The 57,671-nt window shown below is 72.8% G+C and carries 38 protein-coding genes (1 of these 38 only partly in view); 11 read left to right on the top strand and 27 right to left on the bottom strand.

Annotated elements, in window-relative coordinates; translation table 11 throughout:
* From ACFVVA_RS36445 to ACFVVA_RS36395, 11 genes are all read right to left on the bottom strand, one after another.
* Positions 1-6,603: the 5' portion of a polymorphic toxin-type HINT domain-containing protein gene (locus tag ACFVVA_RS36445; protein ID WP_387694993.1), read on the bottom strand. It extends 303 nt beyond the left edge of the window; only the first 6,603 of its 6,906 coding nucleotides appear in the window; it begins with the start codon at positions 6,601-6,603; its stop codon lies beyond the left edge, outside the window.
* Positions 6,604-6,694: 91 nt separating this feature from the next.
* Positions 6,695-11,122, bottom strand: coding sequence for a LamG-like jellyroll fold domain-containing protein (locus ACFVVA_RS36440; protein ID WP_387694992.1), 4,428 nt, complete (start codon positions 11,120-11,122; stop codon positions 6,695-6,697).
* 533 nt (positions 11,123-11,655) lie between these two features.
* On the bottom strand, positions 11,656-13,002 hold the full coding sequence (locus tag ACFVVA_RS36435; protein WP_387694991.1) for an MAB_1171c family putative transporter: 1,347 nt from the start codon (positions 13,000-13,002) through the stop codon (positions 11,656-11,658).
* The gene (locus ACFVVA_RS36430) at positions 12,995-13,510 is read right to left on the bottom strand and encodes a ParH-like protein (RefSeq protein ID WP_387694990.1); all 516 of its coding nucleotides are present in this window, start codon (positions 13,508-13,510) and stop codon (positions 12,995-12,997) included. Before ACFVVA_RS36430 ends, ACFVVA_RS36435 begins: the two co-directional genes overlap by 8 nt.
* A 107-nt stretch (positions 13,511-13,617) precedes the next feature.
* On the bottom strand, positions 13,618-14,040 hold the full coding sequence (locus tag ACFVVA_RS36425; protein WP_387695000.1) for an XRE family transcriptional regulator: 423 nt from the start codon (positions 14,038-14,040) through the stop codon (positions 13,618-13,620).
* Positions 14,041-14,333: 293 nt separating this feature from the next.
* Positions 14,334-15,029 carry a formyltransferase family protein gene (locus tag ACFVVA_RS36420; protein ID WP_387694989.1) on the bottom strand — a complete coding sequence of 232 codons (696 nt, stop codon included), beginning with the start codon at positions 15,027-15,029 and terminating at the stop codon, positions 14,334-14,336.
* Between the two features lie 50 nt (positions 15,030-15,079).
* The gene (locus tag ACFVVA_RS36415) at positions 15,080-15,277 is read right to left on the bottom strand and encodes an MbtH family protein (RefSeq protein ID WP_359906749.1); all 198 of its coding nucleotides are present in this window, start codon (positions 15,275-15,277) and stop codon (positions 15,080-15,082) included.
* A complete protein-coding gene (locus ACFVVA_RS36410; RefSeq protein WP_387694988.1) occupies positions 15,274-16,515 on the bottom strand; it encodes a cytochrome P450 in 1,242 nt (413 codons plus the stop codon). The genes ACFVVA_RS36415 and ACFVVA_RS36410 overlap by 4 nt, the downstream gene beginning before the upstream one ends.
* A complete protein-coding gene (locus ACFVVA_RS36405) occupies positions 16,512-18,296 on the bottom strand; it encodes a beta-ketoacyl synthase N-terminal-like domain-containing protein (protein ID WP_387694987.1) in 1,785 nt (594 codons plus the stop codon). Before ACFVVA_RS36405 ends, ACFVVA_RS36410 begins: the two co-directional genes overlap by 4 nt.
* Positions 18,297-18,333: 37 nt before the next feature.
* Positions 18,334-20,160 (bottom strand): amino acid adenylation domain-containing protein, encoded by a 1,827-nt coding sequence (locus ACFVVA_RS36400; protein WP_387694986.1) that lies wholly within the window; start codon positions 20,158-20,160, stop codon positions 18,334-18,336.
* Positions 20,157-26,201 carry an acyltransferase domain-containing protein gene (locus tag ACFVVA_RS36395; protein WP_387694985.1) on the bottom strand — a complete coding sequence of 2,015 codons (6,045 nt, stop codon included), beginning with the start codon at positions 26,199-26,201 and terminating at the stop codon, positions 20,157-20,159. Before ACFVVA_RS36395 ends, ACFVVA_RS36400 begins: the two co-directional genes overlap by 4 nt.
* A 664-nt stretch (positions 26,202-26,865) precedes the next feature.
* Between ACFVVA_RS36395 and ACFVVA_RS36390 the strand changes: the two genes are divergently transcribed.
* Positions 26,866-28,242 carry an MFS transporter gene (locus ACFVVA_RS36390; RefSeq protein WP_387694984.1) on the top strand — a complete coding sequence of 459 codons (1,377 nt, stop codon included), beginning with the start codon at positions 26,866-26,868 and terminating at the stop codon, positions 28,240-28,242.
* A gap of 175 nt (positions 28,243-28,417) precedes the next feature.
* Here the strand turns inward: ACFVVA_RS36390 and ACFVVA_RS36385 are convergent, their stop codons facing one another.
* Together ACFVVA_RS36385 and ACFVVA_RS36380 are read right to left on the bottom strand one after the other, a co-directional pair.
* Positions 28,418-29,143, bottom strand: a complete 726-nt coding sequence (locus tag ACFVVA_RS36385) for a helix-turn-helix transcriptional regulator (protein WP_387694999.1) — start codon at positions 29,141-29,143, stop codon at positions 28,418-28,420.
* 476 nt (positions 29,144-29,619) lie between these two features.
* Positions 29,620-30,294 carry a TetR/AcrR family transcriptional regulator gene (locus tag ACFVVA_RS36380; protein WP_387694983.1) on the bottom strand — a complete coding sequence of 225 codons (675 nt, stop codon included), beginning with the start codon at positions 30,292-30,294 and terminating at the stop codon, positions 29,620-29,622.
* A 208-nt stretch (positions 30,295-30,502) separates the two neighbouring features.
* Here ACFVVA_RS36380 and ACFVVA_RS36375 point away from each other — a divergent pair, with 208 nt between their 5' ends.
* The 4 genes from ACFVVA_RS36375 to ACFVVA_RS36360 all read left to right on the top strand — a co-directional run bounded on the left by ACFVVA_RS36375 (position 30,503) and on the right by ACFVVA_RS36360 (position 34,994).
* Positions 30,503-31,990 (top strand): MFS transporter, encoded by a 1,488-nt coding sequence (locus tag ACFVVA_RS36375; RefSeq protein ID WP_387694982.1) that lies wholly within the window; start codon positions 30,503-30,505, stop codon positions 31,988-31,990.
* A 291-nt stretch (positions 31,991-32,281) separates the two neighbouring features.
* Positions 32,282-33,088, top strand: a complete 807-nt coding sequence (locus ACFVVA_RS36370; protein ID WP_387694981.1) for a TIGR03084 family metal-binding protein — start codon at positions 32,282-32,284, stop codon at positions 33,086-33,088.
* 39 nt (positions 33,089-33,127) lie between these two features.
* Complete coding sequence (locus ACFVVA_RS36365) at positions 33,128-34,498, top strand: FAD-dependent oxidoreductase (RefSeq protein ID WP_387694980.1); 1,371 nt, start codon at positions 33,128-33,130, stop codon at positions 34,496-34,498.
* Between the two features lie 127 nt (positions 34,499-34,625).
* Entirely contained in the window at positions 34,626-34,994 is a 369-nt protein-coding gene (locus ACFVVA_RS36360) for a YciI family protein (protein WP_380551084.1), read from the top strand.
* A gap of 75 nt (positions 34,995-35,069) precedes the next feature.
* Here the strand turns inward: ACFVVA_RS36360 and ACFVVA_RS36355 are convergent, their stop codons facing one another.
* Together ACFVVA_RS36355 and ACFVVA_RS36350 are read right to left on the bottom strand one after the other, a co-directional pair.
* Complete coding sequence (locus ACFVVA_RS36355) at positions 35,070-35,714, bottom strand: dihydrofolate reductase family protein (protein ID WP_387694979.1); 645 nt, start codon at positions 35,712-35,714, stop codon at positions 35,070-35,072.
* A gap of 154 nt (positions 35,715-35,868) precedes the next feature.
* Entirely contained in the window at positions 35,869-37,455 is a 1,587-nt protein-coding gene (locus ACFVVA_RS36350) for an MFS transporter (protein ID WP_387694978.1), read from the bottom strand.
* 210 nt (positions 37,456-37,665) lie between these two features.
* Here ACFVVA_RS36350 and ACFVVA_RS36345 point away from each other — a divergent pair, with 210 nt between their 5' ends.
* Together ACFVVA_RS36345 and ACFVVA_RS36340 are read left to right on the top strand one after the other, a co-directional pair.
* Positions 37,666-38,028: a YciI family protein gene (locus ACFVVA_RS36345; RefSeq protein WP_387694977.1), complete on the top strand. Its 363-nt coding sequence runs from the start codon at positions 37,666-37,668 to the stop codon at positions 38,026-38,028.
* A gap of 4 nt (positions 38,029-38,032) precedes the next feature.
* Positions 38,033-39,283 (top strand): RNA polymerase sigma factor, encoded by a 1,251-nt coding sequence (locus ACFVVA_RS36340; RefSeq protein WP_387694976.1) that lies wholly within the window; start codon positions 38,033-38,035, stop codon positions 39,281-39,283.
* A 10-nt stretch (positions 39,284-39,293) separates the two neighbouring features.
* Here ACFVVA_RS36340 and ACFVVA_RS36335 read toward each other — a convergent pair whose 3' ends face one another.
* From ACFVVA_RS36335 to ACFVVA_RS36285, 11 genes are all read right to left on the bottom strand, one after another.
* Positions 39,294-40,682, bottom strand: coding sequence for an alkaline phosphatase family protein (locus tag ACFVVA_RS36335; protein ID WP_387694975.1), 1,389 nt, complete (start codon positions 40,680-40,682; stop codon positions 39,294-39,296).
* The gene (gene eboE, locus ACFVVA_RS36330; RefSeq protein ID WP_387694974.1) at positions 40,679-41,809 is read right to left on the bottom strand and encodes a metabolite traffic protein EboE; all 1,131 of its coding nucleotides are present in this window, start codon (positions 41,807-41,809) and stop codon (positions 40,679-40,681) included. The genes ACFVVA_RS36335 and eboE overlap by 4 nt, the downstream gene beginning before the upstream one ends.
* Positions 41,806-42,666: a TatD family hydrolase gene (locus ACFVVA_RS36325; RefSeq protein ID WP_387694973.1), complete on the bottom strand. Its 861-nt coding sequence runs from the start codon at positions 42,664-42,666 to the stop codon at positions 41,806-41,808. The genes eboE and ACFVVA_RS36325 overlap by 4 nt, the downstream gene beginning before the upstream one ends.
* Complete coding sequence (locus ACFVVA_RS36320; RefSeq protein ID WP_387694972.1) at positions 42,663-43,376, bottom strand: EboA domain-containing protein; 714 nt, start codon at positions 43,374-43,376, stop codon at positions 42,663-42,665. The genes ACFVVA_RS36325 and ACFVVA_RS36320 overlap by 4 nt, the downstream gene beginning before the upstream one ends.
* Positions 43,373-44,272 carry a sugar phosphate isomerase/epimerase family protein gene (locus ACFVVA_RS36315; protein WP_387694971.1) on the bottom strand — a complete coding sequence of 300 codons (900 nt, stop codon included), beginning with the start codon at positions 44,270-44,272 and terminating at the stop codon, positions 43,373-43,375. Before ACFVVA_RS36315 ends, ACFVVA_RS36320 begins: the two co-directional genes overlap by 4 nt.
* Complete coding sequence (locus tag ACFVVA_RS36310; RefSeq protein ID WP_387694970.1) at positions 44,269-45,183, bottom strand: SCO3242 family prenyltransferase; 915 nt, start codon at positions 45,181-45,183, stop codon at positions 44,269-44,271. The genes ACFVVA_RS36315 and ACFVVA_RS36310 overlap by 4 nt, the downstream gene beginning before the upstream one ends.
* The gene (locus tag ACFVVA_RS36305; protein WP_387694969.1) at positions 45,180-46,346 is read right to left on the bottom strand and encodes an inositol-3-phosphate synthase; all 1,167 of its coding nucleotides are present in this window, start codon (positions 46,344-46,346) and stop codon (positions 45,180-45,182) included. Before ACFVVA_RS36305 ends, ACFVVA_RS36310 begins: the two co-directional genes overlap by 4 nt.
* A gap of 35 nt (positions 46,347-46,381) precedes the next feature.
* Positions 46,382-47,665, bottom strand: coding sequence for a PQQ-dependent sugar dehydrogenase (locus tag ACFVVA_RS36300; RefSeq protein ID WP_387694968.1), 1,284 nt, complete (start codon positions 47,663-47,665; stop codon positions 46,382-46,384).
* Positions 47,666-48,339: 674 nt separating this feature from the next.
* Entirely contained in the window at positions 48,340-49,929 is a 1,590-nt protein-coding gene (locus ACFVVA_RS36295; RefSeq protein ID WP_387694967.1) for a PQQ-binding-like beta-propeller repeat protein, read from the bottom strand.
* Between the two features lie 133 nt (positions 49,930-50,062).
* On the bottom strand, positions 50,063-51,220 hold the full coding sequence (locus ACFVVA_RS36290; protein ID WP_387694966.1) for an epoxide hydrolase family protein: 1,158 nt from the start codon (positions 51,218-51,220) through the stop codon (positions 50,063-50,065).
* A gap of 70 nt (positions 51,221-51,290) precedes the next feature.
* The gene (locus tag ACFVVA_RS36285; RefSeq protein ID WP_359912889.1) at positions 51,291-51,704 is read right to left on the bottom strand and encodes an SgcJ/EcaC family oxidoreductase; all 414 of its coding nucleotides are present in this window, start codon (positions 51,702-51,704) and stop codon (positions 51,291-51,293) included.
* Between the two features lie 262 nt (positions 51,705-51,966).
* Here ACFVVA_RS36285 and ACFVVA_RS36280 point away from each other — a divergent pair, with 262 nt between their 5' ends.
* The 4 genes from ACFVVA_RS36280 (at position 51,967) to ACFVVA_RS36265 (ending at position 57,015) form a co-directional block, all read left to right on the top strand.
* The gene (locus ACFVVA_RS36280; RefSeq protein ID WP_387694965.1) at positions 51,967-53,145 is read left to right on the top strand and encodes an acyl-CoA dehydrogenase family protein; all 1,179 of its coding nucleotides are present in this window, start codon (positions 51,967-51,969) and stop codon (positions 53,143-53,145) included.
* A gap of 87 nt (positions 53,146-53,232) precedes the next feature.
* Complete coding sequence (locus ACFVVA_RS36275) at positions 53,233-54,465, top strand: cytochrome P450 (protein WP_387694964.1); 1,233 nt, start codon at positions 53,233-53,235, stop codon at positions 54,463-54,465.
* A gap of 21 nt (positions 54,466-54,486) precedes the next feature.
* The gene (locus ACFVVA_RS36270) at positions 54,487-55,506 is read left to right on the top strand and encodes an alcohol dehydrogenase catalytic domain-containing protein (RefSeq protein WP_387694963.1); all 1,020 of its coding nucleotides are present in this window, start codon (positions 54,487-54,489) and stop codon (positions 55,504-55,506) included.
* Positions 55,507-55,560: 54 nt separating this feature from the next.
* Positions 55,561-57,015 carry a multicopper oxidase family protein gene (locus ACFVVA_RS36265; RefSeq protein ID WP_387694962.1) on the top strand — a complete coding sequence of 485 codons (1,455 nt, stop codon included), beginning with the start codon at positions 55,561-55,563 and terminating at the stop codon, positions 57,013-57,015.
* Positions 57,016-57,124: 109 nt separating this feature from the next.
* Here the strand turns inward: ACFVVA_RS36265 and ACFVVA_RS36260 are convergent, their stop codons facing one another.
* The gene (locus ACFVVA_RS36260) at positions 57,125-57,487 is read right to left on the bottom strand and encodes a YciI family protein (RefSeq protein WP_387694960.1); all 363 of its coding nucleotides are present in this window, start codon (positions 57,485-57,487) and stop codon (positions 57,125-57,127) included.
* Positions 57,488-57,671: the final 184 nt, after the last annotated feature.

The following is a 57,671-nucleotide window of genomic DNA, read 5'->3' as shown; positions in this document are numbered from 1 at the left end:
CAGTACCGGCGTGTTCCCTGCCAGCACGTAGTACGTGTGCAGGTCTCGCACCGTCAGGTTGTGGGCGGGCTGGACCAGGTGGAAGTGCCGGACCTGGGCCAGGGCGACGACCGTGCCGTCGGAGCTGCGGACGGTGTCGTCCGCGGTGAGGTCCCCGGCGTTGACCCAGGCGTCCCGGTTGACGCTCCAGAACGGGTGGTGGTCGGTCGCGGTGATCTCGCCCCGGCCGTCGGCGAGGAGGAGCGTGGTGAAGTCGGCGTCGTCCGGGGTCACCATGGTGGCGTCGACCTCGCGAGCGGCCGTCTTCCCGGTCTCCGGGTCGGTGGCGAGGACGAGGTCCCCGACCTTCAGCTGCTCGATGGGCCTGGTCGTCCCGTCCGCCATCCGAACCGCGACGCCCGCCGGGAAGCTGTCGCAGGACATGGCGATCTGGTTGCCGGGTGCGGGCTTCTCGGCCGCGGCCGCGGCCGGCTTGGGCTTGGCCGACTTGTTGAACTTGGCCAGGCCCTTGCCGAGGGCACCGGCGCCGACGCCTATCTCGCCCGGGCCGAACATGGCGATGTTCTCGAACTGCCAGTTCTTGAGCTGGTCCCAGAGCTCGTTGTAGATCGGGGACTTCTGGCATTCCTTGATCATGTGGCAGGCGTTCAGCGCTGCCGCCACGTAGTCGTGGGCGTCGGAGTCCGGGTCCTCTCCGAAGCGGTGACGCTGCTTCTGGAGGATCTTCAGGTTCTTGTTGGTCTGCTGGATCAGCTTGTTGAAGTCGGTCTTGCCGGTGGTGATCTGCACGCCGCCGGGGAGGACCGACTTCACGCTCTTGACGGTCTCGACGACCCAGTCGCCGCCGTTGACCGGCATCCAGTAGTCCTGGACCAGCTGGCCTTCGGGGGTGCGGCACTGGGCCGTACCGCCGCAGGTGCCGTCGGGCCGGAGCCCGGACGGGTCGCTGAGGGTGAGCGGGTTGTTGTTGCTGTACGTGTAGCCCGCCAGCGACTGCGGGTCGGTGCCGGCCAGGACCGGGTCCACGCTGATGAACCGGCCGGTGGCCGGGTCGTAGTCGCGGGCCCCGAGGTGGGTGAGGCCGGTGGGCTCGGCCGTGCCGCCGAGGAAGCCCCGGGTGCCGGCCCAGGTGGCGGGGCTGGTGCCGCGGCTGCCGCCGAAGGGCAGCGAGCGGCGCTGGTCCACGGCGCCGGTGGTGGCGTCGACGCCGATCTCGGCCGTGCCGTGGTGGTCCTTGACCTGGAAGGTCAGGCGGTTGTCGTCGGTACGGACCGCGGTGGCCGAGCCGAGCGGGTAGTAGCGGGTGGCGGTGGCCTTGGCGGCGCCCTTGACCAGCTTCAGCTCGACGCGGTCGAGGTAGAGGGTCCAGCTCTCGGCCGCCGGGTCGGCGGTGTCGAGGGTGTGGCCCAGCAGACGGTTGCCGACAGCGTCGTAGAGGTAGTCGGTGGTCTGGTTGGTCGTCGCGGTGGTAGTGCCGCTGGTGGTCTTGACGGTCGCGGCGAGTCGGCCGACCCGACCCTCGGAGTCCCAGGTCAGGGCCTGGTCGCTGGTCTGGTTGCCGGATGGCAACTTGAGGTGCCGACCGGTGGTGTTGCCCGCGGTGTCGTAGTCGTAGCTCTCCACGACCGGAGCGCCGACCGTGCCGGTGACCGTGGAGGTGGAGCTCAGGCTGTGCGGTCGGGCCGCGGTGGCGGCGGGGTAGGTGTAGGTGGTGGTGGCGTCCTGGCCGGTGTTGCCGGTGGTGTCGTGCCGGGTCTCGGTGGCACGGGTGCCGTTGGTGTTGTAGGTCCAGCTGGTCCAGTACGGGGCGGGGCCGCCGAGCTGGGTGCCGCCGGGGGCCGTGCAGCTGCCGGTGCCGGGGGTGTAGGCCTCGGTGAGGCGGGCCAGGGAGTCGTAGCGGAAGCACTGCCGGTCGGTGCCGGAGCGCGAGGTGTCGGTGACCGAGGTGACGTTGCCGGCCTGGTCGTAGGTGTAGGCGGCGGCGCGGGTCGCGCCGGTGACGCCGTACTGGTCGGTGCGGCTGGACGCGAGGCGCTGGGTGCCCCACTCGTAGCCGTTGGTGATGTACACGTCCTTGCCGGCGGTGCCGTTGCTGAGCGTGGACTGCAGCGGCTTGCCGGTGAGGCTGTAGGTCTGGCCGGTGAGGTACTTCGTCAGGCCCTCGGCGGCCGTGGGCCGGTGCAGCGCGTCGTAGGTGAACGCCACCGACTCGGCCGCCAGGTTCCCGACGGCCGGGTACGCGATCGACTTGGCCTGCCCGTCGAGGCGGTAGATGGTGCCGCTGACGTAGCTGCCTGCCAGCGCTTCCTGGCCGGGGACGGACGGAATGGTGACCGTGGTGCGGGTGGGCCGGGCGAGGGTGTCGAAGAGCGAGTAGGTGGTCTTGTACTGGTAGGTGGTGCCGCCGACCGTGCTGTAGCGGGTGCTGGACGACAGTTGGCCCTTGTTGCCGGCCGGGTCCCAGGCCCGGGAGGTCAGCAGCGGGCCGGTCGCCGAGCCGTCGCGCGTCTCGATCGGCCGGGAGAGGTTGTCGTAGGCGGTGGCGACGGTCCTGCCGCCGCCGTCGGTGGTGCCGGTCAGCTCGCCTCGGTCGTTGTACGTGCTGGTGGTGGTCCCGGAGTCCGGGTCGACCGCCTTAATGCGCCGGCCGAGCTGGTCGTACTGCCAGGTCCAGACACTGCCCGCCGGGCCGGTGAGCCTGGAGAGGTTGCCGGCCGCGTCGTAGCCGTAGGTGGTGGAGTCGTAGGCGCCGGTGGGCGCGGCGGACTTGTACTGGCGCAGCTCCACAGCCCGGCCGACCGCGTCGAAGACGGTCGTGGTGGGGGTGCCGCCGGTGGGCGGGGTGACGGTGACCCGGTCGCCGCCGTACTCGGTGAGCGTGGTGGCCAGCGGGGTGCCGACACCGTTGCCCGAGAGCGCGGTGGTCCTGACGACCCGTCCGAGGCCGTCGTACTCCGTTGCCGCCTGGGTCTCCAGGCCGGTGGTGTCGTCGATGCTGCGCAGGGTGCCGGAGGGCGCGCCGGTGGCGTAGTACGGGGAGTAGGCGAGCGCCGTCTGGCCGCGCTCGTCGTAGAAGGTGTCCGCGATGACGCGACCGCCGTTGTCGCCCGGGGCCTGGCCCTGCCGGAAGCGGCCGAGGCCGTCGTACAGGGTGTAGGCGGTCTGCTGGGAGCCGTCCTCGTTGAGGGTCCGGCCGGCGACGGAGACGATCTGGTTGTCGGCGACCGTGTAGGCGTACTCCTGGTCGGGAGTCTGCCCGGTGGCCTTGGAGCGGTCGGGCAGCCAGACCTTCAGGGTGCGGCCGAGGGCGTCGTAGAGCGTGTCGGTGCGGCGGTTGTTGGCGTCGATCGTGTCGACGGCCAGGCCGCGCAGCAGGTCGTAGTCCGTGGTGGTGGTCTGCGTGGTGGTGGCGTCGCCGGCCTTGGCGGGCGGGGTGGTCTCCACCGTCCTGGTGGGCCGGCCGGTGGCCGGGGTGTAGGCGGTGGTGCTGGTCCGGGCGTTCGGCGAGGCCGTGGTGACCGGGTTGGTGGCGCCGCTGAGGTCGTGGACCGTGCTGGAGGCCAGCTCGGTGCTGCTCAGCGGACGGCCGTAGCCGTCGTAGGCGACGGCGTGGTCCAGGTAGGTGGCGCTGTTGCCGGTGCGGGACTTGAGCGTCTGGATGAGGGTGATGTCGCCCTTGGCGGGGGCGGCGCCGAAGCCCTGGCCGTCGAACCGGTAGCGGATGTCGGAGAGCACCGCCGAGGTGCCGTCGGCCCGGGTGTCCCGGTTGACGTCGGTGGCGCAGTTCGCGGCGACCACCTCGACACGGGTGGCGCTCCTGAGGATCCAGGTGCCGGCGTTGTCGGCGTACGTGGTGCGGGTGCAGGTGTCGTCGTCGGGGACCGCGACGTCACCCTGGTTCTCGACCGAGGTGACCCGGCCGTAGCCGTCGCGGGTGTTGTTGGTGCGGGTCTCGCGCCAGCTGCTGCCCGCACCCTTGTCGAGCGAGGTGAAGGTGCGGGTGACCGTGGTGCCGGTGATGTTGGCGGTGGTGGTGCCCCAGTCGCGGACGCGCTTGGCGGTCTCCTGCTTCCACGGCGTGTTGACGTTCTTGCCGAGGATCACGCCGCCGGGCTTGTCGTACTGCTCGGTGCGGTACTCGTAGCCGGCCCAGGCGTCGTCGTCGGTCAGGACGGTGCCCTGCCCGTCGTCGACGGTGACGCCGCGCTTGCCGTTCTTGTCGGCGGGGTTGTTGCGGTCCTGGTCCATGCCGCGCAGGAACCAGTGGTCGGCCTGGGTGGTCATGCCGGTGACGCCACCGGTCTCGACCCGGGTGCGGGCGTAGCCGCGCCACTGGGACCAGGTCTTGAGCTTGTCCTTGGTCAGGCCGTCCTCGTCGTCGAAGTGCCAGGCGGCGTCGCCGAGGTAGGTGTAGTGGGTGACCATGTCGGGTGCGCCGCCGGTGCGGTCGGTGGCGATGACCGCGTCGACGACGTACTTGTTGAACCACTCCGTGGTGACCGGGGTCTCGTCGGAGGCCTGGTACATCTGCGGGAAGCAGCGGGTGGTGTTGGACTGCGGGGTGGGCAGGTTGTTCCAGTCGCAGGCCGCGGCCGAGTAGTTGACGTCGATCTGGCCGCCGAGCTCGTCGGTGACGGTGCCGAGCCGCTGCTTGATGAACGGCATCCGGCCGTCGCCGACCTTGTCGAGCCGGTTGGCCATCTGCTTGTAGGCGAGGGTGGTCTTCGGCAGGGCGACGGACGGGGCCGCGGAGGACCCGGTGTGCTTGATCGAGTCCAGCAGCAGCTGGTAGTCGAAGTCGGCGGTGCCCCACTTGTGGGTCAGGTCCCAGGTGTCGACGGTGGCGTAGCTGCCGTCGGCCTGCAGGGTCTTGGCCGCGATCTGGGTGAGGCGGGTGCGGGTGAAGAAGGTCGGCGAGTACTGCGTGGTGCAGTCGGTGCCGTCCTTGCAGTTCTGGTCCCACGGGGTGTCGTACCAGTACTGCCGGTTGGCGTCGATCTTCGCCGGGTCGCACACGCCCGCGCCGGTCTCCAGGCAGCGTTCGGCGGTGCCGAAGTCGACCCGGCCCATCGGCTTGACGGTGGCCGAGTACAGGTCGCCCTGCTGCTGGCCGTACTCGATGTGGTCCAGGCGCCCGCCGCGCACGTACGAGGTGCGGTCGGTGGCCTTGAGGTTGCGGCCGTAGTTGTTGGTCTCGGGGGTGTACCAGTAGGTGATGTCGTTGCCGTGGGCGTCGACCACCAGGTCCAGGTTCCACCGCCAGCCCTGCTGGCACCACGAGGACCCGAAGTCGGCGCCGTTGCAGGGCTCGCCCGCGTTGTTGCCGTAGACCGGCACGGTGTAGACGGACCTGGTCTCCGGCTTGCCGGCCGACCAGTTCGGCAGGCGGTTGTAGCCGAAGTAGTAGCTGGTGCCGTCGGTGGTGGTGGCGCGGAAGTACTCGCCGTCGTTGTCGCCGTTGCCGCGGCCGGTGTCGCGGACGCGCACGACCTTGGTGGCGTCGTCGTTCTTGATCCGCCACTCGTCGCCGGAGACCGGGATCAGCTCACCCGAGTGCCCCGCGAAGCTGATGGTGGCGTTGTCCGTGCCCCAGCACAGGTCACCGGGGCTGGACTTCCCGGTCTTGGGCGCGCCGTCGTCGGCGCAGGCCTTGTAGCTGCGCTCGACGAAGCCCGGCGACAGGTCGAAGCCGTCACCGGCCCAGGAGGCCTGGTTGTTGCTGTTGGCCGTCCGGCCGTCGATCGCACCGGAGTTGTAGGACAGGCCGACCTTCGGGGTCAGCCCGCCCGGCATCGCCGTGAGCGGCATGTCGTAGGACCAGGTGAACGCGCCGCTGTTCAGCGCGGTCGACCAGCTCGACGCGCTCGACAGCGGCGTCGCCCGGTAGTCGCCGCTCGGTCCGGCGCTGCCGGTGGTGGCCGCGAGCACCATCGCCCCCGGCGCGGACTGCAGGCGCATCGACCCGGCCGGGGCCGTGGTCAGGGCGTCGGCGGCGACGGTCTGCTTCGCCACGTCGTTGCCGCCCGGCAGCGGGGTCTGCACCCGGCATTCGGGCAGGTCGGGCGTGGTGAGCGCGCACTCGGGCAGGCGGACCAGCTTCAGGCGCGAGCCGAAGCCGGAGCCGGCAACCTGGGCGAAGGACGAGTAGTCGACGGCCAGGCCGCTGTTCTCGTCGGCGCCCGTGACGGTCAGCAGGACGCCGTTGATGCCGGCCTTGGCGGCGGCGTCCTGGCCGAGCAGTTCGACCTCGGCCCTGCCCGCCGCGCCCGAGGACGAGAGCGCGACCGGCAGCTTGCCGGCCTTGACGGCCCTGCCCTTCTCGCCGGGGACGTCGACGGTGGCGCTGCCCGCGCCGGGCAGGGCGCCCTGCTTGCCGTCCGTCCTGCTGACGGTGGTGTCGGCCTTGCGGCCCTTGGCCTTGGCGTCGGAGCCCTTGACGGGCTTCTCGGGTGAGACCGCGGACGGCTTGGTGTACGGTTCCGCGGCCGCCGCGACGGCGGCCAGCGGCAGTGCCGGCAGCAGCGACCCGACCAGGGTGCCCGCGATGATCGCGGACATTCTGGTGCGGGTCGGCCGCGGCGGCACCGACCTCTTCCTGCTCATGGGTGGGACAACTCCTCTGGGAGAAAACGGGTGTGACGGACCACGGGCCGGGCGGCAGGAAGCCGCCCGGCCCGCGAAACGGAGGGGGGAATCAGACCCCGGTGGAGGTGTTCAGCTCGACGTTGTAGTCGGCGAGCTTGGTGATCTGCGCGGGGCTCAGTACGCCCTGGTACAGCCAGACGTCGTCCAGCTCACCGGAGAAGTACTCGCCCCAGGCGCCGGCCGCCTTGTTGCGGCCGAACTGCACGCCGCCCGTCGCCTCGTAGGGCTGCGGGGCGCCGGTCCAGGAGATGTGCGGGGTGCAGCCGGTCGAACCGTCCGGGCAGCCCTGGTTCTCGATCTGGCCGCCGACGTACAGGGCGAGCCGGTCCGCGAAGGCGTCGTAACTGACCGCCAGGTGCGTCCAGTTCTCCAGGACGGAGGTGGCCGGGGTGTGGGCGGTCAGGGTGCGGACCGCGCCGGTGGCGTCGGAGTCGCGCACCTCGGCCTGCCACTGGCCGGTGGGCTGGCCGTTGGCGTCCTTGCCCAGGGTGTGCCAGCGCAGGGTGACCGCGCTGTTGTTGGCGCCGGCGACGGACAGCACCGTCATGTCCCGGGTCGGGACGCCCGCGGTGTTCGCCCAGCCGGCCAGGGTGAAGCTCTGGCCGGTGTGCAGCGGGACGGAGCCGGTGGCCGCGTAGCCGGTGGAGCCGTCCAGCAGCAGGGTGCCGGGGGCGGGCAGCACGCCGCCGTCGGCCTTGATCGAGGCGCCGCCGCCGAGCTGGGCGCCGGCCTTGGCCGGGCCCTCGTCCGGGGTGACGGCCGGGGTGCCGGTGGCCGAGGAGAGCTTCCAGCGGCCGGCCAGCTGCGGGCGCTGCTGGACCATCGCGCCGGCCTCCGGGCCGGTGACGACGCGGTCGTAGAGGCGCACGTCGTCGATGTCGCCGCCGAAGAACTCGCCGTTGGCGCCCTCGCGGTTGACGGCACCGATCTGGATCGGGCCGGGGTTGGCCCACGGCGCGTTCTGGGTGTAGTCGGACTCGCCGACCAGGAAGCCGTTGATGTAGAAGCGCAGCTTCTTGGCGGCGGTGTCGGAGACGCCCAGCAGGTGGGTCCACTCGCCGGTGGTGCCGGCGAAGCAGGGCGCGCCGTTGATCTGGGTGCCCGGGGTGCAGTCGGGCTGCCAGGTGCGGACCAGGGTGTCGACCGAGGTGTCCTCCTTGTAGCGGCCGAAGATCCAGCGCTTCCAGTAGCTGGAGTAGTACAGCGAGAACTCGCTGTTGTGCTGGCCGATCTGGCTGACCGCGATCTTGGCGGTGGTGTCACCGGGGGTCGGCGCGGGCAGCTTCACCCAGGCCGAGACGGAGAAGTCCCGGCTGCCGTCCACCTGCGGGCGGGTGCCGCGCAGGTAGTCGTCGACGCCGTCCAGGTGGATCGCCTTGTCGGCGATGCCGGGGGTGCCGAGCGCGACGCCGCTGTAGGCGGTCAGGCTGTCGGTCTCGGCGGTGCCGACCGGCTTGGCGGAGGCGCCGTCCAGGTGCCAGACCGACTTGGCGGGGCGGCCGGTGGCGAGCTGCTTGTCGGCGGCGACGTCGGCGGCCTCGGCCTTGCTCAGGTTGCGGTCCCAGAGCCGGACCTCGTCGACCGAGCCCTTCCACGGGTCGGTCCAGTTGCCGTGCCACTTGGAGCGGCCGAACTCCAGCGGGCCGCGCGCGTCCCAGGCGGCGATGACGGGCACCGGGGTGCCGGGCACGCCGTTGACGTACAGGGTGCTGGTCTTGGCGGTCGGGTCGTAGACGCCGACCAGGTGGGTCCACTGGCCGAGCACGACCGGAGTGTCCGAGCTCGCGGCCTCCAGGGTGTAGACGGCGTTGGTGTCCTGGCTGGAGGTCCACATCGCCCACTTGCCGTTCATCAGGCCGAGGGCGAAGCGGGCGGCCCAGTTGCCGTTCTCACTGACCGCGACCCGGTTGCGGGTGGTGTCGCCGGTGAGGTTGACCCAGGCGGAGACGGCGAAGCCGCGAGTGGTGTCCAGCACGTTGCCCTGGGTCTCGGCGTAGCCGTTGGCGGTGCCGTCGAAGGCGAGGCCCTCGGCGAGGTGGCCGGGCGCCCCGGGGGTGGTGCCGGAGCCGAGGGTGGCCTCGAAGCTGCCGCCGGTGCCGGCGACGGAGGTGCCGCCGGCGGCGTCGTCCATCGACCAGCCGGTGCGCTGGGTCTGGCCGGAGAGCACGTTGAAGTAGTACGTCTCGGGCTGCGAGGCGTTTCCCGCGCCGTCGACGGCCCGGGCGGAGAGGAAGTGCACGCCGGCGGTCTGCGGCTGGACGCGGACGGTCTGTCCGGCGCCGCCGCCGGTGGCGATCTCGTTCGCCGCGGACGGCGAGGTGTCCAGGCCCCACTGGTACTTGACCACGTCGGTGGCGGCCGACTTCAGGGTGAAGTAGCCGTTCTTGCCGACGCCGTCGGTCCACGGGAGCGCGGCGGTGGCGTCCTTGGAACCCGGGTAGGCGTCCGAGGTGATCGCCGGGCCGTCCGGTGCGGAGGTGTCGACGATGAAGTAGCAGCCGGTCGGGTCACCGTCGGAGGACCACGGCCCCCACTGCGCGCCGTCCCAGGCGCGGGCCTCCCAGTCGAGCTGGAGGTTCTGCGGCAGGCCGGTGGGCAGCGGCCAGGAGAACATCGAGCCGGAGGCCTTGAAGGTGTCCCACCCGGGTGCGGCGTCCTCCGAGCCGGTGGACCACCAGCGGCGGCGCAGGCCGCTGCCGTCGTTCCAGCCGACGGCGAACTGCACGCCGATGGCCTCGCCGTCCGGGTCGCTCGCCCGGGTGGTGACCTGCGGCATCTTGTTGATCTTGATGCCCGGGTACTGGCAGACCGAGCCCGGCGACATCGTCATGTCGGACATCGGGATCTGGTTGGGCCGCAGGTTGTAGTACACCGACAGGTAGGCGTCGTCGGTGAAGCGCTTCCAGGCGAGGGTGTCGCCCTCGTTCTGGGCCTTCAGACCGAAACTGATGGTCGGCCAGCCCCAGTTGGCGGCGTCCTGGACCAGGTTGCGCACCGCGCCGTCCTCGCCGTACTCCAGCCAGCCGCCGGGGCAGCTGCCGCTCCAGCCCTTCGCGGTGTTGATGGTCTGCAGGTAGCGGCTCCAGAACCCGGAGGCGTTCTGGCCGTTCCAGTTCAGGCCGGGGGAGATGTAGCCGGTGTTCCACAGCTCGACGGGCCGGGCGTCGCAGGAGTACGACCAGCTCTCGTAGGTGCCGAAGGTGGCGCTGAGGATCTGCTTGCCCACGAAGGGGTTGGAGACCTGGAAGAAGGCCCGCTTCACGTCGGTCGGCGCGCACCGCGAGGTGTCGCCGCAGTAGCCGACGCCCCAGTCGTGGACGTAGCTGCTGTTGTACGTGAAGTGCCAGTACGCCTGGTTCGGGTAGCTGCGCGAGACGCCCGCCCAGTCACCGGCGTGCGGGGTGTTCCACGCCGGGTCGATCATCACCGGGTAGACGGTGTCCGCGGCGTCCAGCATGCCCTGGTCGGGCGACAGGACCAGGCCGTCCTTGGGCAGGTCGACCTTGAGCCGGGTCATCTTGGCGCCCTCGCCGGGCAGGTCGCCGTAGCCGGCGGCGGCGAGGTCGCCCGGACCGGCCGCGGGGGCGCCCGGGGCGGGGGCCGCGGCGGGGGCCTCGGCCTGCGGTGCCGCCTGCGGGGCGGCCTTGAGCGTCTTCGGGGCGGCGGCCGGCGCGTTCGCCGGCGCGTTCGGCGCGGCGTTGGGCGTGGCGGTCGCCGGGGTGTCCGGCGTGACGGCGGCCGGCTTGGAGGAGTCCCACATCACCGGGACGGGCGCCTCGAAGACGGTGCCGCCGCCGGACGGGTCCTTCGCCTTGAGGGTGCCGTCCGCCTCCTGGCCGACCGTCAGGCCGGTGCCCTGCAGGCCGAGCCGGAGCTGGTCCAGCTCGGGGTTCTTGGCGGCCTCGGCGGTGTGCACCACGATGACCTGGGTGAACCCGGTCCTGGTGGCGGACAGCCGCAGGTCCACGTCCGGCAGGATCGACGCGTACTCGGCGGTCGCGCCGTTGACCTTCGGCTTGGGCAGCGGCTTCGGCCAGCTGAGCTTCAGCTCCTTGCCGGCCCGGGCCATCGTGACCAGCGGTTCGCTGCCGCCGCCGGAGAACCGCAGGTCGGCGGTGGACCCCTTGGGGGCGACGGCGCCGCCGGGCAGCGCCTGCAGCGTCGGGTCGAGGTCCACCCAGGCGCCGTTCTTGCGCACCCGCTTGGGCTGGACGTAGGTGGTGGTCTTCAGCTTGCCGTCGGGCTGGGCGACGGTGTCACTGGTCTCGCTGCGCTTGGCGAGCACCTCGACCGGCTTGCCGCTGCGGGCGGCATCCTTGACGGCCAGGCTCTCGGCGGTGTCCTGGGAGCCCGTCATGCCGGGCGGTGGCGTTCCGCCGGTCGCGGCGGCGGCCGGCACCACCGCGGTCGCGGTCAGGGCGACCGCGGCGAGTGCCGCGGCGAGCAGACTGCCCGACCGTCTTGCTGCTGTTCTCACTGTGCGTAAGCTCCGACTTCCGATATGTGGGCGAAGTTTGAGCGGATCTTTATGGACGCTTAATCAGGTGTCAAAGGTTCATGAGAAAACCGCGTGGACGCGTGCCCGTGTCGATGAGTCGTCAGAAGGGGAGCAGCGCAGGTAAAACCGGACAAACCACTTGATGCGCTGTGGCGGAAGTCACATGCCCGACGGGCCGCCGCGGAGCGTTGTCGCCCCCGGGCGGCGGCGGCGAACGGTGACCGACAGCTTCGATGCGGCGCCGCGGCGAGTGGTGGGCATCCCATCTTCTGGTTGTCGATGCTGGTCACCCGGGGTGTCGCGAATGGAGGCGGCGCGGTCCGGGCGACTGCGGGGGCTGCGGACGGTCACCGACGTGCCCCGGAAACGGGACGCCGGTGCGGGGGTGGACGGTTCCCGGGCGCGGAGCGGCCGAGGGCGAGCTGCCCTCGGGACATTTCCGCTCTTTCCGCCTGGCTGTTCGTCAGATTTCTTCGGCGGAATAACTAGGCCTTGTTGTGGTCAAGTTGTCGTCAGGTCGGTGAATCGGAAATGCCGAATCGGGATCCGGGAAATGCCGATTCGGGAGCGGAAGGCGCCGCGTCCGGGCTCCGGTCCGCCGCCGGCCCGGCCGGCAGCGGCGGCAGGTTCCGCAGCGCCTGGGCGATCTGCCCCAGCCAGCGGGTCTCGGCCTCCATGCCGCCGGTGTGCGGCAGGTGCGGTTCGGCCGGTGGCGGGCCGCTGCGGAGGAGGGCGTCGGGAGCCCGGGTGCGGGCGCGGTGCAGGGCGGCGGCGATCCGGACGGCCTCGGCCCGCGCGGCGGCGTCGGTGTCGGCGGAGGCGTCGGCTTCGGCGGAGGGGGCGTCGGTGGAAGGGGCCCCGCCGGGACTGCCGTCGGGGGAGGGGGAGTCCTCGGCCGTGCGGTAGCGGCGCAGGATCAGCAGCCCGTCGCGGATCTCGATGACCCGGCGGTAAAGGGCGAGTTCGGCGTCGGCGGGAGGCATTCGGCCCGCGGTGATCCGGCCGCCGGTGATTCGGCCCGTGGTGATCCGGCCCGTGGTGAGGGCGATCTGCGGGAAGGCCGCGTGCAGGGCCCGCCACAGCGGCCCGAGCGCCCGGTAGCCGCGGTACGCGGCCCGCCACCGCCGGACGGCACGCCCGGCGCGCGCCCACAGCAGCGTGGTGGCGCCGGCCAGCAGCAGGATCGCGCACACGCGTCCGAGTGCCAGCGAGACGGTGTCCTCGGTGGTCAGCTGACGGCCCGTGCGCAGGGCGCCGAGGACGTCGTCGAGGCCCCAGGCGGTCCAGATCAGACCGACGGCGGTGGTGAGGGAGACCAGGCCGAGGGCCGTGCGCAGGGCCGTGTCGTCGGCCCGGCGGGTCCAGTGCAGCGTCTGGCGCAGCAGGGTGACCAGGCAGCCGGTCGCGTAGCCGGTGATGACCAGGTCGTAGCCGGCCAGCGCCACGGGGCCGAGGGCGCCGGTGGCCACCAGTTGGCCGCCGTCCTCCCTGGGCCGGGCGAGCAGGAACAGGACGGTCGCGGCGAGGACCGCGAGGGCGGTGCCGGCACAGCGGCGGCGCAGCGCGCGGGCGTCGGCCTCGGGGCGGCGCAGTGCGACGGCGGTCAGTGCGAGGAATCCGGCGGAGCCCGTCCTGAGGTGGTCGGCGAGCATGCCGGACAGGCCCGCCAGGCCGGTTCCGTGGTCGAGGTCCACCCTGGCCCGGGCGGCCGTCAGCGCCAGGAAGGCCCCGAAGCACCAGGCGAAGCAGCAGGTGAAGAGCAGGGCCGGCGAGCGGCCGCGGCGCCGGCCCGCGAGGAAGCGGTAGCTGCCCAGGCCGAGCAGGAAGGCCGCGGCGAGGGCGAGGACGGGGTCAGTCATGCGGGCCGGTCGGGCGGCGGGTGCCCAGCAGGGGGGCGAGCCGGTGCGCCCACTCGGCGTCGCGGGGCTCGGCGCCGGACGGCCGGGCGCCGGTCAGCAGGGCGCGCTTGAGGATCAGCGAGGCGAGCAACTCGGCCTCCTGCTCCTGCGGTTCGAGGTAGACGGTGCGTCCCAGGACCTTCCCGATCAGTGCCGGGGAGAGGTGCGGCAGCAGGCCGCGGGTGAGTCCCGGGTCGGCGGGGGTGCCGTCGGTGTGGCCCAGCAGGAGGTGGGCGTACTCGTGCACCAGGATGTGCTGGCGGTGCACCTCGCTGGTGTCCTCGGCGTAGACGATGTAGTCGGCCTGACCGGTCGTCACGAGCAGTCCGCACGGCGCCCCGGGCCGTGCGGGTACGGCGATCAGGTCGATGGGCCGGCCGCGGTCGCGGGCGAGGCGGGCGACGAGCTCGGCGGCGTCGAACGGGTCGGGGAGTTCGAGCGAGTCGCTGATCGCGCGGCAGCGCCGCATCAGTCCGCCGTGCCGCCGGATCCACCGCAATGCGCGCCTCACCTGTCCGCCGGGTGGCGTGGCCGGTCAGCCGTCGCGGGGTGCCTCCCGGTGGCACCGCGTCGTGCTCACCGGGAGGGTTTGCCCCTGGCAGCCTCCCGGCGAGCGATAGTCTCGATCACATCGGAGACCGTGTCCAGGGCTTCGGGCGAGAGTTCCACCGCCCGCAGCGCCATGTTCCGGACGCCGGCGTCCCGCAGCGCCTCCAGGACGGCGAGTTCGGCGAGGATCTCCTCGGAGCGGTCGTCGAAGAAGTAGGCGGGCGATACCTGGAAGAACCGTGCCAGGGCTTCCAGGTGACGTTTGGTCGGGTTGTCGCGCCTGCCGGTGCGCAGCTGCCACAGGTAGGTGGCCGAGAAGGTCTCGCCGGTGGCCTCGCGGCAGGCGCGCGCCACGTCCTCGTTGCTGTACTGCTCCCGGTTGGGGCGCCGGACCGTGCGGAACAGCGTCTCGATCTTCTCGGCGAGCGAACTCGCCCCGGCTCCCGCCATCTCCGCCATCTCCGCCTCCTGCGTCACCTGGCCTCCTGCGCCACCACTGCCGGTTCGGGCGGCGCTGGTGCACGGGTTCGGCCGCCGGGGAACCATCGTAGCTTCGGGCGCGGCGCCGGTGTCGGGCCGTGCCGTTTCCCGGCCCCCTCCCGGGCGGGAGGGGGTGTCGGGCGCGGGACGGCGGCAGCCGTGGAGGACGCCGCGGCAGGTGCCCCCGGAGTGCCGAACACCCGGGGGCACCTGCTGGGTCGACCTGATCGATCCGGTCCGGTCGTCGGGCCGGTACGCGGTTGTCACCCCTCGTGCAGCGCCCACTTGTCGCTGTCGACCCGGGTGTTGCCGGGCAGGGCGATCAGTTCCGGCTTGAACAGCGGCTGGGTGTCCATCGCGGGTTCCCAGGTCGCCAGCTTCTCGTCCTGGGGGACCTCGATCCGCCGGTCCGCGGCGAGGTCGGCGACCACCTTCAGCAGCAGCCGCACGCCCAGCGGAGCCAGGTGGTCGCGCCACAGGCTCTGCGCGGTCGAGCCCGGGGGCACGAACAGGTGCTCCTGGGCGGCGAGCGGGCCGCCGTCGGTGCGCTCGGTGAGGTGGTAGACGCTCCCGCCCGTCACCTTGTCGCCGTCGCGGATGGTCCATCGGATCGCGTCCCGGCCGCGGTGCAGCGGCAGCAGGCTGGGGTGGTACCCGATGGTGGCGACGGTGGCCCTGGCGCGCGTGTTGCGGCCGAGGAAGGCGTGCGAGTGCGCCGCGACGATGATGTCCACCCCGTCCGGGATGTGCATCGCGCGCAGTTCGGCCGAGTCCGTCCAGGGGATGTCCCGGGGGAACGCCCAGGCGCGCAGGCGGTCCCAGGCCATCGCGTCGCTCTCGTCGGACTTGCCCTTGCGCAGCCGGGGCGCGGCCGCGCCGACGATCTTGTGACCGTTGTCCAGGAGGGCTTCCGCGACCTGAACCGCGAACGCCCCTTGTCCTGACATGTAGATGTTCATCCGCACTCCTGCGGTCGCTGGTTCGGGTGGTGGTCGCCGTCGGGTCGCGGTCAGGCCGCCGGCGTTCCCACCGCGGTGGTGAAGTGCTGCTCGACGTAGTCGAGGGCGCCCTCACGGTCCGGGCAGGAGTGGACGATCCGCCAGCCGTCCGGGACGGCCAGGTGCGGCCGCCACAGCGCGTACTGCTCGTCGGCGTTCACGACGACCAGCCAGTCGCCCTCCCCGCCGTCGAAGGGGTTGCCGCTCATCGGTCGACCTCTTTCAGTCCGGAGTGATCGGGATCGAAGCGCACCGGCATGGTGGAGAACCCGGTCAGGAAGTTGGACCGGATGGGCAGCGCCTCGTCGGTCTGCTCGAAGCCGAGGGTGAAGTCCCGCAGGGCCTTGAGCAGTTCGGCGATCTCCACCTTGGCCAGGTACGAGCCGACGCAGAAGTGCGGGCCGTAGCCGAAGGCCAGGTGCTTGTTGGGGGTGCGGCCGAGGTCGAACTCCTCGGGCCGCGCGAAGACCCGCTCGTCGCGGTTGCCGGAGGCGTGCCACAGCGTGACGATGTCGCCCTGCCGCAGCCGCACGCCGTGCAGTTCGGTCTCCCGCTCGACGCTGCGCCCGAAGTGCATGGTGGGCGAGGCCCAGCGCAGCACCTCGTCCACGGCGGTCTCGACGGCGACCTCGCCCTGCTTGAGCCGCCGCCACTGCTCGGGCTGGGCCGCGAGGGTGCGGACGCAGTCGATCATCGTCAGCCGGCTGGTCTCGTCGCCCCCGATGATCAGGCTGTAGCAGTTCAGCACGACGTCCTCGTCGGTCAGCGGCACCCCGTCGATGGCGCTGCCGATCAGCATGCTGATGACGTCCTCGCCCGGTGACTCGCGCCGCTCCTCGACGATGTCCATGAAGTACATCAGGATCTCGTTGCGGGCCATCTCGGAGTCGACCTCGTCGACGTCCTCGTCGTCCGCCGAGAGCGCGGTCTTGGTCAGGGAGAGCAGGTAGTCCCGGTCCCGCTCGGGCACGCCGAGCAGGTTCGAGATCGTGGTCATCGGGATCCGGCTGGCGATCTGCTCCGCGAAGTCGCAGCCGCCGGACTCGACCGCCTCGCGGATCCACTGCCGGGTGTTGACCCGGACGGTCTGCGCGACCTCGTCGAGCACCCTCGGCGAGAGCACCCGCTGGAGGATCTTGCGCAGCTCCAGGTGCCGGGGTCCGTCGGTGACGGCCAGCATCCGGCCGGCCCCGGCGTCGCCGCCCTCCAGGAGGGTGACGAGCACGTTGCCGCGCTGGGACGTGAAGTTCACGTTGTCCCGGTAGGTGGCCATGATGTCGTCGTAGCGGGAGAGCACCCAGAACCCCCGACGGCCGCCGACCGGCGGGTTCCAGTGCATCGGTGCGGTGTCCCGCAGGGTGCGCCAGAACCCGACGAGGTCGTGGTCCGCGAAGGTGGCCGGGTCTCCCAGGTCCAAGGTGTCCAGTGCCGGTGTGCTCATGCTCACCAGTCCGTACGCCAGAACCGGCGGGGCTGGAACGGGTAGGTGGGCAGCGGCACGCGGCGGCCGGCCTCCCCGAGGTGCAGGGCGTCGAAGTCCACCTGCTGGCCGGTCACCCAGGCGGCGGCCAGGTCGGACAGCGCCTCGTGGTCCCGGCCCGCCGGCACGATCCCGCTGTCGTTGCGCGAGAAGGCGCCCGGGTCGGTCCGCGGGGCGGCGGCGGTCGTGGTGGCCGCGCCGCGGGCGGCGTCGTCGGACAGCGCCGCGATCAGCTCCTCCCGGCTGCGGACCACGGCCGCCCACCTGCGGGCCATCACCTTGCGGCCGAGGTTGAGGGTGAAGCAGACGTCGTCCAGGCGCAGGCCGGGGTTCGCCTCCAGCCACTCCTTGAGGCGGGTGCGCTGGCGGCCCAGCGCGTCGTCGTCCAGAGCGGACAGGGTGGCCAGCCGCGGCCGGCCCGCGTCCTCGGGGGCGCGCTCGGCGGGCGCCGGCGCCTCCTCCAGCAGCAGGTGGGCGTTGTAGCCGCCGCCGCCGATCGAGGTGATGCCCGCGCGGCGGATGCCGGCCTCCGGCTCCCAGGCCGCGCCCTCGATCTGCGGCACGAAGGGGGTGCTGGGGAAGTCGAGGTCCTGGTTGACCTCCGTCAGGTTGATCGTCGCCGGGAGCGTCTTGTGGTACAGCGACAGCGCGGCCTTGATCGCGCCGAAGCCGCCCGACACCACGCCGCCGTGGCCCACGTTGCCCTTGACCCCGCCGATCGAGGTGGTCGCGGTCTGCTTGCCGAACGCCATGGTCGCCGCGTGCACTTCGAGCTCGTCGGTCATCGGCAGGCCGAGGCCGTTGGCCTCGTACATGGACACGGTGTCCGGGGTGACGCCGCCGACCTCCATGGCGGCGGCGATGCAGGCGCTCAGCCGCTCGGGCTGGGCCAGGCCGTACGCCATCGCGCTGACGCCGTTGTTGTTGACGGCCGAGCCCCGGACCACGGCGTAGACGTGGTCGCGGTCGGCGACGGCATGGCCGAGCGGCTTCAGCAGCACGGTGACCACGCCGCTGGACAGCGCGGTGCCGGTGCCGTTGGCGTCGAACGGGCGGCAGTGGCCGTCCTTCGACAGGATGCGGTTCTCCTCCCAGAGGTGACCGCGGGGGTGCGGCAGGCGGACCATCGAGCCGCCGGCGATCGCCATGTCGCTCTGGCCCAGCAGCAGCGACTGGCAGGCCAGGTGCACCGAGTAGTGGAAGCCCGCACAGACGGCGGCGACGGTGACGGCCTCGCCGGTGAGGCCCATGTAGTACAGCGCGTTGGAGGTCATGGTGTCCGGCGACCACGCCAGGCTGGCCTCGATCGCCTCGGGGCCGACCGACACCCGGTCCGGCGGGGAGCTGTAGAGCGCGGCGGTCTGCGGGTTGTTGGCGCCGTACATGCCGATCTCGGCCTTGAGCCGGTCCGGGTCGTAGCCGCCGTCCTCCAGCGACTCCCAGGCGCTCTCCAGGAACAGCCGGTTCTCCGGGGTCATCGCGGCCGCCATCCGGTCGCTGATGCCGAACACCGACGGGTCGAACTTGTCGTACGTGTCGAGCACGCCGCAGGCCCGGACGTAGAACGGGCTGTGGATCAGGGTCTCGTCGACGTGGATGTCGTCCTTGGCCAGGAAGGACACGGTCTCCCGGCCGTTGACGAGGATGTCCCAGAACTGCTCCTTGGTGCGGGCACCCGGTGCCCGCAGGGACATGCCGATGATGGCCACGTCACCCGGGTCGTACTCCTGCTCGGGGCTGTCGGTCATGGAAGGCTCCTGCTTCGTGTCGGGTAGGGGGCGTGACTCAGCGGCCGGTGGCGCCGCCGCGGCCGCGCAGGGCGGCACGGCGGGCGCCGGCCCGCTGGCGGGCCGACTGGACCACCTCGGGGGTGGCGCCGAACTCGTCGTCGAGCCAGCGGGCGAGGGAGGCGATGTCGCGGAAGCTGAAGAGGTCGGGCACGCGGACGCGGCGGTCGAAGCGCCGGGTCATCAGGCGGGCGAGGCGGACGAGCAGCAGCGAGTCGCCGCCGAGGTCGTAGAAGGCGGACTGCACGTCGATGGTCGACGGTTCGAGGTCGAGCAGCTGGCCCCAGATCTCCGACAGCGCGATCTCGGTCGGCGTGGTGGCGGCGGTCAGCGGCCCGTCGGTGTCGGCGGCCGGCGGCTCGGGCAGCGCGTTGCGGTCGAGCTTCCCGCCCGGGCCCAGCGGGAGGGCGTCCAGGAACACGAGCGTCGCGGGCACCATGTAGTCGGGCAGTTCGACGGCGAGCCTGCCGGTGACGGCGCTCTGGAGCGCGGCGTCCAGTCGGGGGCCGTCCTGCGGCGCGCCGTCGCCCGCGGGCACGACGTAGCCGACGAGCCGGTTGCCCCGGACGGTGGCGGCGGCCTCCCGGACCTCGGGGCAGGCGGTCAGCCGGGCCTCGACCTCCTCCAGCTCGATCCGGTAGCCGCGCAGCTTGACCTGGTGGTCGGAGCGGCCGAGGAACTGGAGTTCGCCGCTCTCGGTGAACTTGACGACGTCCCCGGTGCGGTACATCCGCTCGCCGCTGCGGAACGGGTCCGGCAGGAACCGCTCGGCGGTGGTGCGCGGCCGGTTGACGTAGCCGTGCGCGAGGCCGACGCCGCCGAGGTAGAGCTCGCCGGCCTCGCCGGCCGGCAGCGGCTTCAGCTCGTCGTCGAGCACGTAGACCAGGTCGGTGGTGGTCGGCGGGCCGATGGTCGGCTCGTCGGTGCCCTCCTCGGGCACCAGCCCGAACGAGCAGAAGACGGTGCCCTCGGTGGGGCCGTAGGCGTTGAACACCCGGGTGGCGCCGGTCTCCTGGTAGGCCCGGTCGACCAGCTTGCGGCGCAGGGCCTCGCCGCCGAACACGATCGAGCGCACGTTCGGGGGCAGGGCGCCGGCGTCGAGCAGGCCGTTCATCACCGACGGGACGACGGACAGGTGGGTGACCCGGTCCACGTACCGGCTCTCCGGCAGGTGCACGGCGCTCTCGACGAGCACCACGGCGCCGCCGCGGCACAGGGCGTTGAAGATCTCCATCACGGACAGGTCGAAGCAGATCGAGCTGGCGGCCGAGACGCCGCTCAGGTCGCAGCCCTCCAGGACCCGGTCCATCTCGGCGAGCATCGCCACGGCGCCGGAGTGCCGCACGGCCACGCCCTTGGGCCTGCCGGTGGAGCCCGAGGTGTAGATGACGTACGCGGTGTCCTCGGGCACGACCGCGACGGGCTTCGCGCCGGCCTCGGTGGTCACGCCGTCCCCGAGCACGACGACCGTCGGCCCGGGCGGGCAACTGGCCCGGGACGCGGGCGTGGTGAGCAGCAGGCGGGTGCCGCTGTCCTGGACCATGAAGGTCAGCCGGTCGGCGGGGTAGTTCGGGTCCAGCGGCAGGTAGCAGGATCCGGAGCGCAGGGCCGCCAGGACGGCGACGAGCAGGTCGGGGGTGCGCTCGACGCAGATGCCGACCGGGACGCCGGGGCCCGCGCCGTCGGCGACCAGCCGCTCGGCCAGCACCCGGGACCGCTCGTTCAGCTCGCCGTAGGTCAGGACGCCGGCGTCGGAGTAGACCGCGGTCGCGTCGGGATTCTTGACCGCCTGGGCGATGAACTCGGAGTGCAGGGTTTCGGTCACTTGTCCGTCTCCTTGGGGAGGCCGGTCGGCGCGATGTCGCCGAGGGCCTGGTCGGGTCGGGCGATCGAGTCGAAGAGCACGGTGCGGTACAGCGCGAGCAGGGCCGTCACGGTCCGCCGCTCCAGGTAGCTCGGCTTGAACTGGACGTGGCCGGCCACCCTGCCGTCGATGTCGGCCATCGAGATCTCCAGGTCGAACTTGGCGAGGTGCCGGCGGACCTGGAGCGGTTCGAGCGGCAGGGCGCCGTCCGGGTCGATGGTCTCGCCGACGCCGTGGAAGAGCTTGACGGAGCGCGGGAAGGCGTCCGAGGACAGCCAGTTGACCACCACGTCGAACCAGGGGGAGCGGCCCTCGGCGCGCGGCGGCTTCAGCTGGGAGGCCAGCAGGTCGAGCGGGTAGTTCATGTGCTCCAGGAGGCCGAGCGAGTAGGCGTGGACCTCGCGCAGCAGCTCGCGGAAGCTCCGCCCGCCGGAGGGGTTCGCCCGCACCAGCACGGTGTTGAGGTAGTAGCCGATCGCGGACTCCCAGCCGGGCTCGGCCCGCTGGGCGATGGCGGTGGCCAGCACCGAGTCCTCGGTCCCGGCCGCGCGGTTGAGCGTGGCGAAGAACCCGGCCAGCACGACTGTGCTCACCGACACGCCCTCGCGCACCGCGAACTCCCGCAGCAGGCGGGTCTCCTCGGCGCTCCAGCGGAACGCGATGTCGCGGCCCTCGTAGGTGACGCCCGGCGGCCGCTCCTTGCTGGAGAGGTCGAGGTGGGCGGGCGGGTCGGCCAGCTTCCGCGACCACCAGTCCAGGGCCGCCTCGGCCGCCGGACCGGCCAGCCACTGCCGCTCCCACTCGACGAACTCGGTGTACGGGGCGACCGGCGCGCTGCGGGCGGGGTCGGCGCCCTCGTAGTACTCCTGGAGTTCGCGGATCATGACGTCGGCCGAGGCCGCGTCCGACGCGATGTGGTGGACGAGCACCATCAGGTAGTGGTCGGAGGGTCCGCGCCGCATGAGGACGATCCGCACCAGCGGCCCGTTGTCCATGTCGAGCGGCTCGTGCCCGTACTGGGCCAGCTCCTCGCGGGCCTGCTCGTCGTCCAGGTCGGAGGTGTCCACCACGAGGAACTCGTACACCGGCTCGTCCAGGACGACCTGGTACGGGCTGCCGCCCGCCTCCACGAAGACGGTGCGCAGCGCGGGATGCCGGTCCAGCACGGCCCGGACGGCGTGCTCCAGGGCTTCCTCGTCGACCGCCGTCCGGATCCGGGCGGTCACCATGAAGTTGTACGGCACGGCGTCCGGCGCGACCATCTGCATGAACCAGAGCGAGGCCTGGCCGTGCGAGGCCGGCGCCACTTCGAGACCGAGGCCTTCGGCGCGCAACTGCTCCAGCGCCGGTTCGTCGGTGGCCTCCAGCAGCCCGCGCGCGTCCAGCTCCTCCACCAGCTCCTCGGCGTCCAGTTCGGACAGGTCCTCCAGGAAGGACCGCTTCGGCGCGGCCTCGGGGACCGGGACGGGCCGGGCGGCCGCCGCCGGCGCCTGGGGTGCCGCTGCCGCGGGGGCGGGCGCGGCCGGTCCGCCGGAGAGCCCGACGAAGTGGCCGACGACCTCGGCGATGGAGCGCCCGTCGAGGAACACCACCGGCGACACCCGGTGCCCGAGCACCGCCTGCATCCTGTTGACGAGGCGGATCGCCAGCATCGAGTCGAGGCCGAAGTCGCGCAGACCGGCGTTCTCGTCGAACCTGCTCACCGGCACGCCCAGCGCGTCGGCCAGTTCGGCGAGGACGACCTCCGGCACCGGCCGGTCCGCCGGGGCCGGGGTCGCCGCCGGCCGCACCTCGACCGGAGCGGCCACCGTCGCGGCCGCGGCGACGGCCGCGGTCCCGACGGCCGGGGCGGGCGCCGCCGCGGCGCGGGGCCCGGTGTCGGTGTCGATCCAGTAGCGTTCCTTCTGCCACTGGACGAGCGGGGTCTCCACGAGTTCGACGTCGTCGGCGAAGAGCGGGTCGAAGGTCAGCGGCAGGCCCCTGACGTACAGCGAGGCGGCGGCGCCCAGCAGGCAGCGGACGTCGCTCTCCTCGCGCCGCAGCGAGTTGATCGCGTGCACCTGGACGCCGCGGGACAGCCCGATCTCCTCGACCGCGCCGCGCAGCGTCTCGTGCGGGCCGATCTCGATGAAGGTGGAGACGCCCCGGTCGACCAGCGCACCGATCGTCTCGGCGAACCGGACCTGGTTGCGCAGGTTGTGCACCCAGTAGTCGACGTCGGCGACCGGGTTCACCGTGTCGGCCAGCGCGGTGGAGTGGAAGGGGATGGCCGGCGCCAGCGGGGTGATGCCCTCGATGCTCTCGCGCAGCGGCTCGATCAGCGGGTCCATGCCGGGGCTGTGCACCGGCCGTTCGACCCGGATCCGCCGGACCGAGACGCCGTCCCGCCGGAGGTCGGCCTCCAGGGCGTCGACGGCCTCGGGCGAGCCGGAGACCGCCGCGCTGGTGGGGCTGTTGACCACGGCGACGGCGGCGTGCTCGGCGTACGGGGCGAGCCGCGGCCGCAGCTCCTCCTCCGGCAGGTCGACCGAGATCATGGCGCCCTCGGCGGCCTTGCGCTCCAGCAGGTGCGAGCGCGAGACCACGACCCGGGCGGCGTCCTCCAGCGACAGCGCGCCGGACACGCAGGCGGCCGCGACCTCGCCCAGGCTGTGCCCGACGACGGCCGCCGGCTCGATGCCCAGGTCGAGCCAGACCTTCGCCAGCGAGACCTGCAGGGCGAACAGCACGGGCTGCTGGAAGTCCATCTCCTCGTACCGGGCCTCCTCCGCGGGGGCGGCGAGGTGGTCGAGCACCGAGAAGCCGCCGGCCGCGCGCACGGCGGCGTCGCAGGCGTTCATCGAGGCCCGGAAGCCGGCGTGGGAGCGCAGCAGTTCGCGGCCCATGCCGACCCACTGGGTGCCGCCGCCGGAGAACACCAGCGCCACCCGCCGGTCGGCGTTGCCGGAGACCGTGCCCGTGACCATGTCGGGGTGCGGCTGCCCGGCGGCGACCCGGGCGAGTCCGTCCAGGACGTCCTGCCGGTTGCGGGCGAACAGCGCGATCCGGTGGCTGTGGTGGGTGCGCCTGGCGGCGAGGGTGTAGGCGAGGTCGGAGACCCGCAGGCCGGGGTCGCGTTCGACGTGGTTGGACAGCTCGCGGCAGGTGTCGGTCAGCGCGCCCGCGGTCCGGGCGGTGACGGGCACCAGGTGCAGCTGCCCGTCGGCCGCGGCGTCGCCCGGGCTCGGCGCGACGTGCCGTCCCCGGTCGCCGGCCAGGAAGGGGTGGGCCGCGACGGGGTGCCCGGCGGCGTACAGGGCGCCGAGCGAGCCGAGCAGGGTCGAGGCCTCGTCGGCGCCGCGCCGCAGCGAGGGCAGGGTGGCCGCCGGCAGGATCTCCGAGGCCGACTTGAGCAGGAGGGGGTGCGGGCTGATCTCGATCACCGCGTCGACGTCGTGGTCGCGCAGCTTCGTCAGGGCGTCGACCACCCGGATCTCCCGGCGCAGGTTGTCCGCCCAGTAGTCCGGTCCGAGCTCCGCGCCGTCGACGAGTTCGCCGGTGACCGTCGAGATCATCGGGATGCGGGTGCTCCGGGGCCTGATGCCGTCGAGCTCGACCTTCAGCGGGGCGAGGACGTGGTCGACCAGCGCCGAGTGCGGGGCGTGGCCCATCCGCACCCGGTGGTTGGTGACGCCGGCCGCGGTCAGCCGCTCGACGAGGTCGTCGATCTCCTGCGGCGTGCCGGTGACGAGCGTGGAGCCGAGGCCGTTGTAGCCGGAGAGGGTGAGCCCGCCGGTGAGGTGCGGCCGGACCTCGTCCGCGGGGGTCATCACCACGATGCCCTCGCCGCGGCCCACGGCCAGCAGCTGGAGGAGCCGGCCGTGGTGGGCGGCCAGGCGGGAGGCGTCGTCGAAGTCGAGGGCGCCGGCGATGTGGGAGGCGGCGAACTCGCCGACGCTCTGCCCCACGACGACGTCCGGCTCCACCCCCAGCGAGCGCCAGGTCTCGGCCAGCGCGACCTGCAGGGAGAACAGCAGCGGCTGGAAGACGTCCATGTCGTCGAGGCGGCCGTCGGGGGCCAGCAGCTGTTCGACGAGCGAGAAGCCGAGCAGCTCCCGCATCCGCTGGTCGGACTTCATCATGGAGCGGCGGAACACCGGCTGGCCGGCGAGCAGTTGCCGGCCCATGCCGACCCACTGCGAGCCGTTGCCCGAGAACAGGAACGCCACCCGGGGCCGGCGGCCGGCCCGCTCGCCGACGCTCAGTCCGGGGGCCTGCGCACCGCTGCCGAAGGCGTCGAGGCTGCTCCTGAGTTCGGCCATGTCGCGGGCGGTGGCCGCGAGCCGGAACGGGCCGTCGCCGGGCGTGCGGCGGCAGAGCGCGCGCAGGTCGGTCGCGTCGCGCAGCGCCCGGGCCCGCTCGGCCAGCGCCTCGCGGGAGTCCGCGGCCAGCAGCAGGAGCGAGGCCTCGGGGCGCGGCAGTTCCTCGACGGCGACGTGGCAGATCGAGCCGCCGAACCCGAAGGAGCTGACGCCGCCGCGGCGGGCGTCGGAGTGCCGCGGCCACGGCTCCAGCCGGTCCTGGACGGTGAGGTTGTACTCGTCGAACAGGATCTGCGGGTTCGGCGCGGTGTAGTGCAGGCTCGGCGGCAGCACGCCGTTGCGCATCGACATCGCGAGCTTGACCAGGCCGACGATCCCGGCGGCCGCCTCCAGGTGGCCGACGTTGGACTTGACGGAGCCGAGCCGCAGCGGCCGCGGGCGGTCGCCGCCCAGGACGGCGCCGATGGCGTTGGCCTCGATCGGGTCGCCGAGCGGTGTCGCGGAGCCGTGGCACTCGATGTAGTCCACGAGGTCCGGGGAGACGCCGGCCCGCTGCCAGGCGGTGCGGAGCATCTTCTCCTGCGCCTGGGGGTTGGGGGCCGTCATGCCGTTGCTCAGGCCGTCGTTGTTGGAGGAGCTGCCCTTGATCAGGCAGTACACCGGCAGGTCGCGCTCCAGCGCCACGCTCAGCGGGGCGAGCACGACGACGCCGGCGCCCTCGCCGCGGACGTAGCCGTTGGCGCGGGCGTCGAAGGACTTGCAGCGGCCGTCCGGGGCGAGCGCGCCCATCGCGTCCATGGCGGTGTAGTAGTCGGAGACGAAGCTCAGGTTCACGCCACCGGCGAGCACCAGGTCGCTCTCGCCCAGCTGGATCGACTGGCAGCCCACGTGCACCGAGATCAGCGAGCCCGCGCAGGCGGAGTCGATGGCCATGCTGGGGCCCTGCAGGCCGAGGATGTAGGAGACGCGGTTGGCGATGATGCCGTCGTGCATGCCGGTCGCGGTGTGCGGGGTGATCTGGCTGTCGGGGCCGCGGTAGTGCGCCAGGGCGGCGTAGTCGCCCCAACAGGAGGCCATGAACACGCCGGTGTCACTGCCGACCAGGCTGTGCGGCGCGATGCCCGCGTCCTCCAGCGCCTCCCAGGACAGTTCCAGGATCAGGCGTTGCTGCGGGTCCATCTGGACGGCCTCGCGGGGCGAGATGCCGAAGAACAGCGGGTCGAAGCGGTCGATGCCGTCGATGAATCCGCCCCAGCGCACCCGGTCGTTCAGCAGCTCGCGGCGGGCGCCCGGCACCGGTCCGACGGCGTCGCCGCCCTCGACCAGCAGGCGCCAGAACGCGGACGGGTCCGGCCCTCCGGGGAACCGGCAGCCGATGCCCACGACCGCGACGGGCTCGTGCGAGGGCGTGCGGCGCCGGGCGGTCGGGGCGGGCTCCGCGGCACGCGGGCCCTCGACGAGTGCCCGGGCCAGGCCGTCGACGGTCGGGTACTGCCACATCCAGGTGGCCGGGACCTGCCAGCCGAGGAACTCGGACAGGGCGGCCGCGAGGTTCACCGATTTCAGCGAGTCCAATCCGTACCGGTGCATCGGTGCCCACCGGTCCACCGAGTTCGCGGACAGGTCCAACAGCTCGGCAAAACGGGTTAGCAGGAAATCCGTGACGGCGGATATGTCTCGCGCTGCGCGCTCTTGGGGCATGGCGACTCCCTCAGCAGGGCTGGTGAAATGGGCGGGTGGAGCTTCACAACCGATCGTTCACAAGGGGGGCTCGTCAGTGATTCCGTATCAAGGCAGTTCGACTACGAATGCTGGATCCGACCTGTACATGACATGCATGGACGTGCGATCGGGCAACACCGCTCCTCGCGTTGGGAGGGGGGAAGGGCTGCCCGAAGCTCCGGCCGTGCGGTGCGGCCGTGCATGGTGACGACGGCAAACTTCGAGGTGACGCGGGTGGTCGCGATTCAGCGGCTCACTGTGGAATTCTCGCCGCCCCCGTGCGGCCCTGCCGGTGGATCTGTCGTGCAATCTCGCTGCCGGGATTTCGCAGTGCCGCTTTCTTTCGTCCGCCCTTGAGCGCGGAGAGTCCAGCGACTCCAGGATTGCGCACTTTGCGGGCCGGTTGAAGCGCTGGCGAGATTTGATCGCCAAAGTGTCCGATTCGATCTCCTCGGACGGTACCGTTCAGTTCCATCTGCGGGCGCGGGGTGGAGTGGACAGCGGACGATCGACCAATGCAAGCTGTCCGCATGGCAGTTGACAAATTTGATAGGGCGTCAGTCGATGCCAACAGCCCCTTACCCGGACGCGGCGACCACCTCGGGCGGGCACTCGCCGGCCGCGACTTCCACGGCAGGCCCGCATGACCGACACCACTGACACCACCGGCGACACCACCGGCGCCGCGGCCTCACCGGTCCGCCGTCCGGGACTCGCGCTCGGCGTCCTGGCCGGGGCGCTGGCCCTGGACGTGAGCGGCCTCGGAGTGCTCAACGCGGCGCTGCCCTCGGTGGGGGAGCGCTTCCACCTGGACGAGAGCACCCTCCAGTGGGTGATGACCGCCTACGCCGTCACGTTCGCCGGCTTCCTGCTGGTGGGCGGCCGACTGGCCGACGTGATCGGGCGGCGGCGGGTGTTCGAGGCCGGCGTCGCCCTGTTCACCGTCTCCGCGCTGGTCGGGGCGGTGGCCCCCAACACCGTGACGCTGCTGGGCGCGAGAGCGGTCCAGGGCATCGGCGCCGCCCTGTCGGGACCGGCCGCGCTGGCCCTGCTCACCGACACGTTCCCGGCCGGTCCGGCGCGCAACCGGGCCTTCGGGGTGTACGCGGCCGTCGGCGCCGCGAGCTTCAGCGGCGGGGTGCTGCTGGGCGGCGTCCTGACCGAGTTCTTCGGCTGGCGTTCGGTGCTGTGGTTCTCGGTGCTGGTGGGTCTCGGTGTGCTGGGCGCGACGCGCATCGGACTGCCCGACGGAGTCGGGCACCGCGGCCGGCTGGACCTGCCCGGAGCGATCACGGGCACGCTCGGCCTCACCCTGCTCGTCGTCGGCGTGAGCAGCAGCGGCGCCACGGCGTGGATCGTGCTCGGCGCCGCGGTGCTCTCCCTGGTGCTGTTCGTGGTGCGCGAGCACCGCACCGCCGACCCGGTGCTCCCGCTCGCCCTCTTCCGGATCGGCTCGGTGCGGGAGGCGAGCCTGGCCGCGTTCCTCCAGTACATGGGCTCGGTCGGGATGCTGTTCTTCGCGCCCCTGTACCTGCAGGGGATGCTGCACTACTCGCCCTTCGAGTCCGGCATCGCCCTGGTGCCGATGTCCCTGGCGGTGTTCCTCACCGCCAACTTCGCCACCGGCCGGCTGCTGGCCACGTACTCCCCGCGGACGCTGATGGCCGTCGGCCTCGTCCTGATCGGCGTGGGCACCGGGCTGTGGCTGGGCACGCCGCAGGACGGGAACTACGTGCTGCACGTGATGCCCGGTCTGGTGGTCAGCGGCATCGGCCAGGGGCTGAACTTCCCCTCGATGACATCCGCCGGCCTCTCCGGCGTCCCGGAGCGGCAGCACGCCGTCGCCGGCGCGGTGAACGTCGTGACGCAGCAGATCGGCGCCAGCGCGGGTGTGGCGGTGATGGTCCTGGTCGCGGGGACCAGCACGGACCAGCTCGCCGGGTACCACCTCGCCTACGTCACCGCCGCGGTGGCGTGCGTGGTGGGTGCGGCGGTCATCGCCGTGCGGCGACGGGCCTGAGCCTCCTCCAGGGGCGGTGGCCGGCGTGAGCCGGCCGCCGCCCCTTCGTCATGCCCGAGGGGCCCGCCCCGCGCCGGTCCCCTCCCGCGCCGGCCGTCGTTCCCCGTGCCGGCCGTACTCCCCCGTGGCCCGGAGCCCCCGCCCCGGGCCGTGCGGCCCGCTCCCCGGGGCCGGCTCAACCGGCCTCGGGGAGCCTGGCGTTCCCGGTGAGGGCCGCCGCCCGGACGTCCAGCAGCGCGAGCAGGACGGGCGGGTCGAGGGCGTGCACGGGGCGCAGACGCAGTTCGAGCGGCTTCGGCGGGACGTTCGCCCTGATCTCGACGGGGCCGACGGAGCCGACGGAGACCTCGCCGGTGAGGACCTCGTCGAAGGAGGCGGGGACGGAGTGGGCGAGGAGGTACCAGGTCCCGGGTGGGACGTGTTCGAGGTGGAAGGCGCCGGGGCGGGGGAGGACCGTGCAGGCGGCCGGCCGGCCCTCCGGGATGCGGGTGCGGAAGAGTCCGACGAAGACGCGGCCGAGGTCGTCGGCGACGGGGGCGCGGATCTCGCCGCGGACGGTGGCGAGATCCGTCGGCCGGGTCCAGTGCCGTCTTTCGAGTTCGATGCTGGTGGTGAAGCCGCGTAACTGGCGGAACATCGTGGGCGACGTGCCGACGCTGCTGGCGAACCGCGAGCTGAAGGTGCCGACGCTGCTGTAGCCGACGCGGTGGCTGATCTCGGTCACGCTGAGGTCCGTCTCGATGAGCAGACGTTTGGCGGCTTCGATGCGAATGGCGGACAGGAAGCGTCGCGGGGAGACACCGGTCACCCGCTGGAATTCCCGGGAGAAGTGGAATTTGCTGTAGACGGCTGCTTGCGCCATATCGTCTATGGTCAGTATTTCGCTGATGTTCTCGTGCATGACCTCGATGGCTCGGGCCACGGCTTCTTCGATTGCGGGTTTCACAATGACTCCAGGTTCTCGCAGTACCGGTGGACGACGGAAACTCCACTCCGGTATTGCGTCCTGGAACGCGGCCGAGGGGGGCGGCCTCTGGGTACCGGAGCGCGCGAGGTTTGCCTGCTCCCTTCCGTTAACTGACGGTGACACACCGTGGCACCGTGATAACGACTGATGACCGTAGCAGGCGGACATGACAAGTTCAACGACTTCCTCGAGCGTTTATTTGGCAAAGTCGAGTGGTGGAATACCGGCCGGTATGTGTTTGAACTATTGAAGCAATTGGCGAGATGCATCGGAGGGGGGATCCGGAATGTTGCGGACGGGGCGGATGTGATTCAGGAGAACTCCTGTGACGGCTGTGCCGGTCGGGCGCCGGCCCGGCGTCGGAGCGGGACCGTACGGAAACCCGCCGCGGACCTGCGGCGGTTCCGCCCTCAGTCCGAGTCGGTCGCCGCCACGTCCACCTCCTCCCACAGCCGCTCCACGGAGGCCGCCACCGAGGCGACGGCGGCCTCCAGGGTGTCGCCGGCCGCGACCATCAGCCCCACCAGCTGCGCCTCCAGCAGGCGGTCGGCGTCACAGGGCTCGGTCAGGTACTCACCGAGCTCCAGGACGACCAGACCGTGAACCGCGGACCACATCTGATGCGCCACCAACTCGGCGTCCTCCGCGCGGAACCGGCCCACCTCGATGCAGCGGGCGGCGCACTCGGCCACGCCGGCCAGAGTGTAACGGCCGTATTGCCGGTCCTCCTCGCCCAGCGAGAACCCGGCCAGCGAGGAGCCCCCGAACATCACCGCGTACAGGTGGGGGTTGGCCAGCGCATTGCACCGGTACGCACGACCCAGCAACGCCAGGTCGCTCACCGGGTCGTCGCTGAACTCCACCAGGGTGAAGTAGTACTGGAGCCGGGTGAACCCTTCGTGAACCATGGCGCGCACCAGCCCGCGCATTCCGTTGAAGTGGGTGTAGAGGGCCATGGTGGAGGTGCCGATCTCGCTCGCGATTCGGCGGGCGGACAGCGCCTGCGGCCCTTCCTCCGCCAGCAACCGGGCGGCGATGTCCACCAGTGCCGGACGGGCAGCGGGATCCGTGCGTCGCGGACTCATTCCCTCAGTCAAGCAAAACGCCCTTATGCCAGGGACGTTCGCGCCCACAACCCTTCGATCCCCGCACAATGCGAGAAGCGGCCCGCACGGCGCCGGGCATAGCTTTCCAGTCACTCAGCGCGACATTCCAGGGGCGGCCGACGGCCGGAGGGGAAATGTCGACGCCCGGTCGCGCGACCACCACACCAGCGCTCGACGGAGGTCGCTCTTGTCCACCACCACATCCCCAGGCCGGACCACCGGCGCCACAGTGCTCCTCTCCCTGGGCAGCCTGATCGTGCTGGTCTCCTCGGCAGTGGCCTTCCACCACTCCTTCGCCATGGACCCCGCGATGCCCATGGCCCACATGCCGGCCGACAGCGGGCGGAAGCTGCACGGCATGGCCCTGTCGGAGATGCCGGAGATGTTCACCGCCCTCGCCGGACTGCTGCTCGTGGTGGCCGGCGCCGCCCTGCGCGGACGGCCGAAATCCGCCGAGTCCGACTCCGGGACCGGGCGTCGCGGCCGGCTGCTGATCCTCCTCATCGGTACGGCCGCCCTCACCATCGACATCAGCAAGACCTCCACGCTGGGCTTCGTCATCCCCGGCATGCGGGCCGAGTACGGGCTCGATCCCCGCTCGGCCTCCCTGCTGGCGGTCTGCGGACTGACCGGGACGGCGACCGGGGCGCTGCTGTTCGGCGTGCTCACCGACCGGATCGGCCGCCGCAGCTCCTACCTGATCGCCACCCTCGGGTTCACCGCCACCAGCATGTGCGGCTCCATGCCCACCTTCGAGGGAAACCTGCTGATGTGCGGCCTGATGGGCGTGGCGGTCGGCGGCCTCGCCCCGCTGCTGATCACCCTGCTCACCGAGACCGCCGGCGGAAAGGTCCGCGGATCGGTGGTGGTGGCGCTCTCCGTCGTCGCCACCGCGGTCGGCTACCTGGTCGCCGCCGGCTCGGCGCTGTGGCTGGAACCGGTGTTCGGCTGGCGGATCCTGTGGCTGATCGGCGCCCCCACCGGTGCCGCGCTGGCCCTCCTCACCCCCTTCGTCCCCAACCGCACCTCGGCCCCCGCCCCGGCGGCCGCGGGCGCACCGGTGGTCCAGCACCTGCCCAGGTCCTCACGGGCCCTCACCAACGGCCTGCAGCGCGCCTTCGCCACCCTCATCGGACTGCTCACCTTCGGCCTCACCACCTGGGTGCCGAGCCTGGCCCGGATCGGCGGCGTTCCGGTGCACACCGCGAACCTGATGCTCACCGTCGCGGCGGTCGTGATGATCCCGTGCGCCCTGCTGCTGATGCTGGGCTACCGCCGCTTCGGCCCGACCTCCATGGCGGCGGGCCTGGCCACCGTCACCGCGGTGCTGCTGCTGGCGCTCACGGCCAGCGGCGCGGTGGCCGAGGTGGGCTGGATCGCCGCGGGCGCGCTGGTGGCGGCCCTGTTCTCGGTGAACTCGATGGCCGCGATCTTCCTCCCGATCGCGGCCGACCTGGCGGAGCCGGAACGGCGCGGCCGGACCACCGGATGGGTCTCCCTGTTCAACCGGCTGGGCGGCCTGATGGGGCCGCTGCTGCTGGCGAGCCTGGTGTCCTCGCCCTCCGCCGTCCTGACGGCGGTCTCCGTCCTCGCCCTGCTGTGCGGCGCGGCCGCCTGGTACATCAGCCGCCGGCACCGGCTCGCCCTGGTCGGCCTGGAGCCGGTGACCGACTGAACCGACCGTCCGCCTGACCGACCGAACCGACCGAACCGACCGACCGAGCGTGAGCACGGCAGGCCGGCCGACCGACGAACCCGTCGGCCGGCCGGCCTGCCGTGCTCCGTCGCGGGGCCGGACGCACGGGGGCACGGGAGCGCCGCGGAGAGCGGGCCGGGCGCACAGCACGAGCAGAGAAGCCCGCCGATCTCCGCCCGGCCGATACTGGGCTGGCCCCCGATCCGACGCCCCACAGCGCGCGTTGAGAAGGCGTCGGCATCCCGGATCCCCCCGACGGAAGGAACAGGCATGGCCGACTCGCAGGACGTGATAGCCGCACTGGCGGCGGACGGCGACGCCGTCGAAGCCCTGGTGGCGAACCTGGCGGACGCCGACTGGACGCGGCCCACGCCGGCGCCCGGCTGGACCGTCGCCCACCAGATCGCCCACCTCGCGGCCACCTTCAAGCTGGCCGGAACGGCCGCGGGCGACCCCGAGGCGTTCAAGGCGATGGTCGCGGGCGTCGGGCAGGACTTCGACGGTGCGGTGCAGCAGTCCCTCAAGCCCTACCTGGCGTCCGGCACGCCGAAGCTCCTGCTGGAGCGCTGGAACGCCGAGCGCCGGACCGCCGAGCAGGCCCTCGCGGCCGTCCCGGCCGGCCGGCCGGTGCCGTGGCTGGTCCGCCCGCTGCCCGCGCCCGTGCTGGCCGCCGCCGGGATGATGGAGCTCTTCGGCCACGGCCAGGACATCGCCGACACCTTCGGAGTGCAGCGCGAGTACACCGACCGGCTCCGCTACCTGGTCGAATTCGCGGTCCGCACCTGGGACTTCGGCTACCAGGCGCGTGGGCTCACGGCGCCCGACACCGAGTTCCGCTTCGAGATCACCGCCCCGTCGGGAGCCCGCTGGGAGTTCGGCCCCGCCGACGCGGAGCAGCGCGTCAGCGGCCCCGCCGCCGACTTCTGCCTGCTGGTGACCCGGCGCCGGCACCGCGACGACCTCGCCCTGACGGCCGAGGGCGAGGACGCCGACGTCTGGCTCGACCTCGCCCAGGCCTACCGCGGCCCGGCCGGGGACGGCCGCACCCCCGGCCAGTTCCGGCCGTCCGGGAACTGACCGCCCCACCCGTCCGGTCAACCGAGAGAGGGGACCTTCATGGCCACCCGTACCGACGAATGTGCCGTGGTTCTCGGCGGAAGCATTGCGGGCCTGCTGGCGGCCAGGGTGCTCTCCGAGTCCTACCCGAGGGTCGTGATCGTCGAACGCGACAAGATCCTCGGGGTCCGCGGCCCGCGCCGCGGCGTCCCGCACGGCAACCACGCCCACGGGCTGGTCGCCCGCGGCCACCAGATCATGGAGTCGCTGTTCCCGGGCCTCACCGACGAGTTGATCGCCGCAGGGGTGCGGCCCGGGGACTTCAGCAACGACATCCAGTGGTACTTCAACGGGCTGCGGCTGAGCCCCGCCCGCACCGGCCTGCCGTCCGTGCCCGCCACCCGGCCGGTGCTCGAGTACCACCTGCGCGAGCGGGTGCGGGCGCTGCCGGAGGTGTCGTTCCTGGAGGAGCACGACATCGTCGCCCCGGTGACGGACGCCTCCGGACACCGGGTCACCGGGGTCAGGGTGCAGGCACGCACCCCCGGGGCCGAGGAACAGACGCTCTCCGCGCACCTGGTCGTCGACACCACCGGCCGCGGCTCGCGGACCCCGCGGTGGCTGGCCGACCTCGGGTACCAGGCGCCGCCGGAGGAGCGGATCGAGATCGACCTGGCGTACACCACCCGCCACTACCGCCTGGAGAAGGACCCGTTCGACAGTGACATCGCCATCATCCCGGCCGCCACGCCCTCGCACCCGCGCGGAGCGTTCTTCTACCGGGTGCCCGGCGACGACAACCAGGTGGAGCTGTCGGTGACCGGGCTCCTGGGCGACCACCCGCCCACCGACCCGGAAGGGTTCCACGCCTTCGTCCGGTCGCTGCCCGTCCCCGAGATCTACGAGGCGATCCGCGACGCCGAACCCCTGGACGAACCGCTGCGCTTCCGTTTTCCGGCCAGCGTCCGCCGGGACTTCCACCGGCTGGAGCGCTTTCCGGCCGGACTGCTGGTGATGGGCGACGCGATCTGCAGCTTCAACCCCGCCTACGCCCAGGGCATGACCTCGGCCGCCCTGCAGGCGCTGGTGCTGCGCCGGCACACCGCCGGGCGGCGGCTGCCCAGGCCCCAGGCGTACTTCCGGGACATCGCCCGCGAGATCCGCTCCCCGTGGTCGTTCGCCGCGGTGACCGACCTGGGCTACCGGGGCGTCAAGGGCAAGCGGAACCTCCAGACCGCCCTGGTCAACCGGTACGCCGCGCTGGCGCAGCGGGCGGCGGTGCACGACCCCCGGGTGACCGACGCGCTGGTGCGGATCGCCGGACTCGTGGCCTCCCCGCAGTCCCTGATGCGCCCCCGCACCCTGCTGCGGGTCCTGCGCGCCGCCCGTCGCCCGGTGCCGCCCTCCGCCTTCGGCGTACCGGCACCGTGAAGCGGACGTCGGCGATCCGATTGGGTCGGGAAAAGGTTTTTCGCGACCATGTCGAGAACGGCGCGTCGGCGCCGACCAAGAAGTGGAGGGGGCGCAGCGAGCGCCTCACGTCGCAGGGAGCGGAACCATGAAGTACCTGATCATGATGTACCCGAACGCCGAGGTCCTGGACGCACTGTCGGAGGAGGAGCGCAACGCCGTCTTCCAGGGCCACGGCGGGTTCATGGAGAAGATCAAGGAGACCGGCGAGTTCGTCGGGACCCTGGCGCTGGCCGGCACCGAGCAGAGCTCCGTGGTGCGCGTCCGTGGCGGCGTTCCCGCGGTGACGGACGGCCCGTACGCCGAGGCCAAGGAGTACGTGGGTGGTGTCTACATCATCGAGGTCAAGGACCAGGAGCGTGCGCACGAGATCGCCGCGATGATCCCGGACGCCGCGGTGGAGGGCCTCGGCATCGAGGTCCGGCCGATCGTGTTCAGTGACGGCCTGGCCGCCTGACCGGCTGTCGACGAGGCCGGCGCGGGACCTTCGGGTCCCGCGCCGGCCTCGTTCCTTCCCCGGGACGGCCGGTGCTCACCGCCTCCAGAACAGCAGGTGGGTGACCCCGCTCGGGCTGGGCACCGTGTCGAGGTGGAAGCGGTCGAGCAGGTCGGTGTGGCTCCTCCAGAGCCGTTCCCCCCGGCCGAGGTCGACGGGCGCGACGGCGAAGTGCATCCGGTCGATCAGGTCGGCGTCGAGGAACTCGCGGACGGTGCTGACACCGCCGGTGATGCGCACGTCCCCACCCCCGGCAGCCTCCCTCGCCTGGTCCAGGGCCTCGGCCGGCTTCGCCTCGATGAAGTGGAAGGTGGTGTCGGCCAGGGTGAAGGACGGGCGCGCGTGGTGGGTGAGCACGAAGACCGGCGCGTGGAACGGCGGCTCGGCCCCCCACCAGCCCGTCCACTCGTGGTTCTGCCAGGGCCCGCGCTGGGGGCCGAACTTGTTGCGTCCCATGATGACCGCGCCGGGCGGGCGGGCGTGGTCGCGGGTCAGGTAGTCGTCCAGGCCGCGGGTGCCGCCGGGGTCGGTGCGGTTCACCCAACTCGCGGTGGCACCGGCCCAGGAGAAGAGGGCGGCCGGGTCCGCGTGGCCGAAGGGCCGTTCGAGGGACTGCCCCTCACCGGTGCCGAACCCGTCCCGTGACACGTTGAAGCACTGCACCGTCACCAGTTGCGTCATGCCCTCCACACCTTTCCTCGTGGGTGCTGCGGGCCACCCGTACAGCCGGATGCCCGTGCCCCCAACGACCGTCGTGGAGTCGGGGGCACGGGCATCGTGGGCCGTCCGGGTGACCGCCCCGCGCGGACCGGGCGGGCGGGCGGGCCGGGCGCGGTCAGCCGGCCGCGGGGACGGAGTCCTCGCTGGGCTCGGGGGCGGCGCCGGCCCCCTGCTGGCCCGTGGGCGGCATGTGCCGGAGCAGGGCGACGACCAGGACGGCGGTGGCGACCAGCAGGGTGCCGGAGATGGTGACCACCGTGTGGAGTTCGTCCGCGAAGGCGGCCCGGGCGGGGGTGAGGAGGGCGTCGGCGAGTTGGCCGGACAGGGATCCGGCGGCCTCCTGCGCGCCGGCGAGGGAGTCCTTGGCCGCCGTGACCGCGTCGGCCGGCAGGCCGTCGGGCAGGCTGAGCGCGCCGCGGTAGACGGCGGCGCCGATGCTGCCGAGGGCGGCGATGCCGACGGCGAAGCCGAGCTGGCCGCTCGTCTCGTTGAGCGCGGCCGCGGAGCCGGCCTTCTCCATCGGCACGGAGCCCATGACCAGGCCCATGCCGAGGGTGACCATCGGGCCGGAGCCGAGGAAGACGATGGCGAAGCCGGTGATCAGGACGGCCGGGCTCGATCCGGGCTCCGCCCTGGTCATCACCAGCATGCCGACCGTCGCGAGGAGCAGCCCGCCGCCGATGAGGTACGCGGGGCGGTAGCGCTGACCGAGCTTGGGGGAGAGGGTGAAGCCGATCGTGTTGGCGATGATCGCCGGCAGCATCCACAGACCCGCGTGGAGCGGGTCACGGCCGTACATCAGCTGCAGCGTCTGGGTGACGAAGAACATCACCGCGCCGGTGAGCAAGGTGCCGAGGAACAGGCTGACCAGTGCCGCCGAGAAGGTGCGGTGGCCGAACAGGCTCAGGTCGAGCAGCGGGTTCGGCAGCCGGCGCTGGCGGTGGGCGAAGAGGATGCCGAAGCCGATGCCGACCAGCACGGCCGCGATCGGCAGCGCCTGCCAGCCGTCCCTGGCGATCTCCTTGAGCCCCCAGATGGCGAGGAGGACGGCCGCCATGGACTCCAGCACGCTGATCAGGTCCAGGCGTCCGGCGTCGGGGTTGCGGAACTCGGGCAGGAACACCGGGCCCAGTACGAGCAGCAGCACCATCGGCGGGACGCCGATCAGGAAGGCCGAGCCCCACCAGAAGTGGGCGAGCAGGACGCCGCCGATGATCGGGCCGATGACGGCGCCGGCCGAGAAGCACGCGCCCCAGATGCCGAAGGCGGCACCGCGCTGCTTGGGGTCCTGGAACATGGTGGTGATCAGCGAGAGCGTGCCGGGCGCGAGGGTGGCGCCGGCGATGCCGAGCAGGGCGCGCGCCGCGATCAGCATGGTGGGGTTGACGGCGTACGCGGAGGCGATGGAGGCGAGGCCGAACGCGCCGGCGCCGATCAGCAGGAGCCGGCGCCGTCCGATGCGGTCGCCGAGCGACCCCATGGTGACGAGCAGGCCGGCGAGCATGAACGGGTAGATGTCGGTGATCCACAGCTGTTGCACGCCGCTGGCGTGGAGGGAGTCCGACAGGCTGGGCAGGGCCAGCAGCATCACGAAGACGTCGATCGAGACCAGCAGGGCGGGCATGGCGAGGACGGCCAGCCCGATCCATTCCCGCCGTCCGGCCCGGGGCGCGGGCTCGCCGGGGGATGTGGTGTCACTCATCACGGGGTCCTTCCGGATTTTCGGGGCACTCGGCGTCCGCGGGTGCCGTCACACCCGGTACGTCGGACCAGCCGGTACGGTCTCGACATCTCCGGCGGAAACTCGGGCGGAGGGACGCGATCTCGGCTTGGATGTCGAGTGCGGGCCGCCCGCGGCGACGTCTCAGGTGCAGAGATCGACCCGCCGCGCGAGGGACCAAGGAATGATGAGATGAAGTACATGCTGTTGATCCACATGAACCCGGTCGTCTGGGACGGCCTGTCGGAGCGGGAACGCAACGAGGTCTTCTCCGGACACGCCACGTTCGAGCAGAAGATCCTCGACTCCGGTGAGATGGTGATGACCCAGGCCCTCGCCGATCCGTCCGGCAGCGCCACGGTCCGGGTCCGCGAAGGCCGCCCGGCCGTCACCGACGGCCCCTACCTGGCCGCCAAGGAGTTCCTGGCCGGCTACTACCTGGTCGACTGTGCGTCCAAGGAACGCGCGATCGAACTGGCCGGCCTGATCCCCGACGCCCGCTACACCGGCATCGAGGTCCGTCAGGTCGTCTTCGAAGCCGATACGGAGAGCTGAGCCGATGAACCACGACGTCCGGGTCGAGGACCTGCTCCGATCGCTCGCACCGCAGGTCCTCGGCGCGGTCGTCCGCCGCTACGGGCACTTCGACGCCTGCGAGGACGCCGTCCAGGACGCCCTGCTGGCAGCCGCCGTCCAGTGGCCCGAACAGGGGGTCCCCGGCAACCCCCGGGCCTGGCTGATCACCGTGGCCGCCCGCCGGGTGATCGACGGGCTGCGCAGCGAGCAGGCCCGCCAGCGCCGCGAGGCCACCGTCGCCGCGCTCACCCCGGCCGACGAGACCGTGACGCCCGGGCCGGGCGAGGAACCCAAGGCGGCCGAGCAGGACGACGTGCTCACCCTGCTGTTCCTGTGCTGCCACCCCTCGCTCACCCCCGGCTCGCAGGTCGCGCTCACCCTCCGGGCCGTCGGCGGCCTGACCACCGCGCAGATCGCGCACGCCTTCCTGGTCCCCGAGGCGACCATGGCCCAGCGGATCAGCCGGGCCAAGCAGCGGATCAAGGCCACCGGGTCGTCGTTCCGGATGCCCCCGCAGAGCGAGCGCCAGGAACGGCTGGGGGTCGTGCTCCAGGTGCTCTACCTGATCTTCAACGAGGGCTACACCACCACCAGCGGCCCCGACCTCCAGCAGCCCGAACTCGCCCGCGAGGCCATCCGCCTCACCCGCGAGCTGCACCGGCTGCTGCCCGGGGAGGGCGAGGCGGCGGGCCTGCTGGCGCTGATGCTGCTGACCGACGCCCGCCGGCCGGCCCGCACCCGGCCCGACGGCAGCCTGATCCCGCTCGCCGAACAGAACCGCTCGGCCTGGGACCAGTCCGCGCTCAAGGAGGGGCTGGCGCTGATAGCCGAGACCCTCCCGCGGATGGTGGCGGGGCCGTACCAGGTGCAGGCGGCGATCGCGGCCGTGCACGGCGAGGCCGTGCACGCCGAGGACACCGACTGGCCGCAGATCATGGCCCTGTACGAGGTGCTGGAGCAGATGGCCCCCGGCCCGATGGTGACGCTCAACCACGCCGTCGCCCGCGCGATGGCCCTCGGCCCGGCGGCCGGGCTCGAACTGCTCGCGACCCTGGAGGCCGACGGCCGGCTCGCGGAGCACCACCGGCTCGCCGCGGTCCGCGCCCACCTGCTGGAGATGAGCGGCGACCGGGAGGCCGCCCGGAACAGCTTCCGGGAGGCCGCCCGGCGCACCGGCAGCATCCCCGAGCGCCGCTACCTGGAGTCCAGGGCCGAAGCACTGAACGACCGGTGACGGCCGCTCGTCAGCGGCCCAGGCCCTGGAGTCCCAGCAGCAGCTCGGGGACGTCGGTGGCGCCGATCGCGCCGGTCGCGTCGAGGACGGGCCGCCACGCCGGGTCGGAGCAGATCAGCACCGGGCCGTCGGCGGGCGAGTCCGGCAGGCGGCCGTGCGAACCGCGGACCCAGGAGGGGTCCAGCGGCACCACGTTCATGGTATGGCGCAGGCCGAGCTTCTTGCGGGCCAGGCCGAGCGCGGCCCGGGCCCTGGCCAGCGGGTCCGCCGGGTCGAAGAACAGCTCGGCCGGGTCGTAGCCGGGCTTGCGGTGGATCTCGACGGACCGCGCGAAGTCGGGGGCCCGCGCGTCGTCCAGCCAGTAGTAGTAGGTGAACCAGGCGTCGGGGTCGGCCACGGCCACCAGTTCGCCGGACCGGGGGTGGTCGAGGCCGTGGCGGGCCTGGTCCGCGCGGTCCAGCACCTCGGCCACGCCGGGCAGCCGGAGCAACTGGTCGCGCACCCTGGGCAGGTCCGCCTCGTCGGGGACGTACACGTGGGCGATCTGGTGGTCCGCGACGGCGAAGGCCCGCGAGGCCCACGGGTCCAGGTACTCCATCCCGGCCTGGGTGTACACCTCCAGCAGGCCCTCCCGGCGCAGTTCGCGGTTGATGTCCACCGGGCGCCGCACCGCCGTGATGCCGTACTCGCCGAGCGCGACCACGGTCGCGCCGGACTGCTCCGCCTGCTCCAGCAGCGGCGCCAGCTCGGCGTCCACCGCCCGGGCCGCCGCCACGGCCTGCGGCGCGTCGGGTCCGAAGCGCTGGAGGTCGTAGTCCAGGTGCGGGACGTAGACCAGCAGCAGGTCGGGCCGCTCGGCGGCGAGGATCCGGCGGGCCGCCGAGACGATCCAGCGGCTGGAGGCGATCCCGGCCGTCGGGCCCCAGTACTGGAAGAGCGGGAAGGGCCCCAGCTCGGCGGTGAGTTCGTCGCGCAGCGCCGCCGGCCGGGTGTAGCAGTCGGGCGACTTGCGGCCGTCGGCGTGGTAGACCGGGCGCGGCGTGACCAGCAGGTCGGTGGTGGCGCCCATGGCGTACCACCAGCAGACGTTGGCGACCCGGTAGCCGGGATGCCGGGAGCGCGCGGTGTCCCACACCTTCGGCGCCCGGACCAGCCGGTTGTGCTGGCGCCAGAGGTGGATCTCCCCGAGCTCCCGGAAGTACCAGCCGTTGCCGACGACGCCGTGCTCGGCGGGCAGCCGGCCGGTGAGCAGCGTGGACTGCACGCTGCAGGTGACGGCGGGCAGCACCGTGCGCAGCGGGGCGGACCCGCCGCGCTCGGCGAGCCGGGTGAGGTTCGGCATGTACGGCAGCAGGCGCGGGGTCAGGCCGACCACGTCCAGCAGGACCACGGGTTTCAACGGTCCGCCCTTTCGCCGATCAGTTCGCGCTCGGCCCAGAGGAGTTCGGCGGCTATCCCGGCCGGGACGTCCACGGGGGCGTCGTCCGGGGCACCGGTCGGTCGCCCGGGCAGCACCGGCCAGGTGTAGGTCTCGACCTCGATCACCGTCCGCTCCCGCACGGCCGCCACCGCCCGGCGGAGCACATCGGTGGTGGCGCGCAGCGGCGCGGGGGGCGCGGCGTGCAGCGGCACGTGGAAGTGCACCCGCCAGGGCCACCGGCCGGGCAGCCGGTCCAGCGCCTCCGGCAGGTCGTCGGCCGCGAGCACCCGGCCGGCGCCGTCGGACTCCCGCACCTGGTGGAGGTAGCGGGGTTCGGCGTAGTCGGCGAGCAGCCGGCGGGCCGCCGGGTCGTTCGGGTCGTCCACGTGGAGGGCGGCCGAGGCCTGGATCCTGACCACGCGCAGGCCGGCCCGTTCGACGGCGGCCACCGTCCGCTCCGGGTCGGCGAAGGAGACCGCCAGGTGGCAGGTGTCGAGGCAGAGGCCGACGAATTCGAGGTCCGCGCGGGTGGCGAGCCAGCCGACGGCGTCCTCGACGGTGTCCAGCACGCAGCCCGGTTCCGGCTCGACGGCGAGCCGGATCGGCCGGCCCGCCCGCGCGGAGACGGTGCGCAGCGCCGCCGCCGTCCGGCGCAGCGCCTGCTCGGCGGCCCGGTCCGCGGCGGGGGACCACGGACTGCGCCAGGCCAGCGGCAGCGTGGAGATGCTGCCGCCCTCGGCGTCGTCGGGCAGCAGGCCGGCCAGCACGGTGGCGCAGTCGGCGGTGTAGGCGGCGCGGGCGGGTTCGGTCCAGTCCGGCCGGTACACCGCGTGCTTGACCACCCGCTGGTGGAAGCCGCCGTAGGGGAAGGCGTTCAGGGCGAGCACGGACAGGTCCCGGGCGTCCAGTTCGGCCCGCAGCCGGCGGAGCAGGGACGGGTCGGCTGCCAGTGCGGAGGCGGCGTCGGCGGCCAGCCACAGGCCCAGCCCGAGCCGGTCGAAGCCGGTGCGTTCGCGGATCGGACCGGCGCAGGTGTCGAGCTGCCGCAGGATGCCGGGCAGGTCCTCGGCCGGGTGGACGTTGGTGGAGTAGCAGAGCCGGTTCACGATCCGCCCCGGAGCACCGAGTTGCCCGCGAAGGAAGCGCCGTCGGCGTCGTCCCGGATTCCCTCGTCGAGGACCAGCCGCCCGCTGCGGCCGTAGAACTCGACGGGGTTGTGCCAGAGCACGGTGTCCACGTCCGCCGCGGTGAAGCCGGCCGCCAGCATCGCCCGGCCCACCTTCTGCGTCTTGAGGGGGTCCGAATTCCCCCAGTCGGCGGCCGAGTTGACGAGGATCCGGTGGGTGCCGTACTCCTTCAGGACGGCGACCATCCGGTGCTCGTCCATCTTGGTGTCCGGGTAGATCGAGAAGCCCATCCAGCAGCCGGAGTCGGCGACCGTCGCCACCGTGACCTCGTTGAGGTGGTCCACCAGGACGGAGCCCGGGGCGATGCCGGACTCGCGGACCACGTCCAGGGTGCGGCGGGTGCCGGCGTGCTTGTCCCGGTGCGGGGTGTGGACCAGGACCGGCAGTCCGTGGTCGACGGCCAGCTCCAGCTGACGGGCGAACGCCTCGTCCTCGGCCCTGGTCATCGAGTCGTAGCCGATCTCGCCGACCGCGACCACGCCGTCCTTGCCGAGGTAGCGCGGCAGGACGTCCAGCACCTCGACGCAGCGGGGGTCGTTGGCCTCCTTGGGGTTCAGGGCGAGCGCGCAGTTGTGGCTGATCCCGAACCGGGAGGCCCGGAACCGCTCCCAGCCGAGCAGGCCGTCGAAGTAGTCGGTGAAGGACCCCGGGTTGGTACGGGGCTGGCCGAGCCAGAAGGCCGGCTCGACGACGGCCCGGACACCGGCCGCCCGCATGGCCCGGTAGTCGTCGGTGGTGCGCGAGGTCATGTGGATGTGCGGGTCGAAGATCCTCATGACCGGGCCTCCTGCGGTCGCGGGGGGACGAGGGCCAGCAGGACGCTCATGCCGAGCAGCACGCGCAGGTCGGAGCCGATCTCCCGGCCGGCCGCCCGCCGTTCCTCGGCCAGGTCGCGGGCCATCCGCAGCAGTTCGGCGTCGGTGCGGGTGACCAGGTCCGCCACGGCGCCCAGCGGCACCTCGGTGAACAGGCACTTCAGCACGCCGTGGCGCCACTGGTCCTGCTCCAGGTGCCGGGCCGCGAAGGGGCCCATCGCCGCCGCGACGAGGCGCGGGTCGTTGGTGCGCAGGCCGTCGGCGACCAGCTCCAGGCCGAGCCGGCGTACGCCGTCCGGCAGGTCCGGCAGCGCGCGCAGCACCCCGCGCCGCTCGGCGGCGTCGCCGTGCCGGTAGAGCTTCTCGACCTCGGCCGCCAGGACCGCCCCGGGCAGGGACCCGGCCAGCACCGCGAGCAGCCGGGCCCGGGCCCGGTCGTCGACCGTGCCGTGCACCAGTCCCTGGGGGTCGGAGTTGGGCTGCACCGGCCCGCGCCCGACCATCCGGCCGGCCAGCGGGAACTCCTGGTGGATCGTGCCGGGCCACTCGCGGACCCGGCGCTCGGCGCAGGTCAGCCAGTCGTCCTGCGGGTGCCGGTACGGCGGCGGGGCCGGCCGGCTCCCGCCGTAGACGCTGGTTTCGATCCAGCGGTGTTTCTCGGTCTCGGTCATGATGGGCGGTCTCCGATCGTGGACGACGCCGGTGCACCCGTGTGCGCCGGCGGAACGGAAACGGTCTCCTGGGCCCGGCGTATCGCCGCCAGGGCCGTTCGCGCGGTGGTCGGTGCGGCATGGCTGTGCCGGGGCAGTTCGACCGCCGCGACGCCGCTGTAGCCGATCCCGTCGAGGGCGGCCAGCGTCGCGGCGAGATCGAGTCGCCCCGCTCCGAACTCCAGGTGCTCGTGGACACCCGGAAGCATGTCGTCCAGCTGGACGTTGACCAGCAGCCCGGCCGCGCGCCGGACGCACTGCGCGGCGTCCACCGGCTCCACGGCCACGCAGTGCCCGACGTCGAGGGTGATGCCGAGGGCGTCGGGCTCGCCGAGCTCGCGGCGCAGGTCGAGGGCCTGGTCGAGGTGCTGGACGACCATGCCGGGTTCGGGCTCCAGGCCGAGCCGCACCGCCCGGCGCCCTGCCTCGGCCAGGACCGGGCCGAGGTGCCGGACCAGCCGTGCGCGGTTGGTCCGTCCGTCCACCCCGGGCTCGCTCACGCCGGACCAGAAGGACACGCAGTCGGCGCCGAGCGACTCGGCGATCCGGACGGCGCGGAGCAGGAAGTCGATCCTCGGCGCGGCGTCCCCGGACACCAGCGTGGGGTGGTGCTTGCGGTACGGGTCGAGCAGGAAGCGCGCGCCGGTCTCGACCACGCAGCGCAGGCCCGCGGCGGAGAGCAGCGCGGCCAGCCGGTCGGTCTCCCGGGCCAGGTCCGGGCCGAAGGGATCGAGGTGGTGGTGGTCGAGGGTGAGGGCGACCGAGGTGTAGCCCAGGTCGGCGATGACCCGGATCGCGTCGGCGAGCCGGTGGTTGGCGAAGCCGTTGGTGCCGTACCCGACGGCGATCGCGCTCATGTCGGGCTCCTGCGGGCGGACAGCCGGCGGGCCAGCGGGAGGGCGCCCAGCACCAGCGCGGCGGCCGGCAGCGAGCCCAGCCGTGCGGCCAGCCCGGCCTGCAGCGGCACCATGCCGTGGATCCCGGCCACGGTCGCGGTCCGGACCGCCGCCGCCGTGCCGCCCGCGGTGCCGCCCGCCGTGCCGTCCGCGGCCGGTCCGGTGGACCGCGCCGGGCCGGCGGCGAGCTGGGCGGGGCCGGTGGCGGCCGCGTACCCCAGTGCGCACAGCGCCCCGGCCGTGCGGTGCCGGGCCGAGGCGGCCCGGCCCGTGCCGGTCAGCAGGGCGGTGACCGCGGTGGCGGCCACCGCCAGCCGGGCATCGGCGGAGCGGCCGCCGTGGACCTCGCCGCGGGACAGCGCGGTCACGCCCAGGGTGTGGGTGGCCAGCGCCAGCGCCGGGACGCCGGCCGCCCGCCAGTGCCCGGATCCGGCGCCGAGCAGGACGTCCAAGCCGCGGCAGGCCGCCATGCCCAGCGGGGCGGCGGGGGTCGGCTTCAGCACGGTGTCGTACGCCCACACCGCGGCGGTGAGCGGCACGGCGATCCGCAGCGCGTCGGCCCCGCCCGCGAGACCGGCCAGGGCCAGTCCGGTGGCGCCGAGCCCGGCCGCCGCGGCGAGCGCGGCCCCGGGCGCGATCCGACCGGACGGGACGGGGCGCTCGGGGCGCTCCAGCGCGTCGACCGCCCGGTCCGCCCAGTCGTTCAGCGCCATCCCCGACCAGTACAGGGCGACGGAGGCGAGCGGCAGGGCCAGCCGTCGGCCGCGCAGCGGACGGCCCGCCGCGACCGCGCCGGCCACGGTGTCCCCGAGGACGGTGAGCGCCGCCGGTGCCCGGACCAGGTCGAGCCACGGACGCAGGGCGGCCCTCATCGGGCCACCTCGATCCGCCGCACCCAGGACACCAGGTCCTGTTCCTGCTGGGCGAGCCGGTGCTCGTCGCTGCCGAGCGGGTCCTTGAAGAAGAAGGCCAGTGCGCCGAGCGGCCCGGACTCCCCGGCCGCGTGCGCCCCGGCCACCAGCCGGGCGAGGTCGAGGACCAGCGGCGCGGCGAGCGCCGAGTCGTAGCCGTCCCAGCTCAGTTGCAGGCTCATCGAGGTGCCGAGGAAGCCCTCGAAGGAGACGTGGTCCCAGGCGACCTTGCGTTCGCCGAGGTCGGGGACGTGGTCGATGTGCAGCGGGGCGGTGACCTCCCCGCCGAGCAGCGCGGCCAGCCCGCGCGTCTTGGACTCCAGCTTGCCCTGCGCGCGGCCCGCCACCCCGAGGTTGGCGCCGTCCCCGCCGCCGAGCAGGTTGGTTCCCGACCAGGACCGCACCCGCAGCCCGCGGGCGAGGAACATCGGCGCCAGCACGCTGCGCAGCAGGGTCTCGCCGGTCTTGCCGTCGCAGCCCGCGTACGGCAGGCCGTGCCGGTCGGCCAGTTGGGTGACCGCCGGGATGCGCAGACCGGGCGACGGGGTGAAGTCGACGTACGGGCAGCCGGCCGAGAACGCCGCGTACGCGGAGAGGGCGGCCGGGCCGAGCACCCGGCGCCCCTCCTGGGCGAGGGCGCGGTCGAGGGCGGCCAGGTCGGCGTGTTCGGGCAGCGCCCGGAGCGGGGGCTCGGTGGAGGAGACGTTGACCACCACGACCCGCTCCAGGCCGTGCGAGCGCCGGAAGTCCGCGAGGTCGGCGGCGAGCCGGTCCGCCGCCTCGGCCTGGGTGGCCGGGGCGTCGTCGTCCGGGTCGTGGCCGCGGCGGATCTCCCGGTCGGCGGCCGCGAGTTCCCCGGCGACCGCCGCCGGGAGCGAGCCGGGCAGCACACCCGCGGCGGCGAGCTCCTCGGCCCGCTTGCCCAGCGGGGTGGAAACGAGGTCGTGGCCGCCGGTGACCAGCTCGGACCAGCCGGGGAAGACGCCCGGATCGAGGTCGAGCCGCTCGCTGACGCTGCCGGTCGCGGGGACGAGCCCGGCCCGCAACGCGGCGAGGCCGCAGACGGCCGTGGTGGCCACCGACCCCCTGCCGCCGACCAGCCAAAGTCCGGTCCTGCCTGCCATGGTGCAACTCCCTTTCGGTGAGGAGGGATGACGTCCTACGAGCGGTCCCAGCCCGCCCAGCGCCAGAGCCGGCCGGTGCCCCGCCGGGACTCGACGCCGTGGTCGGTCATCTCGAACTCACCGAAGTCCAGGATCAGCAGCGCGTCGTCGCCGGGTGCGAAGCCGACGTCGATCGGCCGGTGCAGCTCGGGACCGGACGGCAGGCCCCGGGTGGACCAGTCGGCCGGGTCGACCAGCAGCAGGTCGCGCCCCAGCTGGGGGCCGCCCGCCGGCAGGGTCATCGGCGCCTCGTCCCCGAACAGCGTGACCACCAGCTGCCCGGCCAGCGGGGAGCGCGGGGGCGCCACGGCGAACTTGGTGGCCGCGACGTGCGACTCGAAGTCGAGCACCGGGCGCTCGGGCGGCGGGAGTTCGCCGTGGTTGGCCAGCAGGAAGGTCGGCTGCGGGCCGCGGGTGGGCTTGAACGCGGGGTCCGTCACCGGGATGCCGCCGATGAAGTCCGGCCAGCCGTACCAGGCGCCCTCGCGCACCTCGAACAGCAGGTCGGGGGCGTTGCCGATCGGCCGGCTGCCGCGGTCGTCGGCGCCCTGGTCGACCGCCAGCAGCCGGCCGTCCGGCAGGAAGCCCAGGCCGAAGGCGTTGCGCATCCCCCAGGCCACCAGCTCCAGGTTGCCGCCGTCGAGGTCGCAGCGCAGCACGGCCGCGCTGCACGGCAGTCCGGCCGGTATCCGCTGCCCCGGCCGGGTCGCGGTGCCGAACGGGACGAACGCGCCGGTGGTGGTCCGCGCGCCGGGCCGGCCGGCCAGCGGGTCGTCCGTGGTCACGTTGAAGCCGGTGAGCTCGATGTCGAGGCCGGGGATGTCGAACGAGTGCGGAAGCCGTCCCAGCCAGCCGAGTTCGTAGGCGTCCAGCCCGATGATCCCCAGGTTGGACATCGCGCCCTGGGCGAAGTACAGCTTCCCGTCCCGGCCGGCCACGGCCATGTCGATGTGGTAGTTGCCGGGCCCGGGCATGCCGTCGACGATGACGGCCCGCTGCCCGTCCGGGCCGATCCGGGTGATCCGGCCGGCCCCGCCCTCGGAGACGTACAGGTGGTCCTGGTGCCAGAGCAGTCCGGTCACCGGGGCGGCCAGGCCGTCGGCGATCAGCGTGCGTGACGAGGTGTCGGTTCCCGGGCCCAGACGCCAGATCCGGCCGCCGGGGGCGGCGCCCCCGAAGGGCAGTCCGGACTCGGCCAGGTACACCTGGCCCGCGTCGTCGAAGGTGAGGCTGGTCGGGAAGTCCAGCCCGTCGGCCAGTACGGTGGGTGATTGCGCCACGGTTCCTCCACGGTCGTGCCCACAGAAGATCCGCCGCCCCGGTGAGGTCGGCGACGGGTCGATGTGTAGCAGCGTCCACGAAGCATGGTCAAGAACCGCCCGGGCGCTCGCCGTTGGCCGCGTGTTTATCGACACGGTCGGGAAATGCGCAGTTCAGGCGGTGTGTGAGGGCTGTGGGGAGCAGGTCGGACCGGGGCCGTGGGCCCGCGTGGGCACCGCACGACACGAGAAGTCCCGGGCGCTCCCGCGCACCGGTGACGGGCCCTGCGCGACTGTCGTCCGTGCGTGGGCCGGAGTCCGAGCCGCCCTTCAGTGGTCACTCTCGGTAGTTCCCGGCGGGCTCCCTTCCCTCGTGGTCGCAGTGGTCGACGGCCGCCGGGGAAGGCGTCCACTCCTTCCCCGGCGACCGCGACCGTGTCGAGGCACCAGGGCCCTCGACCGCCGGGGTCCAGGCCCGGCACTTGGTAGACGAAGCCGACCGCCGCGGATCGACATCGGACGGCAGAAATTTCGGGAGATCTTCTGCCGTGCGGCCCCGGCCCGCGCGCCCGCCGCACGCCGCCGGAACACGCGCCGGGAACGCACGCACGACGGCCACCGGCGCGGCGTGGGACGCCGGCCGGTGGCCGTCGGGGCAGGAGCGGTGGGAGAGCGGGGCGGTACGTGCGAGAGGGTCAGAGCGAGTAGGCGACCAGCTCGAACGAGTGGCTGGTCGAGAGCCCGGGGGCGCCCGCGCCGACCAGCAGCAGGTTGCCGCTCACCGCCGGGAAGGAGATGATGCCGGCCGGTGTCCTGGCCGTCCACAGGGTTGAGCCGGTGGCGGTGTCGAACGCGTACACCTGGCCGTCGAAGGTCGAGGTGAAGACCACGTCGTTGGCCACCGTGGCGGCACCGAGCGCCATCTGCGGCAGGTCCCGCTGCCAGAGCACCTTGCCGGTCGCCACGTCGGCGGCGGTGAGGCCGCCCCGGCCCGCGGCGTTGTCGGGCAGTTCCAGCCCGCCGGTGGCGCCGAGCTTGCTCGGGTTGTCGACCCAGGGAACGAAGAGCCGCCCGCGGGAGAGTGCCATCGGCGTCTCTATGCCGCCGATGATGCCGGGCAGGACGGTGACCGGGGTGTCCGGCAGCGGTCCCTCGTCGTTCAGGTGGGTGCCGACCGGCAGGGTCCACAGCGGGGTTCCGTCGTCGGCCCGGTAGGCGAAGACCTTGCCCATCTTGCCCGCCGTCACCACGACCTCGGTGGGCACCCCGCGGACCTTCGTGGTGGTCACGATCGGGGGTTCCTGGAGGTCGTAGTCCCGCAGGTCGTGCGGTGCGGCCTGCTGGTACCAGAGCAGCTTGCCGGTCCTGCTGTCGAGTGCCAGCAGGCAGTTGGTGTAGAGGTTGGGGCCCGGCCGGCTGCTGCCGTTGGGGTACTCGGGGGTGCCGGGGAGCGGGGCGGGGTTGGCGATGGAGACGAAGAGCCGTCCGTGCTCGTCGAGGGCCGGCGCGAACCAGGTCCCGCCGCCGCTGTTGATCTCCGGGTGGCCCCAGAGGTCGCCGTCCTTGACCGTGTTGAAGCTCCAGCGCGGATTGCCGGTGGCGGTGTCCAGCGCGAAGATCGTCCCCATGGCGCCCGGCACGTACTTGCCGAAGGTGTTCGGGACGGTGCTGACCACGACGGTGTCCTCGTACACCTGGGGGGCGACGTCGATGCCGCCCTGGCCGGCGGCGATCAGCTCCCGCGACCAGACGGTCCGGCCGGTCGCCGGGTCGAGGGCGAAGGCGCCGGTGAACGTGGTGCCGAAGAGCAGGCCGCGCGCGTAGGCCACGCCGTTCGGCCCGACCGAGGGGCTGTTGAAGACGCGCTTCCAGCGAACCTTCCCGGTCTCCTTGTCCACCGCGTAGACGTCCGAGTTGAGATTGATCAGGTACACCGTGTCGCCCACCACGACCGGATTGGAGGCCATGATGCCGGCGAAGGTCGGCGTGCCCTCCAGCGGGAGCCGCCACTTCACCTTGAGGTTCTTGACGTTGTGGGAGTTGATCGGCGTCCGGGTGACGTTCCTGGTGTTGGTCAGATCGCCGTTGGAGAGGGGCCAGTCCCGCGCGTGGACCGGGCGGCCGTGGCTTCCCTCGGCCGCCTCCGGGCCCGCGGAGGCGAGGTCCGGGGCGGCCATGCCGGGCCCGATCGCCAGCGCGGCGGCGGCCAGCGCCGTGAGCACCAGCCAGCCGGGTCTGCGGCGGCCGCGCCGCCCGGTGCCGCGGGACTTCAGGATCAAGGACACATCGACTCCATTTCCGTCCGGTGTCGTTGCTCGACTCCGGGCCTGGGTGAAACCTGGGTGGGGAGGGACGGCGGACCGGGTTCCCCGGCCGTCCCTCCCGGGGGCGTCGGCGGTCTCGCGGGTGCGCCGGCGGTCAGCGCACCCGGCGCGCGAACGCCCGGACGTCGCCGACGAACAGCTCGGGCTCCTCCAGCGCGGCGAAGTGCCCGCCGCGCTCGAACTCGGACCAGTGGGCGAGGGTCGGGAGGATCTGCTCGGCCCAGCGGCGGATCGGCCGGACGGCGTCCTGCGGGAAGACGGCCACCCCGACCGGCGCGGCGAGCGGCCAGGGGCCGGCCCAGGTACGGATGAAGTCGGAGTCCAGCCGGTTGGACTCGTAGTAGAGCTGCGCGCTGGAGCCGGCGGAGGCGGTGAACCAGTAGATCGCGGCGTTGGTCAGCAGCCGGTCGCGGGCCACCGCGTCCTCCGGCGCCGACTCCGCGGCCGTCCACTCCTTGAACTTCTCCACGATCCAGGCGAGTTGGCCCACCGGCGAGTCGGTCAGGCCGTAGCCGATCGTCTGCGGCCGGGTGGACTGGATCTTCCGCCAGCCGGCCCCGTCCTGCTCGAAGTGTGCGGCGAACTCCAGCCGGGCCAGGTCCGCCCCGTCCAGGTTCGCGAACTCGGCCGGGTCCTGCGGCGGGAAGGTGGCGAGCATGTTGAGGTGGACGCCGGCGACGTGCGCCGGATCGGCCAGGCCGAGCTGGAGGGAGACCGGCATGCCCCAGTCGCCGCCCTGGACGAGGTACCGGTCGTAGTCGAGGCGGTGCATCAGCTCGGCCCAGGCCCGGCCGACCCGGGCGGTGTCCCAGCCCGCCTCCTGGGGGCGGCCGGAGAAGCCGTAGCCGGGCAGCGAGGGGACGACCACGTGGAACGCGTCGGCCGGATCGCCGCCGTGCGCCCGCGGATCGGTCAACGGACCTATCACGTCCAGGAATTCGACCACCGAGCCGGGCCAGCCGTGGGTGATGATCAACGGCGTGGCACCCGGCTCCGGCGAGCGCACGTGCAGGAAGTGGATGTCCACGCCGTCGATCTCGGTCAGGAACTGCGGGAACGTGTTGAGGTGCTCCTCGGCCTTGCGCCAGTCGAAGCCGGTGCGCCAGTACTCGGCCAGCTCCTTCAGGTAGCCGAGCGGCACCCCGCGCTGCCAGCCCACGCCCGGCAGTTCACCGGGCCAGCGGGTCGCCGCCAGCCGGCGGTCCAGGTCGTCGAGGGCTTCCTGCGGGATGTCGATACGGAAGGGGCGCATGCCGGGTCCTCTCAGTGGACGCTCGGATCGGAGGTGCGGGCAGCGCGGGCCGCAGCCGGCCCGCCGGGTCTCAGGCGGCGATGGGCGTGTTCTGGTACGAGGCGATCCGCCAGTCGGAGCCCTGACGGGCCAGCACCCAGGTCGCGCGGATCGCGCGCTCGGCCGTCACCTCGGTGTCCCCGGGCGCCAGCACGCCGCCCTGGGTGACCAGCACGGCCACGTCCGCGGCCAGCGGGCGGACCGACACCGGCTCGCCCGTGACCCGGGTTCCCTTGAACGGGCCGGCGAACGCCTGGGTCATGAAGGCGCGGATCGCCTGACGGCTCGTCAGGTAGATGTCGCCGGGCAGGATCAGCGTCGCGTCCTCGGTGAAGACCTCGGCGAAGCCGTCGGCGTCCTGGGCGGCCCAGGCCGCGACGATCCGCTCCGGAACGGCGCGCAGCGCGGAGGCCTCGGGGGAGTTGGGCGGGGGAGTGGCGGACATGGCTCTCTCCTTCTCCGGTGGTCCCGGCCGCGATCACGGCGGCCGGGTGACGGCCAGCCTCACACCGGGCCTCGGAGGGTGACAACTCCCCGATTGCGCTCGATCGTCGGGCCGCCGGGTGGCCTGGACACGCTCCGGACGCGCCGCAATCCGGGAGATGCGGGCATCCCGCCCGGCTGCCAGCCTCGACAGGGCCGATCAACGACCGCGGCCCGGACGGCCAACCGTCCCGCGTGGGCCGCCCACTTCGGAGGAGCCCCCGATGACAGCCAAGGAATCCCCGTCCCGGGAAGAACTGGTGAGCCGCGCCGCCGAGTTGGTGCCGCTGCTGCAGAAGAACGCGCTGTGGCACGAGGAGCACCGCCGGCTCTCCGACGAGACGCTGACCGCGCTGACGGACTCCGGACTGCTGCAGATCCGGGTGCCGGTCCGCTACGGCGGCTACGAGTCCGACATGCGCACCGCGGTGGACGTGATCGCCGAACTGGCCCGCGGCGACGGCTCCACGGCCTGGGTCATGGCGGTCTACGCCATCAGCTCCTGGATGGCCGGCCTGTTTCCGGACGAGGTGCAGGACGAGATCTTCGCCGACCCGGGCGTGCGGGTGAGCGGCATCCTCAGCCCGACCGCGGTCGCCGTGCCGGTCGAGGGCGGCGTGCTGCTGAACGGCAAGTGGACGTTCAACTCGGGCGCGCTGCACAGCTCCTGGAACACCAACGCGGCCGTGCTGATGACCCCCGAGGGGCCGCAGCCGATCATGGTGGCCGTCCCGCTGGCGGACCTGGAGATCGTCGACGACTGGCACACCACCGGCCTGCGCGGCTCCGGCAGCGTCACCACCGTCGCCACCGACCTGTTCGTCCCCGAGCCGCGGGTGCTGCCGATGGTCCCGGTGCTCCAGGGCCGGCACCGCTCCCTGGCGAACGCCGAATCGCCCATCTACCGGGCCCCGTTCATGCCCACCGCGTGCGCCACGGTGGCCGCACCGGCGCTCGGGCTGGCCAGGGCCGCCAAGGAGGCGTTCTTCGAGCGGCTCCCCGGCCGGAAGATCAGCTACACCGAGTACGCCAACCAGGCCGAGGCCCCGGTGACCCACCTCCAGGTGGCCGACGCCGTCACCAGGATCGACGAGGTGGAGTTCCACGCCCACCGCGCCGCCGCCCTGATCGACACCAAGGGCCCCACCGGCGAGGAGTGGACCCTGGAGGAGCGGGCCCGGATCAGGCTCGACCTCGGCGCGGTCTGCTCGCGCACCAAGGAGGCGGTGGACATCCTCAACACCGCCAGCGGCGGCTCCTCGATCTACACCACCGTCCCGATCCAGCGCATCGAGCGGGACGTCCAGACCCTCAACCTGCACGGCATCCTGCACCCCAACACCAACCTGGAGCTCTACGGGCGGGTCGCCTGCGGCCTCGGGCCCAACACCCTCTACCTGTAGCCGGCGCCCCACCGGACAGGGCCGCACCGAGCGGCCCTGTCCGGCATGCCCTGCCCGCCGTTCCCACCGACCGCCCGGAGGATCCCCATGGCAATCCCCGAACCCGTCGTCATCGACCCCGCCGGACACGACATCCACGCCGAGGGCGCGCGGATCCGGGCGAACGGCCCGGTCGCCCGGATCGAACTGCCCGGCGGCGTGCTCGGCTGGTCGATCACCGACCACGAAACCGCCCGCCAGGCCCTCACCGACCACCGGCTGTCCAAGGACCCGCGCCAGCACTGGACGGCCTTCGCCGAGGGCAGGATCGGCGAGGACTTCCCGCTCATCGGCTGGGTGCTGATGGACAACCTCACCACCCGGTACGGCGCCGACCACACCCGGCTGCGCCGGCTGACCGCCGGGGCCTTCACCCCGCGCCGGGTCGAGGCCATGCGGGCCGAGGTCGAGAAGGCCGTCGACGAGCTGCTGGACGAGCTGGGCCGCTGCGAACCCGGCGAGGTGCTGGACCTCAAGGCCCGCTTCGCCCGCCCGATGCCCGCCCGGGTCATCTGCGACCTGTTCGGAGTGCCGGCCGAGGACCGCGTGCAGATGCTCCGTGGCGGCGAGGCGAACATCGACACCACCCTCACCCCCGAGGAGTCGGCGGCCAACGTCGAGCAGTGGCACCGGGAGATGCAGGAGTTCGTCGAGGCCAAGCGCCGCAGCCCCGGGGACGACCTGACCAGCGACCTGGTCCAGGCCCAGGAGGAGGACGGATCCCGGCTGAACGACTCCGAACTCGTCGGTACCCTGCACCTGTTGCTCGCCACCGGCACCGAGCCGGTGATGAACCTGCTCGCCAACGCGACCCGGGCCCTGCTCACCCACCCGGAGCAGCTGGCGCTGCTCCGCAGCGGCGCGGTGAGCTGGTCGGACGTGATCGAGGAGACCCTGCGCGTCGAGGCGCCGGTCGCCCACCTGCCCTTCCGCTTCGCGGTGGAGGACATCGAGATCGGCGGCGTCGTCATCGCCAAGGGCGACCCGGTCCTGATCAACTTCGCGGCCGTGGGCCGCGACCGCACCGTGCACGGCGACAGCGCGGACGCCTTCGACGCCGCCCGGCAGGACAAGGAGCACCTCTCCTTCGGCCACGGCGTCTACCGCTGCATCGGCATGCCGCTGGCCCGGATGGAGGCCGAGATCGCGCTCGCCGCGCTGTTCCGGCGCTTCCCCGACATCGAACTCGCCGTCCCCGAGAAGGACTTGGCGCCGCAGGTCACCTTCATCATGAACGGCGTGCAGACCCTCCCGGTCCGCCTCACGCCGCGAAACCGCTGACACGAAAGGGAGGTCCGTCCGATGTGGGCAGCCGTCGTACCCGAGGCCAAGGCGCGCTGGGAACTGCGCGAGATCCCCACCCCCACGGCAGGTCCGGGTCAGGTACTGATCCGGGTCCACGCCTGCGGGGTCTGCCACAACGACCTCTGGGTCAGCCAGGGTGTCTTCCCCTTTCCGCCGCTCGACCCGGTGGTGGTCGGCCACGAGGCCGCCGGGGAGGTCGTCGAGGTCGGCCCGGGCGTGACCGCCCGCCGGGTCGGGGACCGGGTCGGCACCACCTGGGTGCAGGCGACCTGCGGCCGGTGCGACTACTGCCGGCTCAACCTTCCGCTCACCGGGCAGTCCGGGATGAACTGCCCGGAGTCGGTGATGAGCGGCCTCACCGTGCAGGGCGGCCACGCCCAGTACGTCGCGGTGCCGGCCGCCAGCACGGTGCTGCTGCCGGACGCCCTGTCGTACGAGGTCGCGGCGCCCGTGCTGTGCGCGGGGTACACCGCGTGGAGCGCGCTGCGCGCCGCGAACCCCGAGCCGGGCGAGCGGGTCGCCGTCCTCGGGATCGGCGGACTCGGCCACCTGGCCGTGCAGTTCGCCCGTGCCGCCGGCTTCGAGACGGTGGCCGTCACCCGCTCGCCGGACAAGCACGAGCTGGCCCGCACGCTCGGCGCGGACCACGTGGTCGCCGACGGTGAGCAGCTGCGGGCGGCCGGCGGCGCCGACGTGGTCCTGGTGACCGGGACCTCCTACCGGGCCGCCACCGAGACCCTCCAGGGACTGCGCCCGAACGGCCGGATCGTGCTCGCCACCATCGACCCGGTCGACTCCTTCACGATCCCGCCCACCAGCCCGTTCTGGGCGCAGCGCCAGCAGGTGATCGGCGCCACCCACAACGGCCTCGACCAGCTCACCGAGGCCCTCGACCTGGTCGCGTCCGGGGCCGTCACGCCGATGATCGAGACCTTCCCCAAGGAGCGGGTCGCCGAGGCGCTCGAACGGGTCGAACGCGGCGAGGTCCGTTTCCGCGCGGTCGTGTCGTACGCCTGACGCACCGGCAGCGACCCCGGGCGAACGCCTGGGGACCGACGTGGGGAGGACACTGTGTTCAGACGAAGATTCCTGGGCCTCGCCGGCATCGCGGCGGTGACCGGGGTGGGCCTGCCGGTGGGCGCCATGGCCGGCGGGGACCCGCTGCCCCCCGCATCGGCCGGCCGGGGGGCGCCCAAGGGGCCGTTCTCCGTGCGGATGCCGGTGCCGCCGACCCTGCGGCCGGTGGCGCGGACCGACGACACCGACGTCTACCGGCTCGACGTCCTGGCCGCCGACCTGGAACTGCTCCCCGGGGTCAGGACCAGCTGCCTGACCTACGGCGGCAGCTTCGTCGGCCCGACGATCCGGGCCCGGGAGGGCCGCCGGGTGCTGGTCACCTACCGCAACCGGCTGCCGGAGGCCGTCAACGTGCACCTGCACGGCGGCCACGTCCCGGCCGACAGCGACGGCCACCCGATGCAGCTGATCGACCCGGGTGGCGAGCGCCGCTACGAGTACCCGAACCGGCAGCCCGGGGCCACCCTCTGGTACCACGACCACAGCCACCACGCGGAGGCCGAACACGTCTACCGCGGCCTGCACGCCTTCTACCTGATCGAGGGCGAGGACGAGCGCCGGCACGACCTGCCGAGGGACGAGTACGACGTGCCGATCGCGATCCGCGACGCCGAGTTCGACGCCGCGGGGCAGTTGGTCCACGGCGATCCGGCGAAGCGGAACGTGATCCTGGTCAACGGCCGTTCCAAGCCGTACTTCCCGGTGGCCGCCCGCAAGTACCGCCTGCGCCTGCTGAACAGCTCGTCCCTGCGGTTCCTGAAGCTGAACTTCGGCTCCCTGCCGGTCCTCCAGATCGGCTCGGACGGAGGTCTGCTGCCCGCGCCGGTCGACCGGACCGGGACGGACTTCCCGCTCGCCGCCGGTGAACGGGTGGACCTGGTGGTGGACTTCTCCGGGCTGGCGGTCGGCAGCAGGGCCGCGCTCACCAACCAGGGCCAGTACACCGGCGACGACCGGATCGAGCCGGTGCTGCAGTTCGCGGTGGACCGCCGGGCGCGCGACCGCAGCGATGTGCCGGCCACGCTGCGGCCGCTGCCGGAGCTGCCGCCGGCCACGGTCCACCGCGAGCTGACGCTCTCCTTCGACCTGAACGGCACGCCGACCGGCCTGGTCAACGGCCAGCCCTTCGACCCGGACCGGGTCGACCAGCGGGTCCGCCGCGGTGCCACCGAGATCTGGACGGTCACCAACGGCGACAGCGCCACCAAGTACGGTCCGATCCAGCACTCCTTCCACCTGCACCTGGCGCAGTTCCGGGTGCTCGACCGGGACGGCCGGCCGCCGCTGCCCGGTGACGCGGGCCTGAAGGACACCGTGCCGCTTCCGCCCGGTACCTCGGTCCGGGTCCAGGCGACCTTCACCGACTACCTCGGCCGCTACATGTACCACTGCCACATGCTGGAGCACTCCTCGGCGGGCATGATGGGCCAGATGGAGATCGTCGACTGATCCGCCCCGACGGCGGGCCGGGCCTGGCATCCGGCCCGGCCCGCCGTCGGCGTTCGCACAGTGAGCCGGGGCCCGGCTCCGGCCCCCGCGGGCGGAGCCGGGCCCCGGGTCACATCTCAAGCCCCTGCTCGAACATCACCTGGCGGACCTCCACGCCGGTGTGGCGGGCGTCCGGGATCAGTGCGGCCAGTTCGACCGCGCGCTCCCTGGTCTCGACGTCGACCAGGTAGAAGCCGCAGACGAACTCCTTGCCGGCCAGGTACGGGCCGTCGGTGTGCACCGGGCCGCCGTCGCGGACCCTGACGGTCGTGCTCTGCCCCGGTTCGGCCAGCGCCTGCGTGGTGACCAGCTCGCCGGACTCCCTGATGAGCTTCATGAAGTCGCCGTGGCCGGTGAAGACGGCCTGCTGCTCGTCGACGGACAGGCCCTCCCAGAGCACCGGGTCCATGTGCATCACGAGCAGGTACTTCATGGTTCTCACTCCTCGGGACGTGGCCTCCGGGCGTCTCCGGGGGCCGTCACAGGAGACGTCGGAGCCGACGGCCCGTTCTCGACACGAAAGCGCGCGGGCGGCCGGGGGCGTCCCCGGGCGGCCGCGGGGGGGGGGGGGGGAGGGGACCAGCGGGGGGGGCCGGGGGGCGGGGCGGGGCAGGCGC

This window comes from Kitasatospora sp. NPDC058048, assembly GCF_042885555.1.
Classification (GTDB): domain Bacteria; phylum Actinomycetota; class Actinomycetes; order Streptomycetales; family Streptomycetaceae; genus Kitasatospora; species Kitasatospora lactacystinica.
The sequence above is the reverse complement of the archived record's forward strand: the minus strand, read 5'-3'. Positions and strand labels throughout refer to the sequence as shown.

Bases quoted from the DNA above. Each gene is read 5' to 3' on its own strand.
- ACFVVA_RS36275 (WP_387694964.1), top strand. From the start codon at position 53,233: ATGGCAATCCCCGAACCCGTCGTCATCGACCCCGCCGGACACGACATC.
- ACFVVA_RS36385 (WP_387694999.1), bottom strand. From the start codon at position 29,143: ATGCACGAGAACATCAGCGAAATACTGACCATAGACGATATGGCGCAA.
- ACFVVA_RS36310 (WP_387694970.1), bottom strand. From the start codon at position 45,183: ATGAGGGCCGCCCTGCGTCCGTGGCTCGACCTGGTCCGGGCACCGGCG.
- ACFVVA_RS36315 (WP_387694971.1), bottom strand. From the start codon at position 44,272: ATGAGCGCGATCGCCGTCGGGTACGGCACCAACGGCTTCGCCAACCAC.
- ACFVVA_RS36420 (WP_387694989.1), bottom strand. From the start codon at position 15,029: ATGAACATCTACATGTCAGGACAAGGGGCGTTCGCGGTTCAGGTCGCG.
- ACFVVA_RS36340 (WP_387694976.1), top strand. From the start codon at position 38,033: ATGAACCACGACGTCCGGGTCGAGGACCTGCTCCGATCGCTCGCACCG.
- ACFVVA_RS36350 (WP_387694978.1), bottom strand. From the start codon at position 37,455: ATGAGTGACACCACATCCCCCGGCGAGCCCGCGCCCCGGGCCGGACGG.
- ACFVVA_RS36405 (WP_387694987.1), bottom strand. From the start codon at position 18,296: ATGACCGACAGCCCCGAGCAGGAGTACGACCCGGGTGACGTGGCCATC.
- ACFVVA_RS36370 (WP_387694981.1), top strand. From the start codon at position 32,282: ATGGCCGACTCGCAGGACGTGATAGCCGCACTGGCGGCGGACGGCGAC.
- ACFVVA_RS36395 (WP_387694985.1), bottom strand. From the start codon at position 26,201: ATGCCCCAAGAGCGCGCAGCGCGAGACATATCCGCCGTCACGGATTTC.
- ACFVVA_RS36270 (WP_387694963.1), top strand. From the start codon at position 54,487: ATGTGGGCAGCCGTCGTACCCGAGGCCAAGGCGCGCTGGGAACTGCGC.
- ACFVVA_RS36290 (WP_387694966.1), bottom strand. From the start codon at position 51,220: ATGCGCCCCTTCCGTATCGACATCCCGCAGGAAGCCCTCGACGACCTG.
- ACFVVA_RS36285 (WP_359912889.1), bottom strand. From the start codon at position 51,704: ATGTCCGCCACTCCCCCGCCCAACTCCCCCGAGGCCTCCGCGCTGCGC.
- ACFVVA_RS36365 (WP_387694980.1), top strand. From the start codon at position 33,128: ATGGCCACCCGTACCGACGAATGTGCCGTGGTTCTCGGCGGAAGCATT.
- ACFVVA_RS36430 (WP_387694990.1), bottom strand. From the start codon at position 13,510: ATGCGGCGCTGCCGCGCGATCAGCGACTCGCTCGAACTCCCCGACCCG.
- ACFVVA_RS36320 (WP_387694972.1), bottom strand. From the start codon at position 43,376: ATGACCGAGACCGAGAAACACCGCTGGATCGAAACCAGCGTCTACGGC.
- ACFVVA_RS36280 (WP_387694965.1), top strand. From the start codon at position 51,967: ATGACAGCCAAGGAATCCCCGTCCCGGGAAGAACTGGTGAGCCGCGCC.
- ACFVVA_RS36435 (WP_387694991.1), bottom strand. From the start codon at position 13,002: ATGACTGACCCCGTCCTCGCCCTCGCCGCGGCCTTCCTGCTCGGCCTG.
- ACFVVA_RS36425 (WP_387695000.1), bottom strand. From the start codon at position 14,040: ATGGCGGGAGCCGGGGCGAGTTCGCTCGCCGAGAAGATCGAGACGCTG.
- ACFVVA_RS36380 (WP_387694983.1), bottom strand. From the start codon at position 30,294: ATGAGTCCGCGACGCACGGATCCCGCTGCCCGTCCGGCACTGGTGGAC.
- ACFVVA_RS36260 (WP_387694960.1), bottom strand. From the start codon at position 57,487: ATGAAGTACCTGCTCGTGATGCACATGGACCCGGTGCTCTGGGAGGGC.
- ACFVVA_RS36415 (WP_359906749.1), bottom strand. From the start codon at position 15,277: ATGAGCGGCAACCCCTTCGACGGCGGGGAGGGCGACTGGCTGGTCGTC.
- ACFVVA_RS36355 (WP_387694979.1), bottom strand. From the start codon at position 35,714: ATGACGCAACTGGTGACGGTGCAGTGCTTCAACGTGTCACGGGACGGG.
- ACFVVA_RS36345 (WP_387694977.1), top strand. From the start codon at position 37,666: ATGAAGTACATGCTGTTGATCCACATGAACCCGGTCGTCTGGGACGGC.
- ACFVVA_RS36305 (WP_387694969.1), bottom strand. From the start codon at position 46,346: ATGGCAGGCAGGACCGGACTTTGGCTGGTCGGCGGCAGGGGGTCGGTG.
- ACFVVA_RS36325 (WP_387694973.1), bottom strand. From the start codon at position 42,666: ATGAGGATCTTCGACCCGCACATCCACATGACCTCGCGCACCACCGAC.
- ACFVVA_RS36360 (WP_380551084.1), top strand. From the start codon at position 34,626: ATGAAGTACCTGATCATGATGTACCCGAACGCCGAGGTCCTGGACGCA.
- ACFVVA_RS36390 (WP_387694984.1), top strand. From the start codon at position 26,866: ATGACCGACACCACTGACACCACCGGCGACACCACCGGCGCCGCGGCC.